We start from the raw sequence: 57,671 nt of genomic DNA on the forward strand, positions 1-57,671 counted from the left end.
AAGCAGTCCGAACAGGTGGCGGAGTCCGAATCGTCCGTGTCGTCCCAAGACGCGAGTAAGTAAGGAACGCGAAACATGTCTGATGCCGCAAAGATCCGGCCGCTGCGCGCCGACGCGATCGCCGCATGGGATTTCGAGGCGGATGTCGTCGTCGCCGGATACGGCATCGCCGGTGTCTGCGCCGCCATCGAGGCCGCACGTGCGGGGGCCGACGTGCTGATCCTGGAACGTACCGGCGGCTGGGGCGGTGCGGCGGCCATGGCGGGCGGATTCATCTACCTCGGTGGCGGCACCCCCTTGCAGCAGGCGCTCGGCTTCGAGGACACGCCGGAGAACATGGAGACATTCCTGCAGGCCGCGCTCGGTCCCGGACAGGATCGGGCGAAGATCGCGGACTACTGCCAGAACAGCGTCGAGCACTACAACTGGCTGGTCTCCAACGGGGTGCCGTTCAAGGAGGAGTTCTGGGGTGAGCCCGGCTGGGAGCCGCCGCACGACGAAGGACTGATGTACTCCGGCGGCGAGAATGCCGCGCCGTTCAACGCCATCGCGAAACCCGCGCCGCGCGGCCATGTTCCGCAAATGGCGGAGAAGAAGATCGGTGCCAAGAGCGGCGGCTACATGCTGATGAAGCCGCTGGCCGATACCGCCGAAAGTCTCGGTGTCGGTGTCGAATACGACATCAGGATCCGGCGGCTGGTGATCGACGAGACCGACCGGGTGGTCGGCGTCCTCGCGACGCGCTTCGGCAAGGAGGTCGCGATCCGCGCCGAACGCGGGGTGGTGCTCGCCACCGGCAGTTTCGCTTACCACCAGCAGATGATCGAAGGCTATGCGCCGCGGTTGATCGGGCGGCCCGCCGCCGCCATCGAAGAGCACGACGGCATCGGCATTCTGGTCGCGCAGGCGCTGGGCGCGGAGTTGGCGCATATGGATGCCACCGAGGTGGCGTTCTTCGGAGATCCGCAGCTGTTGGCGCGCGGCATCCTGGTCAACGGGCGTGGTCAGCGCTATATCCCGGAGGACACCTATCCGGGCCGGATCGGACAGGCGACGCTGATCCAGCAGGACAATCAGGCGTTTCTGGTCATCGATGAGGAGTCGCTCGAGGCCGCGCTGGCCACCGTGACATCCACGCCGTTCTTCCGGCAGCCGCCGACCTGGGCGGCCGAGACCGTCGCGGAGCTGGAATCCGATATGGGTCTGCCGGAACGCGCGTTGCAGGGCACCGTCGAGTGCTACAACCTGCACGCCGCCGACGGCAAGGATCCATTGCTCGGGAAGAAGCCGGAGTGGGTCAAACCGATCGGCACCCCGCTCGCCGCCTTCGACATGCGGGGCTTCACCGCGGGTTTCACCCTCGGCGGGCTGCGCACCGATCTGGACTCGCGAGTGCTGCACGTCTCCGGTGAACCGATTCCCGGCCTGTTCGCCGCGGGCCGCTGCACCTCCGGGCTCTGTGCCGGCGGCTATGTCAGCGGTGCTTCCCTCGGGGACGGCAGCTTCTATGGCCGGCGCGCCGGTCGCGCCGCCGCAAAGTAGGATCTAGACACATGTCCGAAGGCGAGTCCATCATCCTGGAGGCGACCCGGCGTCGCCTCACCGAGAAGCAGGCCGACACCGTCGACAAGCTGACCAAGGCCGCAGTGGAAGTGCTTGCGCGCGAAGGCTTCGCGGGGATGACCATCCGCATGGTCGCCGCGGCGGCCGGCGTCGGCACCGCCACGGCGTATACCTACTTCTCCTCGAAGGAACATCTCGTCGCCGAGATCTTCTGGCGTCGCCTGTTCGCCAGTTCGGCTCCGGTCAGCGATGACCCGGACCCCACCGTCCGGGTCGTCGCCGAACTCCGCAATATCGCCATGCTCGTCGCCGACGAACAAGAACTCTCGGGCGCGGTCACCAGCGCCCTGCTCGGCCGCGATCCCGACGTCGCCCACCTCCGTGCGCGGATCGGCATGGAAATCCGCAAACGACTGGTCCGCGCCCTTGGCCCCGACGCCGACCAGGACGTAGTCGAATCCCTCGAACTCGTCTACGCGGGCGCACTCGTCCGCGCGGGCATGGGCTACGCCTCCTACTCCGAAATAGCCGACCGCATCGAGAAGTCGGCGCTGCTGATTCTGAAGTAGCGCACTTACCCGAGAGGTAATCGACTTCATTATCGGGACCCACAATGATGGTGGGGCACCAGATGATTGGAGAAACCGATGCCCTACTTCGACTCGCACGACGGCACCACGCTGCACTACCAGGACTGGGGTTCGGGGCAGCCGGTGCTGTTCCTGGCCGGTGGCTGGTTGAGCAGCACTTCGTGGGAGCTGCAGATGCTGCCGCTGTCCAAGCAGGGGTTGCGGTGCCTGTCCTACGATCGGCGTGGGCACGGCAAGTCGGATTGGGTCGGGCACGGCTACGACTACGACACGCTGGCCGCGGATCTGGCCGCATTCCTGGAACATCTCGATCTGCGCGAGGTCACGGTGGTTGCGCATTCGATGGCCGGCGGTGAGATCGTCCGGTACCTGACCCGGTACGGCAGCGATCGGATCAGTCGGGTCGCGCTGGTCTCGGTGACGATGCCGTATTTCGCACAGGCCGAGGACAATCCGAACGGTGTGCCGAAGGCCGTCTTCGATGCGGTGGGCGCGGCCCGCGCCGCGGACCGACCGCTCTGGATGGAGCAGAACGCCCAGGCATTCTTCGCGACGCACCTGGGCAACCAGGTGTCCTCGGCGCGGATCGCGTGGATGGTCCAGAAGTGCATGGACTGCTCACTTCTCGCGGCGGACGAGATCATGAATACGATCTACAACGCCGACTTCCGCGACGAGTTGCGCGCAATCACACTGCCCACGCTCGTCATCCACGGTGACGCCGACGCCTCGGCGCCGATCGACCTCTGCGGGCGCGTGATCAAGGACCTGATCCCGAGCAATACCTACAAGGAATACCCGGCCACCGGCCACGGCATCATGATCTCGCACGCCGCGCAGCTCAATGCCGACATCCTCGACTTCATCAAGGCGTGAGGGCCAGGGCGGTAGCGGCGGATACCTGTCGTACCCCGCCGCTACCGTGAGCCAATGGGATTCGCGCTCTCGATCACCGTGTCGCCCGAGGACATCGATGGCAATGGACATATGAACCAGGCCGTCTATCTGCAATATGCGGAACGGGCGCGCTGGGCCTGCCTGCGGGAGGGCGGTCTATCCCAGGAGAAGTTGCAGGACGCCGGGGTCGGGCCGATCTCGCTGCAGGTGACGCTCGAATTCAAACAGGAACTCTTCGTGGGCGACGAGGTCACTGTCACTTGCGATTTCGCCTGGGATGGCAAAACCCACCGGACCATCCAGGAGATCCGCAAGGCGGATGGCACGGTCTCCGCCGAGATCGTCGGCGTCGGTGGTCTGCTCGATCTCACCGAACGGCGTTTGGTGCCGGACGCCGCGCGCTACTTCCGCGACCTCGCACAGGATCCGACGGTCTTCGGTCTGGGCCGGTCGGCGTAGTTCTAAGGGTTCATTGAGACCTCGAGACTTGGGGGAGGTCCCTGATGGCGCGGGCGCGCGATACCCGACAGACTGGGTTGCATGACTTCGCAAGCCCTAGGTGCCGACCTCGAGAAATCGGCTGCCGCCACTGTCGCGGCACGCGCCATCGACCTGGTGAAGGTCTACGGCCACGGAGATACGCAGGTCAGGGCACTGGACGGGGTTTCAGCCGAATTCGTGAAGGGGGAGTTCACCGCGATCATGGGGCCCTCCGGATCGGGCAAATCGACCCTGATGCACTGCCTGGCCGGCCTGGACAGTGCCAGCACCGGAACCGTGCGGATCGGCGATACCGATCTTGCCGGGCTCTCCGATAAGCAGATGACCCGGCTGCGGCGCGACCGCATCGGCTTCGTCTTCCAGGCATTCAACCTGGTGCCGACGCTGACCGCGCAGGAGAACATCACCTTGCCGCTGGATATCGCGGGCCGCAAGCCCGACCAGGACTGGCTGGATACGGTAATCAAGCGGCTCGGGCTCACCGATCGACTCACCCACCGGCCGAGCGAACTGTCCGGCGGGCAGCAGCAGCGGGTGGCGTGCGCGCGGGCGCTGGCCGGCAAGCCGGAGATCATCTTCGGTGACGAGCCGACCGGCAATCTCGATTCGCGCGCCTCGGAGGAAGTGCTCTCGATCCTGCGCGCGGCGGTGGACGAATTCGGGCAGACGGTCGTCATCGTCACCCATGAGCCGCACGCGGCGGGATATGCCGACCGGGTGGTGTTCCTCGCGGACGGTCGCATTGTCGACGAGTTGCGCGATCCCACCGCCGAATCGGTGCTCGACAAGATGAAGTCGCTGGAGCAGGTTTAGTGAGCGAGCGTCAGCGAGTGAACCAAAGACACAGCGCGCCTTCGCGCACGACGGAGCCGAGCGTCAGCGAGGCGCAGTCGTGAGCGAGCGTCAGCGAGTGAACCAAAGACACAGCGCGCCTTCGCGCACGACGGAGCCGAGCGTCAGCGAGGCGCAGTCGTGAGCGGCAAACCGATGCGCAAGGTGGTCTTGCGCAATCTCGCCGCGCACAAGGTGCGACTGGCACTGACCCTGCTGTCGGTGGTGCTCGGAACCGCATTCATCGCGGGCTCATTCGTCTTCACCGATACCCTCCAGCGGACCTTCGACGGGATCTTCGCCAATCAGGCCAAGGGCGTCGACGTGCGGGTGAGTCCGCAAAAGCAACAGGCACAGGGCATTCCGCTCAGCGTGGTCGACCAGATCTCGAAGATGGACGGGGTGCGGGCGGTCGCGCCGAGCGTCAACGGACCGCTGGTGCTGCTGTATCCGGACGGTAAGAAGGCCGTACAGACCGGTGGCGCACCGACTTTCGGCCAGTCCTACATTCCGCCGGATAAAGCGGTCGCCGAACCGGATAAGTTCGTGCAGGGCGTCCCGCCCGCGCACGAGGGCGAAATCGCACTCAATACCGGCGGCGCCGAACGCGCGGGTCTGCATGTCGGTGACAAGACCAAGGTGCTGGTTCCCTCGCACGGCAACCCGATCGACGTCACACTCACCGGAATCTACGAAGTCCCTTCGGACACCGGCGGTTTCATCGGCGTGCTCTTCGACGACGCGCAGGCCCGCCAGCTGTTCACCGACGGCTCGCATGTCGCCTATATCGATATCGCGGCCGTCGGTATACCGGGTGACGACCTGCGCGACAAGATCGCGAACGTGCTGGTGGATTACAAGGTGCAGAACGGCGATCAGGTGCGCGCCGATCTGAAGAAGGAAGTTTCCAACGCGCTCAACTTCATCAATTACTTCCTGCTCGCCTTCGGTGCGATCGCACTGATCGTCGGCACCTTCATCATCTACAACACCTTCTCGATGATCGTGGCCCAGCGGTTGCGCGAGCTGGCGCTGCTGCGTGCGGTAGGTGCGAGTCGACAACAGGTCGGCCGATCCGTGGTGGCGGAGGCACTGGTCATCGGATTGGTCGGCAGCGCAATCGGTTTGGTGGGCGGTATCGGTCTGGCCTTCGGGCTTTCGGCCCTGCTCAATGCGTTCGATCTCGGCCTGCCGACCGGATCGTTGACGGTGCTGCCGCGCACCGTGATCGTCGGACTGCTCGTCGGGCTGCTGGTGACGGTGGTCAGCGCCTATGCCCCCGCGCGTCGCGCCGCCAAGATTCCGCCGGTGGAGGCCATGCGCGAGGAGTTCGCCTCGGCCGGTGAATCGCTGCGGCTGCGGACCGGTTTCGGCAGTGCGCTGGCCGTCGCCGGTGTGGTGCTAGTGGTGCTCGGTGCGCAGAAGACCGGCGGCCATGCCGCACTGACGGTCGGGATCGGCGCGCTCGGCCTGATCTTCGCGGTACTGCTCGCCGCGCCCGCATTGTCGCGGCCGGTGGTTGGCGGTCTCGGGGTGCTGCTGCGGCCGTTCGGCCCGATCGGCCGGATGTCGCGCAATAATGCCGCGCGCAACCCACGGCGCACTGCCGCGACGGCTTTCGCGCTCACCCTCGGTTTGATGCTGGTGACCGCGATCGGCATGCTCGGCGCGTCGGCGAAGGCCAGCGTGAGCGTGCTCGTCGACAAGGGCGTGAAGGCCGACTATGTGCTGGCCGGACCGCAGATGATCGGGGTGCCGCTCGGTGCGGGTGACGCCGTGCACAAATCGGTGCCCGGGGTGGCCGATGTGATCGGCCTGCGCGGTGTCACGTTCAAGGTCGGCGATGAGCAGCTGGCCGGCACCGAATTCGACGGCTCGCCCGACCGTGTCATCAACTACGACATGATCAAGGGCACCAACACGCTGGGCGATCACGATGTCATGGTGTCGCAGGACGAGGCCGACAAGCGCGGCTGGAAGGTCGGCGATCAGGTCAGCGTGACGAGCCTGGGGTTCAAGAAGATTCCGGTCCAGGTGGTCGGCATCTACAAGAAGACGCCGCTGCTCGGACCGCTGGTGGTGTCGCCGGTCATGTACGACGAGGTGATGCCGGTCAACTTCCGGACCAACCTGTTCATGTTCGTCAAGGCCCAGCCCGGTGCCGATCTGGCTCAGATGCGCACCGAGCTGGAGAATGCGACCGAGCAGTTCGTCGTGGTCCAGGTGCAGGATCGGGAGGAGTTCAAGGGCGCCCAGGGCAAGCAGATCAATACGCTGCTCGCCATCCTGTACGGACTGCTCGCGTTGGCGGTGGTGATCGCGATTCTCGGCATCGTCAATACCCTGGCGCTGTCGGTGGTGGAGCGGCGTCGCGAGATCGGCATGTTGCGCGCGGTCGGCATGCACCGGGCTCAGGTTCGCCGAACCATCTATCTGGAATCCATGCTGATAGCGGTATTCGGCGCGATCGTCGGGATGCTGCTCGGCCTCGGTCTCGGTGTCGGCTTCCTGCGAACCCTGCGTGACCTGGGCATAGATGAGATCGCCATCCCGTGGAATCAACTCGTGCTGGTGCTCATCAGTTCGGCCGTGGTCGGTGTTCTCGCCGCGCTGTGGCCGGGAATTCGTGCCGCCCGCACCCCACCGCTGGCCGCCATCGCTGACCTGTAGGTCTACCCAGCGAAGATAACGGGCATACCACTCCGCCGTCGGCGCACCGTAGGCGTCGCTCGGCGGGGTGGGCCCGCATTCGACGCAGAGGTCCGCTCGATGAGCGGACCGGCATCGAGCATGGTGCGTCACTCGTCCGCGACGGCACGGCGGCCGTAGGGAGCTCCGAGGATGTGCCGCAGGCAGCTCCGCTGTGGCCGGAGTGATTGATCGCTGACAAGATTCGGTTGCGGAAGATGTGTTCCCGTATGCCACAGACCTTTCCGGCCGTAGGTGCGCCGCATGCCCTGATAGCCAAGGCATGCGGGCCGATCCGGCGGAGGCCGAAGCCCTCCATATCCGGCGGTGCGGGTCGGCCGCCCCGTGGCAGCCGGCTCGATGGCGGCGGTGATGGTCGTCGCGGTCTCGCCGTGCCGGGTTGGTTCGGTGTGAGCCAGATCGAGCGCGGCTCGGAGACCGCGCCTCGGGACGAACCGGGATTTATGGCGGCCATGGTGCCTGCGCTGGCCAGCCGCTCGGATTGCCGCGGGTGAGTGCCGCGGCATCACAGCCGAATTCGAAGATCCGCCCGATTGTCCCGCGGCGGTTGAGTCCGCCGGTGCGGCGCGGACGACGGCGGCCCGATTCCCGGTCGATCGCTTGTGTCTGTCCGGTCACAGTGTGCTGAGTCTGGCTAACGAGTGATGCTACGGTAAACGGAGGTTGCTACTCCGTTTAACATGTGGGGTTGGATGGATAAGGAGGCCGCTGGCAATGGTGGCAGTGGGTCTCGGTGGTCCGAACGTGGGTTTTTCGCCCGCGGTCGGCGGCATCGCCGAGAAGATGAGGGCGGCGGTGCACGGCCGTGGCGGCGAGGCGGTCAGGCAACTCGCATTGATCACCGTGCTCTATCTGGCCTATCGGGTCGGGCGGATGTTCACCGCCGACGACACCGTGCACGCACTCGGCAATGCGCGAGAGATGCTCGGGCTCGAGGACAAGCTCGGGCTGCCGGAGGAGACCACGGTACAGGCGATATTCCTGCATCGGGATTTTCTCGCGGTACCGGCCAACTTCTATTACGCCACCGCACATTTCACGGTGGCGGTCGGGGTGCTGTTGTGGCTGTGGGTTTTCCGGCCGGAGCACTACCGGTGGACCCGAAATCTGATGGTGGCACTGACCGGAGCCGCGCTCGTGGTGCATGTGTTGATGCCACTCGCGCCGCCGCGCATGCTGCCCGAGTACGGCTTTGTCGACCTCGCCGCCATACACGGCCAATCGGTCTATGGCTCACCGGATTCCGGCGGGCTGTCGAACCAGTTCGCGGCCATGCCCTCCTTGCATGTGGGGTGGGCCCTGCTGCTGGCCTTCGCCGTGGTCGCGGCGACCCGGAGTTCCTGGCGGTGGCTGGCGCTGGCACATCCGGTGCTCACCACGGTGGTCGTGGTCGGGACCGGCAATCACTACTGGCTCGACGCGATCGTCGCGGTGGTGCTGCTCGGATTGTCAGCGCTGCTGCATCCGCTGGTGGTGCCCGCGGCGGCGACGGCGTGGGGTGCGATGGGGCCGGTGGGTCCGCAGCCGGTGCCGACGCGCTGACTCAACTGGTTCCGGCATTTCGGTTGGCCCAGGCTTGGATATCGCCCCGGTCGAGGGCTAGGGCGAGCAGGTCGGGGAACTTGTCGGGGGTGCAAGCGAAGGCCGGTATGCCGAGGGCGGCGAGAGCGGCCGCGTTGTCGTGGTCGAAGGCGGGAGCGCCGTCGTCGGAGAGGGCGAGCAGGACGACCACCTGAACGCCGGAGTCCCGCATGGCATTCACGCGGCGCAGCATCTCTTCGCGGATGCCGCCCTCATAGAGGTCGGATATGAGGACGAACAGAGTATCTGCGGGGCGGGTGATGAGCGATTGGGAATAGGCGATGGCGCGACTGATGTCCGTGCCGCCGCCGAGTTGGGTGCCGAAGAGGACCTCGACCGGATCGGTGAGTTGTTCGGTCAGGTCGACGACTTCGGTATCGAAAACGACCAGCGACGTTTTCAGCGACCGCATCGAGGCCAGGACCGCCCCGAAGACCGAGGCGTAGACCACGCTGGAGGCCATCGAACCGGATTGATCGATGGCGAGCACGACATCCCGGCGCACCGCCTGCGCCTTGCGGCCGTAGCCGACCAGACGTTCGGGCACGACGGTCCGGTGTTCGGGAAGGTAGTTGGCGAGATTCTTGCGGATAGTGCGGTCCCAGTCGATATCCCGCAGCCGAGGTCGGGTCACGCGGGCGGCGCGGTTCAATGCGCCGGATACCGCCGCGACGGTGTGTGCGGCAACGCGCTGTTCGATTTCGCGGACCACCTTCTCGACCACCATTCGCGCTGTCGCCTTGGTGGTTTCGGGCATCACCCGATTCAGGCTCAGCAGGGTTCCGACCAGGTGCACGTCCGGTTCGACCGCTTCGAGGAGTTCAGGTTCCAGCAGGAGCTGGGTCAGATCGAGGCGATCGACGGCATCGCGCTGCATGACCTCGACGACGGTGGACGGGAAGTAGGTGCGGATATCGCCGAGCCAGCGGGCAACCTTCGGTGCGGAGCCGCCGAGTCCGGCCGAGCGCTTACCGGAATTCTGGTCGTCGGTGTTGTAGACCGCGCCCAAGGCTCGATCCATGGCCTCGTCATCCGCGGAATCCAAGCCGCCGAGGGGTTGTTCGGCGGCGGTGCCGAGCACCAGACGCCAACGCCTGGACTGGGTTTCATCGATCGCATGCATCCGGTCACTCCGGGAGGTAGGTGACGGCGGAATGCCACCACATCGTCGTTCGGGTTGATCGAGGGGCCCGAGCGCGGTGCGGAAGGAGCGCGTCGGGCTCATACCGGCACTCCGAGGATGTCCGCGACCGTACGCATGGCGACCAGCCCTCGTTCCACATCGAAGGTCGTGTCCCCGCCGGTACCCGATGTGCCGGAGCCACCGTCGCGCACCGCCTGGCCGATGGCGCGGCGCTCTCCGGATTCGAATGCGCCGAAGGTGCGGCGCAGCAGCGGCAGGATTTCGACGAACATATCGTCGCCGAGACCGCGGAGCCAATCGTCGATGAGCCGCAACAACTCTCGGTCGTGGACCAGCAGCAGGCCGCGACCTCCGAGGAAGCCGTCGATCCAGGCGGCCTTGGCGGCGGCGGTATTGCCGATCGAGAGTGCGGCGGAAAGCCTGCGCGCGGAATCGGATTCGTCGATGCGCCCGGCATCGGCGAGCAGTCGGACGGCACGACCGACCAGGGCACCGTGCACATCGTCACGGTCGGCGAGACGGTGCAGGGCGGCCAGCCATTCGCCGGTCGCCCAGTCGTTGTCGCGCGTGTGAATGGCGGTGTGCGCGGCATCGAGTTGGGTGCGGAGTTGTTCGGCGGCATCGGTATCGAGGCCGGTGACCGCGCCGGGCAGACCGGCGCAGATCCGCACGAGCAGGCCGTCCGCGACGTGGGCGAGGGCTTTGGTATCGGTGCCGCGGACGTCGCCGTAGCGCAGCGTGCGGGTCAGGCCGGGGAGGGCGGCCAGCAGATGGGTTACGTCGTGGTCGAGTGCCGCGGCCGATTCCAGGCGGCTGATCAGACCGTTGGTGGCGTCGCCGAGATCGGCGAGCAGCGCGACCTCGAGTGCGGCGGTGAGGTCGCCGACGGTGCTGCCCTCGCGGCCCGCGGCGTCGAGGATTTTGGCTTCCGCCGCGGTGCGGATTGTGGTGCCCCAGCGGGAGGCCTCGATGATCGAAACCGCGAATTCCGGTCGCCACCGCAGCGTCCAGGATTCGCGGAAGGTGCCGGTGCTGCGTACCTCGCCGGTTGTCGGCGTGCCCCAGTCGATTCCGAGTACCCGCAGCCGGTGCAGCAGTCGGGAGCGTTCGACCTCGCGCTCCTTGCGCAGGTCGAGATCGAGGTTGCGGGACAGGGCTTCCTGCTTCAGCCGCAGCGTGCGGATCCGGGCACGCAGATCGGCATCCAGCGGGACGGTCGGCGTGCCATCGGGAACGGCGCCGAGTGCCTCGCCGACCACCAGTTCGGACGCGACGAGCCGCACCATCGTCTCATCGCCCGCGCACATCACCGACCGCACCGCCTCGGTGACCTCCGACAGCCCCGCCAGCGGCCGAGCCCGCAGCACCGCGAGCGTGTCGGCGAGCCGGACGGATTCGATGATGTGCGCACTGGAAACCGGCAGATCGTGCGCTCGCAACACCCCCGCCACCCTGGTCAGCCAGCGCGCGATCGGCTGTTCGGTCTCGGTGAACAGGTGGTGATACCAGCCCGGCGAGGTGATTCCGGCGCCGTATCCGGACGTCGTCGCCAGCCGGGAATGCGTCCACGGCACCCAGGTCACGGTTGCCTTCACCTTGGGAAGGCCCTTGAGCAACTTGGTATCCGCCGTCGCGGGCCCCAACTTCCCCGCCAACGCCGGTGCATGCCACGCCCCACACACCACCGCAAGCCGCTGTGCCCCTTCCTTCAACGCCTTCCGCATCGTCTGCCGCATATACGCCTCACGCCGCAAGGTGTGCGCGTCGATCCCGATGGGTTGGCGCTCAACGTCTTCGAGCTCGATCGCCTCGTCGACAGTGTCACCGGTCGGCGAGTCGGCCGACTCAGCATGTGCGGCGGGCCGCGGTTGGTCGTCGGACTCGAATGTCTTGCGGCTCGGGTCACCACCCGCCGGAATGCCGAGTATCTCGTGCGGCTGTTGGCCGGGCGAAGTGTCTTCGATTGTGTCCGTGGCAGGTCCGATCGCGAACATGCCTCGTTCAGCGGCTTCTCGCAGTGCCCCCATTGCCTCGGTGATCGCTTCGAAAGCGTCGGCGTCGGCAACGGATTCGACCACTGCGTCCCACCAGCGTTCGGCATCGTCGTAGCCGGCCGCGGCGGCCAATTCGGCGAGTGGGTCGATGCGGTCGCCCGGTTCGTCTTCGGTGGCGAGGACGGTGGTCGCGGGAAGGTCGCAGAACTTCACCGGCACTGCGTGTTCCGCCGCGTGTCGCAGCGCCTGCCATTCGGGGGAGAACACCGCGTACGGCCAGAATGCGGCCTTGGCGGGCTGGTCCGGCACATAGGCCAGCAGAGCGACGGGGGGTGACATTCCCTCGGCCGCAACGTATCCGACCAATGGGTCGGCATCGGCCGGGCCCTCGATCAGGATCGCGTCGGGGCGGAACTGCTCGAGCGCGGTGCGCAAAGATCTGGCCGAACCCGGGCCGTGGTGCCGGATGCCGAACACGCGGGTCACCGGACCGGTCTGGGCGGCGTTCTGCTGGTCGTCCCTACGGTCGTCGGCCGTGTTTGTCTTGCTCACCGTGTCACTCCCGGTTGAACATGCGGTGTGGTCGGATCGGTCGGCGGCGCCGCCTCATCCGTGCACCTCGCGGCAGGCGCGGTAGAAGTCGGACCATTCGGGGCGTTCGCGGACAACGGCTTCCAGATACTCGGTCCAGATGACCGCGTCGGCCACCGGATCCTTGATGACCGAGCCGAGGACCGCGCCCGCGATATCGGACGCGCGCAAGGTGCCGTCGCCGAAGTGTGCCGACAGGGCGATGCCATTGGTGATCACCGAGATCGCTTCGGCGGTGGACAGGGTGCCCGAGGGCGTCTTGAGTTTGGTGCGGCCGTCGGCGGTCATGCCGGAACGCAGCTCGCGGAAGACGCGCACGACCCGGCGGACTTCCTCGGCCGCGGCGGGAACCGCCGGAAGTTCGAGCGCGGAGCCGAGTTGTTCGACGCGGCGGGTCACGATCGCGACCTCCTCGTCCTCACTGGCGGGCAGCGGCAGTACAACGGTATTGAAGCGGCGACGCAGAGCAGAGGACAGATCGTTGACGCCGCGGTCGCGGTCATTGGCGGTGGCAATGACATTGAAGCCCTTGGCGGCCTGCACCTCCATCCCGAGTTCCGGTACCGGCAGGGTCTTTTCGGACAGCACGGTGATCAGCGCGTCCTGCACATCGGACGGAATGCGGGTGAGTTCCTCGATCCGGGCGATGGCGCCGCGACGCATCGCGGTCATGACCGGCGACGGCACCAGCGCACCCTCGCTCGGCCCCTCCGCGAGCAGCCGCGCATAGTTCCAGCCGTAGCGGATCGCTTCTTCGGCGGTACCCGAGGTGCCCTGTACGAGCAGGGTCGACGCACCGCTGATCGCGGCCGAAAGATGTTCCGATACCCAGGTTTTCGCGGTTCCGGGCACGCCGAGCAGTAGCAGCGCCCGATCGGTCGCCAGCGTCGCGACCGCCACCTCCATCAGCCGTCGCGGCCCGACGTACTTGGGGCTGATCACGGTGCCGTCGTCGAGCGTGCCACCGAGCAGATAGGTGACGACCGCCCACGGCGACAGTTGCCACGACGGCGGCCGTGGCCGATCATCGATCGCGGCCAGTGCCCGCAGTTCCTCGGCATAAGCCTGTTCGGCGTGCGGACGCAACAGCTCCGGTTTCGAATCGGTAGTGGTCACTGCAACTCCTCGAGCATCATCGAGCGGTGGTTGAGGTCATGGGCGAGCTGATCGAAGGCTCGCTCCCAATTGGGATCGGTGCATCGGCGCGCCACCGCGGTGGCGGTCCGCGCCGCGCTCACGGGCAGGTGCACGGCCGCCGCGGACAACAGCGACCGATGCGCGCTCGGACCTGTGCCGTGCGCTTCGGGGCGTTTGGCCGCGGCACGTGCGCGTTCGAACAACAACAGCATCAGGTGTTGGGCAAGGGGTTCCGGCCACGGATGGCCCATGGCGGGCAGCAGCGCTTCGAGCTCCGAGAGCCACGCGCCGTCCAATTGCAGCAGATGCCGGGTGCGATCGGTGAGTGGCAGCAGCGCGAACAATTCGCGGCGTCGAAGCATGGCCAGATCGGTCGGCACGCCGGCGTCGAACAGCGCCCGCGCCCAGGCTGAATCATGTTGTGCCAGTGCGGCATCCACCCAACCGTCGAACAGCGGCTGCCGGAATCGGTCACTGATCCTGGCCCGGGTGGCCTTATCGGGCGCGCCGAGTTCGGACTCCCAGTGCGTCAACGGTGTCGCCGCCACGAGTTGCCGCAGCCGACCCGCGCGCAGGTCCGGTGCGCCGTCCCAGCGATAGGTGAACTCCACCGTGCGATCGTTGATGCCGTCCCTACGGTCGGCATCGTCGAGCTCCTCCGGAATGCGGACAACCAGATTCGGATGCAGCAGCAGATGTTCGACCGTGACCCATGCGCTCGCTCGCCGAGTCATGCGCTGCGTGAATGCCGAATCCGATAGCAGCGGAAGCAGTCCGGCCGCGACTCGCCGGACATCGGATCGTCGATCGTCCAACGCGGTCTCGAGCAGCGGTTCGTCATCGGCCGAAATCCCATCGGCGAGTATGGCCAAGAGTTCGGCCTTCAGCGGGCCGGATTCCTTCGGCCACGCCGCGGTCAGCGCCGCACGTGCGGCTTCGGCATCTCGTCGGCGCAGTTCGGCGAGCCATTCGCGGCGCTCGGGCGGTTGGCCGAACTGCCAGCTCTGCGCCGTCGGCGCATCGGAAGGCCCTTGCCGCACCAGGTCACGCCAGTCCAGATGCTGGTCGGACAGCCAGCGGCCGCGGGTACCGGCCAGACGCAAAAGCGGTTCGCGCAGTTCGGTATTCGCCTTTGCCTGCGCGAGCAAAAGCGCGCACAGAGCATCCGGGGCGCGATAGTCGAACGGTGCTGCGGCCGCGAACCATTCGGGCAGGAAGCGGGACCGATCCCGCAACAGGCGGGCGAGTCGGGATGCCGCGGCACGGGGCAGGAGCCGTCGCGCGTCATCCGCGGCGGGTTCGGGCTTGGTCGCCGTACTGACGGATACGCCACCACGCGCGAAAGCCCCACGCAGCGCGGCAGATTCGAGAAGCACAAATGCCGGATCGGTGCGCAACCGGGTCGCCGCGGCGGCCACCGGAGCCTCGAGCCGTGCGGGATCCGCTGCCCTGCGGGCCGTACCGAGCAGCGCCACCGAGGTCAGCTCTTCCGACACCGGCGCGGCAGGCGCATTCGACATCGCACGCGTGCCGAACTCCGCGCTGTCGACATCGACGACCTCACCCGCGGTGAATACCGAGATCGGCACCAATCCGGCCACGCCCCATTCGGCGGCCAGCGTCACCGGGTGCCCACCGGACACCGCGAGCAGTCGCCACGGCGACTCGGTAGCCGCGACCGGCAGCGCGGTACCGTCGGATTCGGCTGTGTACCAGCCATTTTCGGTACACACCGGCACGACATCGGTGAGCAGCAGCGGTCGCGATCGCAGCCACGGATCGCCCGCGAGCGCCTCGGCATGCTCGGTCAATGCGGTGGCGATCGTCCCGTCGGCAACCGGCAGCGTGGTGAACGGTTCGGCCGCACCGTGCCGTTCGCCCCAGAGCGCCCGCAGCGGCGCGCCACCCGGGTAATAGTGCAGATCCGCTTCGGCCATCATGCCGGGCAGCGGTACCTCCGCCGAGAAGCTCGGCGTGCCGAAGGAATGCTCGAGCAGCAGCGCCCAGCGTCGAGTCTGCCTGCCGTACAACCATGTTCGGCGCGTGTAGAGCCGCTCCTCCTCGCTGGTCCGGATGCCGAGTACCTGCCACTGATCCCGGATGGCGGGTTCGGTGCGCACGGATTCGGCGGATGTCGGATAGCCGATATGGGTGCGGACGCAGGCCCGCAGCTCCGGCGACAATTCGTCGAGTCGGCGGTGCGCGGCGATCAGCAGATGCAGCCTCGCGTATTCGGCGAGTACGACCTCTGGCCAGTCCGCCCTGGTCACCACGGTGGTCGGCAGCTGGCGCAGCGTGGCGGCAACGCCGGGGGCCTGCGCGTCGACCATTCGGGCCGCGATCGCCTCGAAGGCGCGAAACGAGCGATCGGTCTGGGCCAGTCCGGTGCGCACCTGATCGCCGAGCCAGATATCGAGTTCTTCCAGCCCCGCCGTCACCCGGACCCGCCGCTGTTCGGCGGTCGCCGGATTGGCCGTGCGGGCCCGCGAGTCGGTGGCGGGCTCGGCCGCGCGAACCGCGCGGGCGTCGATCCATTCCGCCGCGAAGTCCGCGATCGGTGCTTCGGCGACCGCGCCGCCCGACCAGGCGAGCAAGAGCGACAATGCGTGCTTGCACGGGAACTTGCGGCTCGGACACGAGCACTTGTACGCCGGACCCGCCAGCGCCACAACTGTCTGATACGGCTTGACGCCGCTGCCCTGACACAGGCCCCACAGCGCGGTGTCCGACTGCCCGGTGCCGCGCCAGCGCCCGGCGAGCTTGCGCGCGGCTGATAGCGAGCTCGCATCGGGTGCGAGCGCGCTGACCTGTTCCTCGGTCCACGGCGCGGTCATGTGTATGGCTCCCGCCTGGTTCATCCGGCGGCCCCGGATCGACTGTATGTCATGTCTTCCCCCATTGCTCGGTTGCCGAATTTCTACCGCAGCCCACCGACAAGTTAGGTGGTGAGCGGCTATTTTTCTGGAATACGCTGCGGGGACGACGGATTCGGCAAGAAAAGTACCTTGCGCTGGTTGTCCGATTCTGGCATTCTGTCCTGTTCGGCTCCGACCGAGCCACCCAAATCGGGTGACACACCATCGAGCTGCCCGCCGGGGTTGGCGAGGGGTGGACATCGAGCGGGGCCCAGCCTGTTCGATGGCCATACCATCCCCGCGGGCAGATTCGCTTTCCCCTTCCGACCGCGCGAAACGGTGCCGCTGTGGGCGAATTCGACGCCATCGGGTAGCGTCTCGTTCAGCTTTCAACAGTGATACCCGTGCGGGGTTGGAGGACGTGCCGCGGTTCGTGGTCTAGGGGGTTTACGCGTGCGTACAGATCCCGAAACCGATACTGCGGCGGTACCGCGCCTGACCGAAGTGGTATCCCGACGGCTCGCGGCCGATCCTGCGGTCACCCCCGACGTCGCGCACACCGTGCTCCGCGCCCTCGGTGGCGGCGAGACCGATGATCTGACAACCGAATTCGATGGCTCCGGCATCTTCCTGCGTGCGATCCGGGTGCGCGGCTTCCGCGGTATCGGACCCGAAGCGACCCTGCGGTTGCCGCCGGGGCCGGGTCTCACATTGGTGGTTGGCCGCAACGGAAGTGGTAAGTCGAGCTTCGCCGAGGCCGCCGAGCTGGTGCTCACCGGTAGTAATCGTCGCTGGGACGGCCGGTCGGCGGCATGGCGCGAGGGCTGGCGGAATCTGCACGACGGCGACTCGGCGCGCATCGAACTCGAATTGCTCACCACCGGAGCCGATCCCGAGCTGACCATTGCCAAAGAGTGGTCACCGCAGGCAGATCTGGGCCAGGCACACTGGACCGAACAGCGATCCGGCACCGCGTCAACGGATTTCGACGGCAACCGCTGGGCCGGTCTGCTGGAGTTGTATCGCCCTTTCCTGTCCTACAGCGAACTCGGTGCACTCGTCGACGGCAAACCGAGCGATCTGTTCGACGCGCTGCACCGGCTGCTCGGCCTCGACGAGTTGACCCTGGCACAGGAGCGGATCCGCACCCGCCGACTGGAACTCGAACGCGCCGTACGGGATTCGCGCCAGGCACGCATCGAACTGGTTACCGCGCTCGGTACGGTGGCCGACGACCGTGCGGTGCGGATGGCGGCGCTACTGCGCCCGGACCGCCCCGATCTCAGGGCTATCGGTCGCGAGGTGCTGGGCACGGCCGAGAATCCGGTCGGGCCGGATGGGCTGCGGGCAATCGTGCGGCTGGTCTTGCCATCGGGTGCCGAAGTCGAAGCGATCGCCGCTCGCCTCGAAGAGTGCCGCACGGTGCTCGCGCGCGATTCCACCGCCGATGCCGAGGCCGATCTGCGGGTGCTGGAATTGCTGCGGCGGGCGCGTGATCATGTCGGTGCCAGCGGGGAATGTGTGTGTCCGGTCTGTGGGCGTGGGGAATTGGACGCGACGTGGTTGCGCGGTGCGGACGCCTCGATTGCCGAGCTGACTTCCCGAGTCGATGCACTCGCCAGTGCGCGGGCTGCACTGCGACAGGCCGTCCGCGACGCCCGCGCACTCCCGGAACATATCCCCCCGGAACTCGATTTCGATCCGCGCAATCCGCCCACCGTCGACACCAGCGCGGTGCGTCGCGCCTGGACGGACTGGGCGGCGCTGACCGGCGCCGATTACTCGCCTGACCTGCCCGATCGACTGCGCGGTGCGCACACTCGCCTGGTCGACGAACTCGAGTTGCTGCAACAGGGCACTCGGAAGGAACTGAACCGCCTCGACGAGGTGTGGGCGCCGCTGGTGCCACGCATCAGCGGCTGGCTGGAGGGGGCCCGCGCGGTCGTCGCGAACGGCAGCGAACTGCGCACACTCAAGCGCGCCGAGGATTGGCTCAAATCCGCGACGGCCGGATTGCGCGGCGAGCGGATGGCGCCGCTGGAGACCACGGCGCGCTGGGTCTGGCGCACACTGCGTCAGCAGAGCAATGTCGAACTCGGTGCGATTCGATTGCAGGGCAACGCCGGGACCGCGCGGCGGGTGCTGCTCGATGTCACCGTCGACGAGGTGGACGGCGCCGCGCTCGGGGTAATGAGTCAGGGGGAGTTGCACGCCCTCGGGCTTTCGCTGTTCCTGCCGCGAGCGACGGTGGAGGACAGCCCCTTTCGCTTCGTCATGATCGATGACCCGGTGCAGGCCATGGATCCGGCCAAGGTGGACGGATTGGCCAGGGTGCTCGAGGTGATGGCGTGGACGCGGCAGGTGATCGTTTTCACCCACGACGAGCGGCTGGCCGAGGCGGTGCGGCGCATGCAACTCGACGCCAGCGTGCTCGAAGTGCAGCGCCGCGAACGCTCGGTGGTGGAAGTACGGGTCTCGAGCGACCCGATCCGCCGCTACCTCGACGACGCCCGCTCCCTGGTCCGCACCCCCCAACTGCCCCCGGCGATAGCCGACGAACTGGTCGCCACCTGTTGTCGTTCCGCCGTGGAAGCGGCCAGCCTGGCCAGAGCCAGGCGCAATCTGCTCGCCGACGGCATGGACCACCGCGACGTCGAACGCCACATCGAAGGCGCACAAACAACTCGCGCAATGGTCGCGCTCGCGGTCATGGGTATCGGCGGCCGAGTAGACGACCTGAACAAACACCTCGCCAGGGAAGGCAAATGGGTCGTCGACGCCTTACGCGACGCCACCGCAGGAGCCCACGTACCCATCGGCCGCAGCATGCGCGACCTGATCGCGGACACCGAGAAGTTCGTCGGCTGGCTACGCCGATGAACGGGTGCTACGCATCGATAGCTCGGGGGTGGCGGTGAGCGCGGCGCGTGATGACGCGGGCACGTCGGACGACGCGGACGATGGTCGGGCGCGTGATAGTGATCCCTTGGGTGGCGCGGAGTTGCCAGGTATCGAGGGTCGAGCAGACGGTGCGGGCCGGGAGGGGGTTGGCGGCTCGCAGGGGAGGTCGGCCGGGCACGGCGGAAAGCGTTGGGCGGGAAGGCGAGTCGGGGTACCGGACGAATCGGCTGGGAAGAGCGGCGCGGCTCGGCAGGGTCGGACGACTCGGAGGGCTCGGCGGCCGAAGGTGGGGGCGGGGCGGCGAGGGGGTGCGCGCAAGCAGGGGGTGGCGGGGAAACCGCATCCACCGCGGCCGACGGTGGCCGAGCGGTTCGATGCGGTCGATCGGCTGCTCGACGGGTCGGTGACCGATGCCGATGGGCTGTGGTCGCGGGCGACGGTGTGGATTCTGCGGCTCGCGCTCGAACAATCCGTCGACGAGTTGTGGTTGCGGGTGGCACCGGAATTGGCGCGCTGCCCGATGCGCGCCCAACTGCTCGCCCTGCGCGTATTCGCGGGCGACGCCACCGCCGCGCAGGTCGCGACGGTATGGGCAGCCCTGTCCCGTGCCGCTCACCACCACGATTACGAACTCGCCCCGAGCGTCACCGAACTACGCCGCTGGCGCGAGCAGACCGCGGCCATCGCCACCTCACTCGCCACAGCCGCCACCGGCTGGATGGATCGAGAAGTCAGGACTGACTGAACAGTCCGATGATTCCGGCCAGCAGCGAAAGGCCCTCCGAGGCAATGGCGGAACCGGTTCCCAGCATGTTCAACACATTCAGCAGTCCCATGGCGGGCTCCTTGATCGGTGTCGACACTTCCGCTTATCCACACCGTGATTCGTCGCCCCCGAGTTGCCGGATCGCCCATGTCAGTGCGCCTTTACGCGACACTCCGCACAACACGCCAACCCGAGCTCCGTCGAACGCATGGATCAAGATCAGGTGGAAGCTACGCCGGCATCGCGGGACTCCCTCCGCCAGTGCCACCTGATCTTGATCAGGGCCCCGGAGCGAGCAGTGATCCGCACGGCGAGCAAGATTCGGAGTCATGGACGATTCACAGCCGTGCCCGTGTAAGCGTGGGGAGCCGTTCGGTGCCTGCTGTGGACCGGTGCTGGCGGGGGAGCGGCCCGCGGTGACGGCCGAGGCGCTGATGCGTTCGCGCTACACCGCATTCGCGGTCGGCGATACCGAATACCTACTGCGGTCCTGGCATCCGCGCACCCGGCCGCAGACGCTCGACCTGGATCCGGCCCAGCGCTGGCTGTTTCTGGAGATCGTGCGCACCGAACGCGGCGGACCGTTCGACGACTCCGGCACCGTGGAATTCATCGCCCACTACAAGGCCGGAGGCCGACGTGGATCTCTGCACGAGGTCAGCACATTCGCCCGGGTGGACGGCGCCTGGGTGTACCTCGACGGCATCATCGAACCGTGACCGGTAGCGTGCCACCCATGCCACGTGTCGCGATCGAATACTGCACGCAATGCCGCTGGTTGCTGCGCGCGAGCTGGATGGCACAGGAATTGCTGAGCACCTTCGCCACCGAACTCGGTGAGGTGGCGCTGATCCCTGGCACGGGCGGCGTGTTCCGCATCACCATCGACGGCGACCAGATCTGGGAGCGCAAGGCGGACGGCGGATTCCCGGATATCGCCGTACTCAAGCAGCGCGTGCGTGATCGCGTCGCACCGGAGCGTGACCTCGGCCACGTCGACAAGCGAGACCGACCCGACCCGGCGTGATATCGACCACGCCGATCACCGCGCCGGATTCAGGAGCAGCAGCCGCCACCGCAGCACCCGCCACCTGCGAGCCGCGGCGCGGGCGCGGGTGACGCGGCACCGCCGCCACCCCTGCTGACCGTGGCAAATGTGGTCAGCAGCTTGACCGTGTCGTCGTGGCCGTTCGGGCAGGCCGCCGGATTCGACGCCTCCGCCATCGGACGGTTGACCTCGAAAGTGTCGCCACAGCTGCGGCACCGGAAGCTATAACTCGGCATCGGCCCAGCGTAGCGCCAAGGGTGAGAGGTGCGTCCCACCCATCCCACCGTCGAACTGGACGTACTCTCGATAAGAGATCGCTAGGTGCTTGGACCCGGCCGGAGCAAACTCGCAGCGCACCTGTCGGGGCGTAGGCAGGAGGTGTGGAAGATGACCACGCAGTTCGATATCGAACCTGGCTCCGAGGTCGGCGACACCGAGCCGGTCGCCCAGACGACCTGGGGCCGCGTGAGTGGACGCTGGGACGGACCGGTCGCGGTGTGGCACAGCATTCCGTACGCATCCGCGCCGTCCGGTCCGAACCGGTTCCGGCCGCCAGTGCCGCCGCAGCCGTGGGATGGCATCCGCGAGTGCACGACCTTCGGCGAGATCGCCCCGCAGACAATGGGCAATATGGTCCCGGTCGACTCCGACCTGCGGACCGGGGAGGACTGCCTGTGGCTCAATGTGTGGTCGCCGCGCAGTTCCGCTGATACCGGTGCGCCCCGCCCTGTCCTGGTGTGGCTGCACGGCGGCGCGTACTGCCTCGGCACAGCGGCCCAGGAGATCTACGACGGTCGCAAGTTGGCCGAAGCCGGTGACGTGGTCGTGGTGACGGTCAATTACCGCCTCGGCGCGCTCGGCTTCCTCGACTTGTCCTCGCTCTCCGACGATTTCACGCCGAACCTCGGTCTGCACGACCAGATCGCCGCACTGGAGTGGCTTCGCGACAATATCGCCGCATTCGGCGGCGATCCGGGCAACGTGACGCTATTCGGTGAATCGTCCGGTGCCGGCTGCGTGACCGCACTGCTGACATCCCCGCATGCGGTCGGTCTGTTCCATCAGGCGATCGCGCAAAGTCCGCCCGCGACAACGGTTTTCGGCCAGGAGCGGGCTGCCGCCGTGGCTCAGCGCTTTCTGGAACTGATCGAATTGCCGTATTCGCGCGCAAGCGAATTGCTGGAGTGCCCGATCGATCGGATCGTGACGGCCGCGGGCGTACTGCTGGACGAGATTCCGTTGCAGGAGCCGGGCCGACTGGCCGCCGCGCCGGTCGTCGACGGTTATCTGGTCCCGACCTATCCCATCGACCGCTTCCAACAGGGCCGTTCGCATCGCGTGCCGCTGATCATCGGCACCAATAAGGACGAGGCCTCGCTGTTCCGCGTCCTCCGCTCGCCGATCATGCCGGTGACCCCGGATGCGGTGAATGCCATGCTGCGCGATGTGGCCGCCAATCATCCGGAGATGTCGCCAGAGCGCATCGCCGAAATCACCTCGGCCTATCCGGATCTCGCGAAAACCCGTGGCGCGCTTGCCATGTCTACAGACGCGGCCTTCCGCATGCCGGCCCACTGGGTCGCCGACGGCCACGCCCAGCATTCACCGACCTGGATGTACCGCTTCGACCACGCCACCCCCATGCTGAAGGCCGCCCGCGTCGGCGCCGGTCACGCTACCGAATTGCCTTATGTCTTCGGCAATTTCGGCACCTTGAACCACGATCCCACCTTCTGGCTCGGCGGCCGCAAGGTGGCAATGGAAGTCTCCGGTCGCATGCAACGCCGCTGGCTCGCCTTCGCAACCCACGGTGTTCCGGCCGCCATCGACGGCTCCAAACACTGGCCGCCCTACCGCCCCGGCACCCGCACCACACTCCTGATCGACAACATCGACCGGGTAATCGACGACCCGGACCGCGACCTGCACACCGCCTGGGGCGAACAGGCCGTCGGCTTCAGCTGAGTCCGTGGGGACTACACATCCGTGGAGAAGCGGATACCGCCGTCCGGGATGTCGACGCCGGGCCAGATGCGGGCGCCGCGTAGTAGTTCGCAGCGGGCGCCGACGTTGGCGCCGTCGCCGATGACGGCGTCGCGGACGAGGGCGCGGGGGCCGATGCGGGCGCCGAAGCCGATGATGGAGCGTTCCACGGTGGCGCCCGCTTCGATGCGGGCGCCGTCGAAGAGCACCGCTCCGTCGAGGCGCGCGCCTGCGCCGACTTCGGCGCCGCGCCCGACGACGGTGCCGCCGATGAGCAGCGCGCCCGGGGCGATGCCCGCACCCTCGTGGACGAGAGATTCACCACGCTGTCCGGGCAGGGCCGGGGAGGGGGCGATGCCGCGGACCAGGTCGGCCGAGCCGCGGACGAAGTCTTCCGGCGTACCCATATCACGCCAGTAGGAGGAGTCGACGTGGCCCTGCACGCGGGCACCTTCGGCGAGCAGCGCGGGAAACACCTCCCGCTCCACCGACACCGGCCGCCCCGCCGGGATCTTCTCGATGTATTCGCGCCGGAAGACGTAGCAACCGGCATTGATCTGATCGGTCGGCGGATCCTGCGTCTTCTCCAGGAAGGCGGTGACCCGCCCCTCCTCGTCGGTCGGCACGCAGCCGAACGCGCGCGGATCGCTCACCCGAACCAGATGCAGGGTCACATCCGCATTCGTGGACTCGTGGGTGTCCAGGATCGCACCGAGATCGGTGCCGCCGAGCACGTCGCCGTTGAACACCATGATGTTGTCGGCGCGCAGCTTGGGCAGCACATTGCGGATGCCGCCACCCGTGCCGAGCGGTTCGGTCTCGGTGACGTACTCGAGGTCGAGGCCGAGGTCGGCGCCGTCACCGAAGTGTTCCTCGAAGACCTCCGCCTTGAACGAGGTGCCGAGCACGACGTGGGTGATTCCGGCGTCCGCGATGCGGGCGAGCAGGTGGGTCAGGAACGGCAGTCCGGCCGTCGGCAGCATCGGCTTGGGCGCCGACAGGGTGAGCGGACGTAACCGCGTGCCCTGGCCGCCGACCAGAATCACGGCGTCGGTGCCTGCATTTCCTGCCATCATGCTCCCTGTTCACAGTGGATCGTGTGCTCGGTGGTGCGCGTCACCGGACAGACACCAGTTTCAGTACCCAGCGACACGGGTTCGGCACTGTTGTGTGCCGAACTTGTGACGTTAGCCCTGGGCTTCCCGCGCCTGTTGACGCAGCGCAGATCGAACCGCAATTCGGGAACGGATAGCAAGTCCGGCCCGCAACGCCAACCGCAACGGCGCCTGCCACCAGTGCGGATGCCGATCGGCCTGGAATCGGTACGCGCTCGCGTGGTGCGCGGGCAGCATCACCTCGGGATGGCGTCCGGCCGCATGCCCCTTGGCATGGGTGACCTCGGCGTCGGGCACGAAGACGTTGTGCCAACCCGCCTTGCCCATCCGGTCGCCGAAGTCCACGTCCTCCATGTACATGAAGTAGCGCGAGTCGAAGCCGTCGATCGAATCGAAGGCCGCCCGCCGCACCAGCAGGCACGAACCGGACAGCCAGCCGACGGCCCGCTCGGAGATCTGCTCGTTGTCCTGGCGGTAGCGCAGGGTCCACGGATTCGACGGCCACACCGTGCCGAGAATGGCGTGTCCGGCGCCGTCGAGTAGGCCGGGCACCGAGCGTGCGGACGGGTAGACGCTGCCGTCGGGCTCGCGCACCATCGGTCCGAGCGCGCCCGCCCGCGGCCAGCGCTTGGCGGCGGCGAGCAGTTTGTCTATGGAGTCGCTGCCCCAGCGAATATCCGGATTGGCGATGACGATGAATTCGACGCTCGGATCGATCTCCGCGACCGCCCGGTTGATCGCACCGCCGTAACCGATATTTCCGCCGGTCCGCAGCAGCCGCACGTGTGCGTTGGCCTCCGCCGCCAGCTCCGGCGCACCGTCCACCGAACCGTTGTCGGCCAGGATCACCTGCGGTTTTTCGCTGGTGGCAGCGGCCAGGGTGGTGATGAAGTGCTCGAGGTGCTCGCCCGGTGAATAAGTCACCGTGACGACGACAAGGCCACCAGGGGTAGCAGATCCGGAATCGTTCACGACTGCGCCTCGCTGACCCTCGGCTCCGTCGTGCGCGATTGCGCGCTGTGTTTACGGTTCACTCGCTGTCGCTCCCTCACGGGCATGCAGCCTACTGTGACAACCCCGACAGCGCGTCCCCGAGTGCGACCTCCCACTGCCGCAGCGGAGTCAGTCCGGCATCGGCCCAGGATCGGTTGGACAACACCGAATATGCCGGGCGCCGTGCGGGTCTCGGAAATGCGGTCGAGTCACACGGGCGCACCCGAGTCGGATCCGCGCCGATTCCGGCGAATATCGCCCGCGCGAATTCGAACCAGCTGACCTGGCCGGAGTTGGTGGCGTGCAGCACTCGCGGCGCATCCGGCCGACCCGCCAATTCCAGGAGTCCGGCGGCCAGATCGGCGGCGTAGGTCGGGGAGCCGAGCTGGTCGTCGACCACGTCGAGGGTGTCGCGTTCGCGTTCGAGCCGCAGCATGGTCGCGACGAAATCGCTTCCGCGCCCGGTGTATACCCACGCGGTGCGCACCACATGCGCGTGCGGCGCGGTTGCCAGCACGGCCTGTTCGCCGGCCAATTTGGATCGGCCGTAGACGGTGGCGGGTTCGGTCGGGTCCGCGGTGTCATACGGCTTGTCGTGAGTTCCCGCGAACACATAGTCGGTCGAAACATGGATCAATCGGGCATCCACCTCCGCACAGGCGGCAGCGAGTACCGCCGGTCCGGTCGCATTGACCGCGAAGGCGGCCTCGGGATCGGATTCGGCCTGGTCGACGGCGGTGTAGGCGGCGCAGTTCAGCACGACATCACCTGGTTCGAGTGCGGCGCGCACGGCGTCCGCGTCCGTGATGTCCAATTCGTCGCGACCGAAGGCGTGGGCATCGGGTGCGCGGTGCAGCAGTTCGCGTCCCAACTGCCCACCGGCACCGGTCACGACGAGGCGCGCGGCTACGGTCGATGCGGGCGATATCGCGGTCACGGGCACGAGTCTGGCACGCCGTGGCACCTGCGGTTGTGGTCCGCCGCGGTAGCCGTCGGTTAGCCTCGGGGCAAGCAAGACGGGGGCTACCGGAGGCGGGGCGGTCGAGTCAGCGACGTGTCGGCTTCTACGAACCGGCGCTGCGCAGTCGGTACATCAGCTGGGAGCGCGCGGGCAAGCGCAGCAGGATGCTCGGTTTTCGGCGAGAGGATGCAGTGGTGCCGCAGAAGATGAGGGCGACAGCGTCGTCGCGACTGCCCGCAGCCGGGAGCGGCCTGGGTCCGCTGCGCGCGTTCGTCGCGGCCGGGGCGGTGCTGGTCCTGCTCATCACCGGATTCGCCTGGCACAGTGTCGACTCGCTGATTTCGAATATCGAACGCATCGGCGGCCTCGGCCTCGGCGGCGGCAGCGACGGCGCCGTCGACATCCTGCTGGTCGGCGTGGACAGCCGTACCGACGCGCACGGCAATCCGCTCAGCAGCAATGAGCGCGCCATGTTGCATGCGGGCGATGAGGTCGGCACCAATACCGACACCATCGTGCTGGTTCGCGTCCCGAACGACGGCCGCTCCGCCACCGCCGTCTCCATTCCGCGCGACTCCTATGTCGACATTCCTGGCATCGGCCAGAGCAAGATCAACTCGGCCTACGGCGCGACGAAAGAGGCTCAGCGCCGCAAGCTGATCAACCAGGGTGTCTCGGAGGCCGACGCGGAAAAGCAGTCCACCCAGGCCGGTCGCCAGGCGCTGATCAAGACAGTGGCCAATCTCACCGGCATTACGGTCGACCACTACGCCGAGGTCAGTTTGCTCGGGTTCGTGCTGCTGACCGATGCGGTCGGCGGGGTCGATGTCTGCCTGAACAATCCCGTGGACGAATGGATGTCCGGCGCCGACTTCCGGGCGGGCCGTCAGAAGCTCGACGGCCCACAGGCTTTGAGCTTCGTGCGCCAGCGCCACGATCTGCCGCGCGGCGATCTGGACCGGATCGTGCGCCAGCAGGTCTTCATGGCGCGGTTGGTCGGCCAGGTCCTCAGCGCCAAGACACTGAGCAATCCGGGCAAGTTGCAGAATCTCAGTGATGCGGTCGGTCGCACCGTCGTGCTGGACGACGATTGGGACGTGCTGGCGTTTCTGCAACAGTTGAAGGATCTTTCGGGCGGTCAGGTCAGTTTCGAGACGATTCCGGTCGCCGATCTCAACGACACGACCAGCGATGGTGAATCGGTCGTGCGGGTGGATCCGAAAGCGGTGAAGTCGTATTTGGCGTCGCTGGTCGACGGTAGGTCGGAGGATCATGCCGAACCGACGATCGATCCGGCATCGGTGAGCGTCAGTGTGTTCAATGCGAGTGGGATCGGCGGGCTCGCGGGACAGGTGGCACAGGCGTTGACGGCCAAGGGGTTCCAAGAGGGATTGGTCGGCAACTACACCGGGCCCAGTGTCACCAGCAGTCGAGTGCTCGCGATGGATACCTCGAATCCGAAGGCCAAGGCGGTCGCGAAGGCGCTCGGCGGGCTGACAGTCATCGCGGACAGCACGTTGTCCCCGGATTCGGTCAGCGTCGTGCTGGCAAGCGACTATTCTGGTCCGGGCTCGACCGCGGGCAGCATGTTCGACTTCTCCAGAACGTCGAGCACCGCAACGCCCGTACCGCCGGCTCCACCGATCGACGCAGGCCAGAACGGACCGAAATGCGTGAATTGACCATGCGTGAATTGACCGATGCGTGACCACGACCACGTGCTGACACTCACCGAGGCGGTACTCGATCCGATCCTCGAGCGCGACCCAGCCGGTCCGCGCGTCACCTACTACGACGATGCCACCGGCGCCCGGATCGAACTATCCGGGCTGACCCTGGCGAACTGGGCGGCCAAGACCGCGAATCTGATCCGCGACGAATTCGGGCTGAGCCCAGGCGCGCGCGTCGCGGTGCTGCTGCCCGCGCACTGGCAGACCGCCGCGGTGCTGCTCGGCTGCTGGTGGGCCGGGACCGAGGTAGTGCTCGGGCCCGATCCGGACGCCGATCTGGCGCTGGCGACCGCCGAGCGATTGGACGAGACCGACGGTATTCCGGAGGTCGCCGCGCTCTCGTTGGATGCCTTCGGCATGCCGGTGCGGGATCTGCCGATCGGCATCACCGATTTCGCCACCTCCGTACGGGTGCACGGCGACCAGTTCATGCCGCGCGGCGCCGGGGTGGCGCTGGGCGGGATGCCGGTCTCCGAGGTGCTCGCCGAGGCCAGAAAATCCGCTGTGCTGCAAGGGTTTTCCGAGGGCGACCGGGTGCTTTCGAGCACTTCCTGGGATACCCCGGCCGAACTGATCGATGGTTTTGTCGCGGTGCTGGCGGCGGGGGCCGCACTGGTGCAGGTGGTCAATCCGGATCCGGCGCTGCGCGAGCGGCGCATCGAATCCGAGCGGGTCACCGCGCAGCGCGGCTGAGCTCCTACCCTGGTATAGGTCGGCGTCCGACCATGGGACGTTCCACCCTGGCCGGGGAGTACGTACGGTGGAATTGTCGCGCAACGATGGGGTTGGTGAAGTGATGAAGCCGCAGTATTGGTTCCGGTGGTTATCGGTGCAGGGTGCGCCGCGGTTGGCCCTGCGCACCCAGGCGCGCCGCGGCGATCCGTTCGCCCAACTGATGGGCGGACCCGATGGTCTCGCCGATCCCTATCCACTGATCGAGCGGCTGCGCGGACAGGGGCGGCTGCAGCGCACCGCGATCGCGTGGGCGAGCTTCGACCATGAGCTGTGCCGAGCCGTGCTGCGGGACAACCGATTCGGTGTGCGCACCACCGACAGCTTCAATATTCCGAAGCCGCTGCAATTGCTCGCCGAGCGACTTCCCTTGCCGCCCAATCCGGTTGAACCGCCGTCCATGCTGGTCATCGACCCGCCGCAGCATACGCAGATGCGCAAGCCGGTCGCGTCGGCCTTCACCCCGCGTGCGATCCGCCGATTGCGGGAACGGGTCGAGACCGTCACCGAGGAACTGCTCGGTGCGCTGCCCTCGGGCGGTTCGGCCGATCTGATCGCGTCGTATGCCGCGCAGGTGCCGATCGCCATCATCTCGGAAATGCTCGGCTTCCCGGAAAAGGACCGAAAGCTCTTCCTGGACTGGGGCGATCGGATGACGCCGCTGCTCGATATCGGGATTTCCTGGCGGGCATTCCGGCGTGCGCTCGGCTCGATGGAGGTGATGAACGGTTACCTCGACGGCCATATCGCGCGACTGCGCCGCGAACCGGGCGACGATATCCTCAGCAGTCTGGTCACCTCGGGTGAACTCGACGATTTCGCCTTGAAGGCGACCGCGAGCCTGCTGATGGGCGCGGGCTTCGAGACCACGGTCAACCTGATCGGCAACGGCGTCGCCCAATTGGTCACGCATCCCGAACAATTGGATCGATTGCGCGCCGAACCGGATCTCTGGCCGAATGCGGTCGAAGAGGTGCTGCGCATCGATGCGCCGGTGCAGACGACGGCGCGAATCGCATCGACCGACTTGGAGCTCGAGGGTGTGCAGCTGCACAAGGGCAATACCGTGGTGCTGTCGCTGGCAGGTGCGAACCGCGATCCCGCCGTCTTCGCAGATCCGGATGTCTTCGATGTAGGACGTTCGAATGCCAAGGAGCACTTGACATTCAGTAGCGGCATCCACGTCTGCCTCGGGGCGAGCCTGGCCCGCATGGAAGCCACCTACGCGCTGCAATCCTTGTTCGAGCGCTTCCCTGACCTGCAACTCGATGGGGCGCCGCAGCGTCGAAAGTTGTTCACACTGCACGGATATGAGCGGATGCCGGTTCGGCTCGGTCGCCGGGCCAGCACCCCGGCTCCCGAGCCGACGACGGTCTGAGGGCTATATGCCGTGGCGATGATCGCCCGTAACGGCCTCGCACAGTCGCGCTTCGGTTTCGGCGGAGAACGGTTCGCGGTAGGCGGCAACGGCTCGACGGGTTTCCTCGGCGACCAGATCGGCGTTGATCTGAGCTCCGGCGGCCGCGCCTGCTGCTGAAGCCGCGCCGACCTGGGCCGTCAGGTCGGTGACATTGCCTGCGGCCCAGACGCCGGGCACATCGGTTCGGCCGGTGGCGTCGGTGGTGATGTATTCGCCGACACCGGCCGGGTGTTCGGTCGGTTGCAGTCCGAGTGTTTCGAGGAAGTTGGCTCGGGCCACCATCCGCGAGCCGACCACCACGACCTCGCGGGCGATTACGGTACCGTCGCTCAACCGCACTCCCGCGAGGCGGTCGTCGACGATCTCCAGCGCCGTAACGTCGCCGTGCACCACGCGGATGCCGCGGGCGTTCAACTCCTCCGACTGTTCGGCGGTCAGTGGCATGGTGTGCGAGAAGTACGTGACATCGGTGGTGAGCTGACGGAACAGCAGTGCCTGGTGCACCCCCATCGGGCCGCTGCCGAGCACACCGATGGCCTGGTCGCGGACCTCCCAGCCGTGGCAGTACGGGCAGTGGATCACATCGCGGCCCCAACGCTCCCGCAGTCCCGCGATCTCGGGCAGCTCATCGACCAGACCGGTGGTCACCAAGAGCCGACGCGCCCGCACGGACCTGTTGCCGAGGCACACCGCGAATCCGTCGCCATCCCGCGCGACCGTGATGACCTCGCCGTTCACCACATGTCCGCCATAGCCGCGGACCTCAGCCCGACCGCGTTCGAGCAATTCGCCCGGCGGCGTTGCGTCCCTGGCGAGCAGTCCGTGCACGCCCTCGGCCGGGGCATTGCGCGGTTGCCCCGCATCGATCACAACCACTGACCGTCGCATCCTGGCAAGCATCAGCGCGCCGCTCAATCCGGCCGCGCCACCGCCGATCACCACCACGTCATAGCCGTCATTCAATTGATCAGTCACCGTGACTACCTCCTCGAAACGACCATGCGACCCGGTCGCCGATATTGGCAAACAAACTTGCCAATATGGCAATCTGGTGGGCATGGACAACGACCTCGGCCAAGCCCTCGACGCGGTCGGACCTCGGTTACGTGCGCTGCGCCGCCAGCGCGAAATCACATTGGCCGACCTCTCGACGGAAACCGGCATCTCGGTGAGCACCCTGTCGCGCCTGGAATCCGGTGCCCGCCGCCCAACCCTCGAATTACTGTTGCCGCTGGCCAAAGCGCACGGCGTCACCCTCGACGAACTCGTCGACGCCCCACCCACCGGCGACCCGCGCATCCACCTGCGCCCGACCACCCGCCACGGCATGACCTATCTGCCCCTGACCCGACGAGCGGGCGGCATCCAGGCCTACAAACTGGTGATCCCCCCGAATATCCGCCGCGAGCCCGACCCACGAACCCATGAGGGCTACGAATGGCTCTACGTGCTCAACGGCCGCCTCCGCCTGATCCTCGGCGAACACGATGTAGTCCTCACCCCCGGCGAAGCCGCCGAATTCGACACCCGCGTCCCGCACTGGTTCGGCACAGCCGGCCCCGACCCCGTCGAATTCCTGAGCCTTTTCGGCAAACAAGGCGAACGCGCCCACCTCCGCACCACCCCCAAACCCCGCCCGAACTGACAAACCGCACTGCCCATCCGTAATAGCGATCTATTCCGGGCGGATTTTCCAGATGTAGCGGGTTTTGGGGCGGCCGGCTCGGCCGTAGTCGGATTTGCGGTCGACGAGGCCGTCGTCGGCCAGCTTTTCCAAGTAGCGCCAAGCTGTAATGCGCGAAACGCCGACCTTGCTGGCTGTGTCGGCGGCGGTGAGGCCGCCGGGGGCGTCGCGGACGGTGCGCGAGATTTCGTCCAGGGTTTGGGGGGCAACGCCTTTGGGGGCGGTGGCGCGTTGGTCGGAGGTGCGTAGGGCGCCGAGGGCGCGGTCGATGTCCTGTTGGGAGATGGCGGTTTCGCCCGCGGGCAGGGCGGTGCGGAATTCGCGGTAGCGTTCGAGTTTGTCGCGGAAGGCGGCGAAGGTGAACGGTTTCAGCAGATAGAGGACCACGCCATAGGAGACCGCGGTGCGCACCATGGCCAGGTCGCGGGCCGAGGTGATGGCAATGACGTCGGGACGGGGCGCGAGGCCGGTCAGGGCGGCGGCCACGTCGAGGCCGCTGGCATCGGGAAGTCCGATATCCATGAGCACCAGGTCGATCGGCGCATTCTCGGCGGCGGCATCGGCGGCGGCGCGCATGGCCTCGCGACCGGTGTGCGCGACCGCGACCGCGCTGAAGCCCGGAATCCGTTCGACGTAGGCGCGGTGCGCCTCGGCGATCAATGGCTCGTCCTCGACGATCAACACTCGGATCATCGCGCATCCTTTCGTGGGATCGTCACGGTCACGGCACTTTCCGGATCGCGTTCGGTGCCGATCACGCCGCCGTGCCGGTCGACAAGGCGATGGACCAGTGCCAGCCCGAGGCCCTGATGGTCGGCCTTGGTGGAGTAGCCGCGTTCGGCGGCGCGGGCGAAGGTTTGTGCCGACATTCCGGGCCCGCTGTCCGCGACGCGCACATACAGTGCCGAATCGTTCGCCGATCGCACCGAATCCGACGCCGTCGCCGACTCGATGGCAACCGCCGGATCCGGCGCCGGCGCCGGATCGACCACGTCCGACGAATCCTGTTGACGCACAGTCACTTCCACCCAGCCAACCGAGTCGTCGGCAGCTGCGTCGATGGCATTGTCGATCAGATTACCCACCAGCGTCACCGTCTCCTGCGCGGACAGCGGTGCGGTCGAGTCGAGTGCCGTATCCTCGGTGATCGTCAGCTCGATGCCGCGCTCGGCGGCCTGGTTCACCTTGCCGAGCAGCAGTGCGGCGAGTGCCGGATCGCCGACCGAGGCGAGTAGCCGATCGATAAGGGCTTGGGACAGTTGAAGTTCCGCGGTCGCGAATTCCACTGCTTCTCGATAGCGCCCCAACTCGACCATGGTGATCACGGTGTGCAACCGGTTGGCCGATTCGTGCGCCTGTGCGCGCAGCGATTCCGCGAAACCCCGCACCGAATCGAGTTCACCCATTACGGTGCGCAATTCGGTGTGGTCGCGAATGGTGATCACGGTGCCGATCGGCCGCCGCTCCCAGGTGACGACGTCTTGATTGACCAGCAGAATCCGATCCGTGGTCACATGCATCTCGTCGCGGACCACCCCCCAGCTCATTCGCTGCATCGAGATCGGCAGATCCGCGCGCGTGACGGGCCCATCGGGCAGATCGAGCAGCCTGCGCGCCTCATCGTTGACGACTTCGGCACCGTCATTGTTCGGACCGAACACCACCAGGCCCTCGTGGATCGAATGCAGCACCGCATCGTGCTGTTCGTACATAGTGCGCAGCTCATCCGGCGCGAGACCGTGCGTCTGTCGGCGAATCCGGCGACTCAGCAGGAACGAACCCGCCGCCGCGACCACCAGACCCGCCGCGGCCACGCCGAGAATCAACGGCAATTGCGTGCCGACCTGAGCGCCGATCCGCGCCCGCGTTACGCCCGCCGACACCAATGCGACGATGCGACCGTCGTCATAGACCGGTGTGACCGCTCGAATGGAGGGCCCGAGCGTTCCGGAAAACGTCTCGGTGAACGTCTCCCCGGCCAGTGCCCGATCGATATTGCCGCTGAACGGCTGCCCGATGCGTTCGGGTGTGGTGTGGGTGTACCGGGTCCGATCCGGGGCCATCACCACGATGAAGTCCATCCCGGTCGCTATGCGGGTCCGTTCGGTCACCGGTTGCAGCAGGGCGGTGGGGTTGGCGGTGCGTAGCGCTTCGATGGTGGAGGGTGCCTGTGCGACCGTCACCGCGACATCGGTGACCTCGCGCGAGGTGGTGACATCGCTGTGATGCCTGGTGTCCAGGACCGCTAGCACCGCCCCGATTCCGATGACCAGCCCGAGCACCACGAGCTGGAGCACGAAGGCCTGTCCGGCCAGCGATAGCCGACCGCGTCCCCCGTGTTTCTCACCGCGCAACACTTTCTTTCCCTCGTGCCATTTTGAACGTAATGCACCAAAGCGTGACCGCCGTCACCTCGGGCAGCCAACATTGTGCACGTGAGGGCGTGAGTCACCTCACGCCGGTACCACTTGAAGAGGACTTCACCCGCATGAGCGATAGCACCGACCGAACAACGGACACCGCCGAAACACCACCGCGGCCGGTGCCACGCGACCGCACCCATTGGCTCTATCTGGCCGTCATCGTCGCCGTCATCGCGGGAATTCTGGTCGGCTGGAAGGCCCCCGAATTCGGTCAGGACGTCGGCCCGCTGGGCACGATGTTCGTCAATCTGATCAAGATGATGATCGCGCCGGTCATTTTCTGCACGATCGTGCTCGGCATCGGCTCGGTGCGCTCGGCCGCCAATGTCGGCAAGGTGGGCGGGCTTGCGCTCGGCTACTTCCTGGTCATGTCGACAGTTGCGCTCGGCATCGGCATGGTGGTCGGCAACCTGCTGGAGCCGGGCTCCGGCATGAACATCGCCAAGACCGCGAAGCAAGGTGCGAAGCTGGCCGATCAGGCCCATGCCGCGGGCGGCACCTGGGACTTCATCCAGAGCATCATCCCGACCACGCTGGTGTCCTCGCTGACCACCGGAAGTGTGTTGCAGGCGCTGTTCATCGCGCTCCTGGTCGGCTTCGCGCTGCAGGCCATGGGGCGGACGGGCGAGCCGATCCTGCGCGGTGTCGCATCGCTGCAGAAGCTGGTGTTCCGGATTCTGTCGATGATCCTGTGGCTGGCCCCGATCGGTGCGTTCGGCGCGATCGCGAATGTGGTCGGCAAGACCGGACTCGATGCGGTCAAGCAACTCGCGCTGCTGATGGTCGCGTTCTACCTGACCTGTCTGGTGTTCATCTTCGGCGTGCTCGGCGTGCTGCTGTGGAGCGTGTCGCGGGTTTCGGTCTTCAAGCTGGTCCGCTATCTGGCGCGGGAGTACCTGCTGATCCTCGGCACCTCTTCTTCGGAGTCGGCGCTGCCGCGGTTGATCGCCAAGATGGAGCACCTCGGCGTCGAACGGACCACGGTCGGTGTCGTCGTGCCGACCGGATACTCGTTCAACCTGGATGGCACCGCCATCTATCTGACCATGGCGTCGCTGTTCATCGCCGATGCGATGGGCAAACCGCTCAGCATCGGGGAACAGGTCGGCCTGCTGTTGTTCATGATCGTCGCCTCCAAGGGCGCGGCGGGTGTTACCGGCGCGGGTCTGGCCACGCTGGCCGGCGGATTGCAGAGCCATCGTCCCGAACTGCTCGACGGCGTCGGCCTCATCGTCGGAATCGACCGGTTCATGTCGGAAGCCCGTGCGTTGACCAACTTCTCGGGCAACGCCATCGCCACGGTGCTGGTCGGCACCTGGACCAAGACCGTCGATGTGGACCGAGTGCACACGGTCCTCGATCGCAAACTGCCCTTCGACGAGCGGACCATGGTCGACGATGACCACGGACCGCGGCCGCAGCAGGACGACGCCAAAGATCTGGTTTCGGCCTAGCTGTACCCGTATAACGAAGGGGCCCGCAGGATCTGCGGGCCCCTTCGTGGTGCCGGTGGGATCAGTCGGCCCACTTCTCCGGATTCAGGTAGTGCTGGGCGATCGCGGTGGCGTGGCCGTGGCCGAAGCTGTGCTCGGACTTCAGCCATTCGACGATTTCCTTGTGCGAGGCCAGATTCGACGCGCGCACGGCGGACTTCCACTCGTCGATGGTGCGACCGTATTTGGCCTCGATCGACGGGAAGTAGGACGCGGGCCCCTTGGGCTTGGTGGTTGCGGAACCGGTGATCAGGCGTTGATCTCGGCGCGCTCCAGTCGATTCGCGACAGCCCGCTCGCGGATCAGCAGCACACCGGTCACCGCGACCAGTGCGGCGGTCAGCCCGTGGATGCCGAAGGCGGCCGCGGTGGATCCGCCCCAGCTGAGCACGGTGAGCATGTCGCCGATCGGGACCAATGCGATGACGAGGGTGACGATGCCGAGGGCGTAGCGCTGCTTGGTGGCGAGCAGTACCAGGATGATCAGCCCGGAGACGGTGTCGCGGACGCCCTTGAGATTCATGAACGCGACCGCGTCGCCCTTCGGCCATTCCGGCAGGCCGAATCCGGTGGCAATGGTTTCCGGAGTGACCAGGTAGCTGATGCCGATGTAGAGGATGAAGGCCGCGCCGATGAGGGAAAGGGCGGTGGCGATACGCGAGATGGTCATGGTGTGCTCCTCGAACTGCTGCTCTGAAATCTAGCGACGCTAGGTCTGTGAGCAACGTTAATGGAGCCTCGATAGTTTGTCTAGCGCTGCTAGAATGTCGACCATGACCACGCAGAGCCGCAAAGAACGCGAACGCGCCGAACGCCATCAGCGCATCATCGACACCGCACGCGAACTCGCCGAAACCTCGGGCTGGGAGGCGGTGACCGTGCGTCGCCTGGCCGAACGAATCGAATACAGCCAGCCGGTGCTCTACAGCCATTTCGCGGGTAAGGCGGCGATCGTATCGGCCGTCGCCGAGCAGGGAATCGTCGAACTCACCGCCCATCTGCGGGAAAGGCGAGCGGCCGCGAAGGATCCGGTCGCGGTACTCGAGGCCGTGGTGCGCGGTTACCTGGACTTCGCCACCGAGAATCCGGCCCGCTATGACGCGATGTTCGTCCTCGATACCGAACTCGACTTCGGCAACGACGCACCACAGGCGCTGCGCGATGCGTTCGGTGAGATCCAGAGCGCATACGCGCCGTTCGCAGGCGAGTTCGACCTACAGGCGGGCACCGAGGTGGTCTGGAGCACGGTGCACGGCATCGCCACCCTGGATCGCAGCGGTCGCCTGGTCGATGACCTGCGCGAGGAGCGCATCCGGGTGCTGCTCGGCCAGTGGACGGGACGGGGTGTGCGAGATACCTCGCCCGGGTGACGGCACAGCCTCGATCGGCCCGGCAGAATCGAGGTATGCCTGATGTCGTCGTGGTCGGTTCCGGTCCCAACGGTCTCGCCGCGGCGGTGATCCTGGCCCGTGCCGGTCTCACCGTCGAGGTGCACGAGGCGCAGGCCACCGCGGGCGGCGGGAGCCGCACCGCCGAGCTGACGCTGCCCGGATATCGGCACGATGTTTGCGCCGGTGCGCATCCGATGGCCTTGGCCTCGCCGTTCTTTCGCGCCTTCGATCTGGCCGCGCACGGTGTCGAACTGCTCGCGCCCGAGGTGTCCTACGCGCATCCGCTCGACGGCGGCACGGCCGGTCTGGCTTGGCGCGACCTGGACCGCACCGCCGCCGGTCTCGGCCGCGACGGCGTGTCATGGCGTGCGCTCTTCGAACCGCTGGTCCGACACTGGCGGCAGGTCGTGGATTTGGCGATGTCGGATCTGCGCCGTCCGCCGGCCGACCTGCTGACCGGACTGCGCTTCGGACTGCGGGTGCTCGAGCAGGGTTCGCCCCTGTGGAACCTACGATTTCGCGAGCAGACGGCACCGGCACTGCTGACCGGCGTTGCCACGCATGCGATCACACCGCCGCGCGCCATCCCCGCGGCCGGCGCGGGCATGCTGCTGGCGACACTCGCGCACGCCGGTGGCTGGGTGCTGCCACGCGGCGGCAGCCAGGCCATTCCGGATGCGTTGATCGCCGAACTCGAACGCCTCGGCGGCAAGCTCGTCACCGGGCACCGCGTCGAATCGCTCGACGAATTCGGCGACGCGCGTGCGGTTGTGCTGGATACCGCGCCCGCCGAACTGCTGCGGATGGCGGGGCACCGGCTACCGGATCATTACGCAAAGGGGTTGCGCCGCTTCCGTTACGGCGGCGCGGCCTGCAAGGTCGACTTCGCGCTGTCCGGGCCGGTGCCATGGCGGGCACCGGGCTGTGAACTCGCCGGGACACTGCATCTGGTGGGTACCCGCGCGCAGGCAATGGCCGCCGAAAAGACCATCGCCGCAGGACAGCACGCGGATCGTCCGTATGTCCTCGCCATTCAGCCGGGCGTGGTCGACCCGACGCGGGCACCGGCGGGCGGCCACACGCTCTACACCTACGCCCACGTCCCGAACGGCTCCGCCCGTGATATCAGCGCCGCCGTCATCGCCCAGGTGGAACGCTTCGCCCCGGGTTTCACCGACCTGATCCTGGCCAAGAACGTCGTCACCGGCGCCGAAATGCCGACGCACAATGCCAACTACATCGGCGGCGATATCTCCGCGGGCGCGATGACGCTGCGCCAGTTCGCCTTCCGCCCGGTCCCCCGCTGGAACCCATACGCCACACCACTACCCGGCGTCTACCTCTGCTCCGCCTCGACCCCGCCCGGCCCCGGTGTCCACGGCATGTCCGGTTTGCATGCCGCGCGGCACGTGCTGCGCATGGAGTTCGGCATTCACACCGACCCACTGGATCTGCTACGCACACCGAATCCCGCCTGAGCATCAACTTCTCGTGGGTCGGATCGCGCGGCAGAACGCGCGGGCGATCATCGAATCAGGCCTGCGTCCGGTACAGGTCGGGTTCCAGATACATCACCCGCGCGGCGGGCACGGCCGCCCGCACTCTGGCCTCCGCGTCATCGATGGCCGCGGCGATGTCCTCGATATCCAGATCGGGCACGATCGAGATCTTGGCCGCCACCAGGATCTCCTCCGGCCCGAGGTACTGCGTCTTGAGGTGGATCACCCGGTCGATGCGCTTGCCGTCGACCAGGTTGGCCCGGATCGCCCTGTCCTCCTCCGGCGTCGCGCCCTCACCGATGAGCAGGCTCTGCATCTCCACGATCAGGATCAGCGCGATCACGCCGAGCAGTGCGCCGATGGCGAGAGTACCGATGCCGTCCCAGACCGGGTCATCGGTGAGCATGGTCAGCCCGACCGCCGCGAATGCGAAGACCAGACCGACCAGCGCGCCGGTGTCCTCCAGCAGCACCACCGGCAGTTCCGGACTGCGCGAATTGCGGATGAACCGCCACCAGCTCGAATTGCCCTTGAGCGGGATGGATTCCCGCATCGCTGTCATAAAGCTGAAGCCCTCGAGGCAGATCGCGATGAACAGGATGACGATCGCGACGATCGGATTGCTCAGCTCCTCCGGATGCTGAACCTTGTGGATGCCCTCGTAGATGGCATAGATCGAGCCGAGGGTGAACAGCACCAGCGCCACGATGAACGAATAGAAGTAGCGATTGCGCCCGTATCCGAACGGGTGCAGTTCATCGGCATCCTGTGCGGCGCGGCGCTGGCCGAGCAGCAGCAGTCCCTGGTTGGCGGTGTCCGCGACCGAGTGCACCGCCTCGGCCAGCATCGACCCGGAACCGGTGATGAACGCGCCGACGAACTTCGCCGCCGCGATCCCCGCGTTCGCCGACAACGCGGCGAGAATCGCCTTTTTGCCACCACCAGCCGACATCTGGGTAGGTCCTCCTCTATCCGATTTGCAGCGCCTGCGGCGCTGCGTGTTCGCGGCCCCCTGGTGTCTCGCGTCCGACCCTTTCGAGCGACCTGCGAGCAGTCGCTAGCGGCGCCGTCGAGACGTGCGACTTCGTCGCATGCGCTTCGGCCAGTCGGACGCGAGACGGGCCGCGAACGTCGCTCGTAAGACTCGCTCCGCTGTCGTCCGGTTAGGAGGCCCGTCGAACGAACAGCCTAGGGCAGCAGACGAACAAGCTGGTCGACAGGTCAGTTCGTGCCACCGACGCAGGCGCAGAACAACTGGGCGTCGCCGTCGACGGCCTGGGCGCGAATCTCGGTGTCGGCCGCCGATATCCACGCCGCCGCGCCGCGTTCCAGTACCAGCTCGCTCACCCCTTGCAACAGCCGCACAGTCCCCCCGGTGCACAGCACGATTCCCGGCCCGGCGGATGTCAGCGGTACCTGCCCTGCTCCCGCGGTCAGATCGAACCGCCGCAGCGCGAACTCCGGCGCGGGGGTCCGATAGAGCACCGACCCGTCACCCGCCGGTTCCGGTAGCACCACCGGCAGATTGATCGGCTCGAAGTCCAGCACCCGCAGCAACTCCGGCACATCGACATGCTTGGGTGTGAGACCGCCGCGTAGCACATTGTCGGAATTGGCCATGATCTCGACGCCGAGCCCGCGCAGATACGCGTGCAGATTGCCCGCCGCGAGGAACAGTCCCTGTCCCGGTTCCAACGTCAGCCGATTGAGCAGCAGCGCGGCCAGCACACCGGCGTCGCCCGGATATGCCTCGGCGAGTTCGAGTGTGGTGCGCGCCTCGGCGGTGAACTCCCGGGCGCCCTTCACCGAGAGATAGCGCACGCATCCGTCGAGCACCTGGGGGAGCAGTGTGGCGAGGACATTCTGCGGCAGCGTGATCCAGGTCGTGAACAGCGTCCGTAGTCCGGCCGAATCGGGTTGGGCGGCAAGCAGATCCGCATATGAGCGCAGTCCAGGCACATCCAGTGCGCGCAGCAGCTCGACCGTGCGATGTGGATCCCGGAATCCGGCCAGCGCCTCGAACCGGTCCAGCGCGACAACCAATTCCGGCTTGTGGTTCTCGTCGCGATAGTTGCGCATCGGCGAATCCAGTGGCACTCGCGCGTGGTTCTCGCGCTCGAATCCGGCCCGCGCCTGCGCCGAACTCGGATGCGCCTGCAGCGATAGCGGTTCCTCGGCGGCCAGGATCTTCAACAGGAACGGCAGTCGCCCGCCGAACTCCGGTGCGGCGGACCCGAGTTCACGCTCCGGATCGTCCGCGACCAATTCCAGCAGGGAGCGGGTGCTGTTCTCCAGGCGGACATGCGCCGGATCGGCGGGATGCGCGCCGAACCACAGCTCCGCCTCCGGATGCGCGGAAGGGACCGGTCGGCCGCACAACTGAGCGAGTGCGGTGCGTGAACCCCAGGCATAGGAACGCAGCGCACCAACAAGTTCGTGCACTAGTAGTGTCCCCCGTCGAGCTGTTCCGTGGACTGTGTCGCACCACTGCGCGAGCCGATCAACCGCAGATAGGCGGCGGCCATCTCCAAGCGCAGTGCGAGTACGGCGAGTTGTTCGAGTTCGCTGGCATGGGCGATGGTGCCGGGCAGCGGCGCGCCCGAATCGTCCACTCTGGCAGGCATGGGCGCGGCGGGATCGGTGAGCGAGGTGTGCAGCGGTTCGATATCCGCGCTCACCAGATCGGCGTCGACCAGACCCGATCCGTTGCCGCCGAAGACGGCAAGCCGGCGCCGCGCCGCGGCCTGATCCAGATCCGCGCTGAGCACGAACACCCGGATGCGCTCCACCGGCGCCGGTCCGTCGAGTTCCTCGTCGTGGAACAGCGGATCGAAGTTCGGCGCGGATTCGCCTGCGGCCTCGACCATTCGGGGGTTGGCGGCCACGGCCTCGGCCAGATCCACCGCAGTGGCGACCTTGCCCGCCGACTGCAACAGCACCTCGGCGCCGTGCTCGGCGAGTTCGCTGGCGGCCGGGGAGTCCCCGGCCAGCACGACGGCGCGCTGCTGCATGCGCGCGGCCAGCGTCTTGGCCGGATTGTGGAAGACCTCGTTGTGCGGCCCATCGCGCAAGGCCTCGGCATCGAGCACATCGGCCAGTTCGGTCAGATCGGGTACCGCCGCGCCGGAGCGGGTCGGATCGACGATGCGCAGCACCGCGATACAGGCCGCGAGGAAGCGCAGTAGACGATTGTGGTCCAGTACCGGAATCCGCGGCTCCAGCAGTGAGGTACGCCCGGCCGCCGCGGCCCGCAGCGGACCTTCGTGCGGCGCGGCGACCACAACCTCGGCGCCCCGACGCTGTGCCCGGTCGACCGCATCGATCAGCCGGGGATCGCCCGCGTCGTCACCCGCGACGAGCACCACGTCCAGCGGGCCGACCCATGGTGGAAGGGCAGCGACCGGGACCACGGGTAGGCCGGCACGGTCGCCGAGTGCGGCGACGATCAGACTCGCGGCGCGTGCGGCCCGGCCCGAGCCGGAGACCAACACCACGCTGCGTGGTCGCAGATCCGCGAGGCGCGCGAGCGCGTCCTCGCCGACTGCTGCCGCGGTCGCGCGTACCTGCGCGCCGCCGGATGCCGCAGAGCGCAGGGCGCCGCCGACATCGGCGGCCTCGAGCGAAGCGGCATCGTCGAGGTCGAGCACCGGTGTTCCAGCGATCATCGGGCGTCCCACCTCCCCTCATCGCGCTGTGTGCGGTCCCGCCCTGCTCCCACCCGGGCTGTCGACTCGGAGGGATCGACACGGGCGCCCGGGTCGGGCGAATCCAACGTCTGTAATTCCACTATTCCAGTCAGGAGCGAACGATGCTCAGAATCGCGGTATCGGGCTGAGCCGTCCCCTTCCTCGGGCGTCGAATCGTGAGCCTGCGCGTCCATTCCGGCTGTGATTCCACTATCCCAGGCAGGACCGGACGATGCTCGGAATCTCAGTATCGGGCCGAGCCGTCTACTTCCTCCCCGCTCGCCGAACCCAGCGCAAGTGACGGTCACCGAGTCGTGGATGTGTGATTTCATCCGCCCTGGTTCCACTATTGCGGTCAGGATCGGAGGATGCTCAGGATCTCGCTGTCGGGCTGAGCCGTCTGCTTGCTCCGTCACCGAGTCGTGGATGTGTGATTTCATCCGCCCTGGTTCCACTATTGCGGTCAGGATCGGACGATGCTCAGGATCTCGGTCACCAGTGCGTCTACTTCCTCCGTCGACCGGGCTTCGACATTCAGCCGCAGCAACGGTTCGGTATTCGACGCGCGAAGATTGAACCAGGCGTCGTCGGCGAGCTGGACGGTGACCCCGTCCAACCGGTCCACCGATATGGCCCGATCTCCGAATGTGTCCACCACAGCCATCGTCCGCTCCTTCGCGTCCGCCACTGTCGAGTTGATCTCTCCGGACGCCGCATATGTTTCGTACGACGACATGAGCTCCGAAATCGGCCGGTCCTTCTCACCGAGCGCCGCGAGCACGTGCAGGGCCGCGAGCATGCCGGAATCGGCGCCCCAGAAATCGCGGAAGTAGTAGTGCGCGGAATGCTCACCGCCGAATACCGCGCCGGTGGCCGCCATCTCCTGCTTGATGAACGAATGCCCGACCCGGGTGCGCACCGGGGTGCCGCCGAGTTCGTGCACGAGTTCGGGCACCGCGTGCGAGGTGATCAGGTTGTGGATGATGACCGCGCCCGGTTCCTTGGCCAGCTCACGCTCGGCGACCAGGGCGGTGATCGCCGACGGCGAAATCGGATTGCCGTTCTCGTCCACCACGAAGCAGCGGTCGGCGTCGCCATCGAAGGCGAGGCCGATATCGGCGCCGGACTTGCGGACCAGCTCCTGCAGATCGACCAGATTCTTCGGATCGAGCGGATTGGCCTCGTGATTGGGGAACGAGCCGTCCAGCTCGAAGTAGAGCGGCACCAGGGTCAGCTGCGCCACGGTGCCTAGCACCTCGGGAACGGTGTGCCCGCCCATGCCGTTACCCGCGTCCACCGCGATGGTGAGCGGGCGGACATCATCGAGATCGACCAGCCCGCGCAGGAACTTCGCGTAATCGGTCAGCAGATCGACTTTCGTGGCGCTGCCCGGCGTTCCGTCGTAGCCGGGAACCCCGTTGATCACCTCGTCCTTGATCGTCGCCAGACCGGTGTCCTGACCGACCGGAAGCGCCTTCGCTCGGCACAGTTTGATGCCGTTGTAGCGGGCCGGATTGTGGCTTGCGGTGAACATCGCGCCGGGACAGTCGAGGTCACCGGAGGCGAAGTAGAGCTGATCGGTCGAGGCGAGTCCGATGTGCACCACGTCGAGGCCCTGGCCGAGTACGCCGTCGGCGAAGGCGGCGGCCAGTTCCGGGGAGGACTCGCGCATATCGTGTCCGATGACCACGCGGGTCGCGCCCTCGGCGCGCATCAACCGCGCGAACGCGGCCCCCACATCCTTGACGAATTCTCCGTCGATCTGTTCACCGACGACCCCGCGAACGTCATAAGCCTTGATCACCGCGTTCACGAATTCGGCAGAGCGGGCCACAGTCATGGTGACCACCCTAGTGGCTCGCGCCGACGCCCCTGACACGGTCCCGTCCCGACTGCTAGCTGGGTGGGTCCGGGAGTACTCGGAGGTGTCCGCGCCGGCCGGTGCGCGTGGCGCGCGGTGCGGGCGGGGCGTAATCGGAGTAGCCACGCTGGTCGTGCTCCGGTGGACGGCGGCGCAGCCCGGCCTCGCGGACCGCTTCGGCCAATGCCGTCAGATCATCGTCATCCGGTGTGCTGGAAGAGAATCCGCCTTCGTGGCGAACCATTTCCCAACCCTTTGGTGCGGTGATGCGGGAAGCATGTGTTTCACACAGATCCCAGGAATGCGGTTCGGCCACCGTCGCCAGTGGCCCGACCACCGCGGTCGAGTCGGAGTACACGTAGGTGAGCGTCGCAACAGCGGGATTCTTGCAACCTGGTCGGCAGCAACGACGCATGGGGATCACGCCGATGAGAGTAACGCGCTCGACGTTGCGATGTGCTCAGACACGCTAAGGATTCGGCGTTTTCGGGCGAGTTCATCCCCGCTGGCGGCGTGTTCGTCACGCGCCTTCGGGATCGATGAGGTCCGGATCGACGCCGAGATAGGTGGCGATCTGCTGGACGAGGACCTCGCGCAGTAGATCGACCAGATCGTCGGGATCGCCCGCGCGCAGTTCGAGTGGCTTGCGGAACAACACAACTCGGGCGCGGGTGGCCACCCCGTGCCGGTCCACACCGGCCGGAATGAGTCGCGAGAGCGGCACCGGTCCGTCGGCCACCACCTCGTCCGGCCAGGTGACCGAATCCGGGTGCAGCGGACGGATTTTCGGCACATCGTCGACAGCGATATCGAGCTTGGTGAGTCGATCGTGCCACCGGGTGTCCAAGGGCGCGAAGGCCTCGAGGACCAGCCGGTCGAACTGCTGCCCCCTGGTGCGCCAGGCAGGCACCGTCGGCGGGAGCATCGGCCCGCGCACCCCGCGTCCACGACGGATCACCGATCGTGCGGTCGGTGGACGACGATTACGTGAACGGGCCATGACTAAAACTTAGTCAGCCCGCCTCTGCTATGTGCACCCGAGGCGGGCCGACGCGAAGTTCTAGCCGATGCCGCGCTTCAGGCGGCGCCGCTCCCGTTCGGAGAGGCCGCCCCAGATGCCGAAGCGTTCATCGTGTGCGAGCGCGTATTCCAGGCACTCGTCGCGTACCTCGCAGCCCATGCAGATCCGTTTGGCCTCACGGGTCGAGCCGCCCTTCTCGGGGAAGAACGCCTCCGGATCGGTCTGTGCGCACAGGGCACGTTCCTGCCACTGCTCTTCGATCGATTCGAACATCTCGTCGAAGCCCGTCACGACCAAGCTGAGCCGGGGTGCTGTCACTCCGTCGGTCATCTCAGGCCCGATCCGGTCCGGTTCGATCCGACCGATCTCTGCGCAGACGCCACGTGCTGCGCCTGCTGTGGAATCGGTTTGCGATACGCCGCCCGGCATGCCCGAAGGGGCCAGCTCATTGGCCATCGCTCCGCCTCCTCACTGTGTGTTAGCGCAGATTGATTCTTTCCGTCGGACCAACACGCACACCGACGGCCGTACCCCGCGACGTTGTCCCGCGGACATCCCCGAGCTTGTCACTCCGGTGCGAACACTTGTTCGAAAAGCTGTCCGCGCCTTGAACTCTCGCGCGAACCCGAAATGACATGACTGTGATTAGACACGCCGGACGTGTCGATGGTCAAGCCGCCGTCGCAATTCCGTTACTATCCGCTACCGCTTTCCGTTGCTGATCTTGAACGCGGAATAGCAAATGACCGGCAAATATGGTGCGAAGCGCGGCCGCTCCGGCAGCGCATAGGCTGTGTCGATGTGACTCCACAACAAGCGGACACCGCTCCCGCAAGTGGGCCCAAGATCGCCGTCCTGGTTGGCGGGGTCGGCGGCGCGCGCTTCCTTCAGGGCGTCCGGGAACTACTGCCCAACGCGGATGTTTCCGCCATCGTCAATGTCGGTGACGACGTCTGGATGCACGGCCTCCGGATCTGCCCCGACCTCGATACCTGCATGTACACCCTCGGCGGTGGAATCGATACCGAACGCGGTTGGGGCCGGGTCGCCGAAACCTGGCACGCCAAGGAAGAACTGGCCAAATATCATGCCCAACCCGATTGGTTCGGTTTGGGGGATCGCGATATCGCGACGCACTTGGTTCGGACCGAAATGCTGCGTGCCGGGTACCCGCTCTCCGCGGTCACCGAGGCGTTGTGCAACCGGTGGCAGCCGGGCGTAAAACTCATCCCGGCTACCGACGATCGCTGCGAAACACATGTCGTTGTCAGTGACCCCGACAACCCTGGCGAACGCCGCGCGATCCATTTCCAAGAGTGGTGGGTTCGCTACCGCGCGGACATTCAGACGCACGGATTCGCCACAATTGGGGCCGATGACGCCAAACCGGCGCCAAATGTGACACAGATCATAGCCGAGGCCGATGCGGTGCTATTGGCCCCGTCCAACCCCGTGGTGAGCATCGGCGCCATCCTCGCGGTGCCCGGCATTCGCGGCGCACTGCGCACCACCGAGGCCAAGGTGATCGGCATCTCCGGCGTGATCGACGGGAAACCGCTGCGCGGCATGGCCGATGAATGTCTCTCGGTGATCGGCGTGGAAACCACCGCCGAGGCGATCGGGCGCCACTACGGCGCGCGCTCGGCCACCGGCATCCTGGACGGATGGCTGATCCACAGCACCGACACCGCGGATGTGCCCGGTGTCGAAGTGCGCAGCGTGCCGCTATTGATGACCGATCCGCCGACCACCGCCGAAATGGTGCGGGAGGCGCTCGACCTGGCCGGCGTCAGCGAGGTGAAGCAATGACCACGCAAGAGCCATTGACGGAACCGGCCGATCACGCGGCGGGGGAGTTGCGGATCCTGCCGATCACCGGGCTGCCGGAATTCCGGCCCGGCGACGATCTCGCCGAACATATCGCCGCCGCCGCGCCCTGGTTGGTCGACGGCGACATCCTGGTCGTCACGAGCAAGATCGTCGCCAAGGTCGAGGGCCGCATCGTCGAGGCGCCGCTGGATCCGGAGGAGCGCGATACCGCGCGCCGCGCGCTGGTGGAGCAGGAGGCGGTGCGCGTACTCGCGCGCAAGGGTCGCACGCTGATCACCGAGAACAAGCTCGGCATCGTGCAGGCCGCCTCCGGGGTGGACGGATCCAATGTCGAGCAGGGTGAGCTCGTGCTGCTGCCGTCGGATCCGGACGGGAGTGCGAAGGCTTTGCGCACCGCGCTGTCCGAGCGGCTCGGGGTGGACGTCGCGGTGATCGTCACCGACACCATGGGCCGGGCCTGGCGCAACGGTCAGACCGATACCGCCATCGGCTCCGCCGGATTGCGGGTGCTGCACGACTATGCGGGTGCGGTCGACGGGCAGGGCAATGAACTGCATGTCACCCAGGTGGCGGTGGCCGACGAATTGGCCGCCGCCGCAGATCTGGTGAAGGGCAAGCTGGGTGGTGTTCCGGTCGCGGTGGTGCGCGGGCTGCCGATCACCGATGACGGCTCGTGCGCCGCGGATCTGCTGCGCGGCGGCACCGATGACCTGTTCTGGCTCGGCACGGCCGAGGCGATCGAGCAGGGGCGCTCCGAGGCGTTGCTGCTGCGTCGCTCGATCCGTCAATTCGCCGACACTCCAGTCGATCCCGAACGCATCCGCGCCGCGGTCGCGAAGGCGCTCACCGCTCCCGCGCCGCATCACACCCGTCCGGTGCGCTTCGTCTGGGTCCGCAAGCCCGGTCTGCGCGCGCAACTGTTGGAGGCCATGGCCGAGCGGTGGCGGGCCGACCTCACCGCGGACGGTCTCGATCCGCAGCGGGTGCAACGTCGCATCGCCCGCGGCCGCATCCTGCACGACGCACCCGAGGTGATCATCCCGTTCTGCGTGCCAGACGGCGCACACGACTATCCGGATGAGCGGCGGCGCGGTAACGAACGCACCATGTTCACCGTCGCGGTGGGCGCGGCGGTGCAGGGCCTGCTCGTCGCGCTGGCCACCGAGGGCATCGGCAGCTGCTGGATCGGCTCGACCATCTTCGCTCCGGAGACCACCCGCGCGGTTCTCGGCCTTGCCGACGACTGGAACCCCTTGGGCGCCATCGCAATCGGCCACCCTCTCGAAGAACTCACCCCCCGTCCGGTCTTCGGGCCGGGCCCCGGCCTGGTCGAACTGTGAGAGAGCGTCAGCGAGTGAACCATCAACACAGCGTGCAATCGCGCACGGCGGAGCCGAGCGCCGGCGAGGCGCAGTCGTGAGCGCGAGTTCGCTGCACGCCTCGGCAACGCGGTTACTGGAGGCGTGGAAGCCGACGGGGGTCGATGCCTCGCTGCGCGAGGCGATGCTGGCCTTCCTCGGATCCGCACCGCGCGGGTGTCTGCGTGAGCACGCACCCGGTCATATCACGGCCTCTGCCGTCGTCTTCTCGCACGACGAGCGCGAGGTGCTGTTGACGCTGCACCCGCGGGTCGGCCGTTGGATCCAACTCGGCGGGCACTGCGAGGAGGGTGACGAGACGGTGGCCGGTGCCGCGCTGCGCGAGGCGACCGAGGAGTCCGGCATGACCGGCCTGCGCATGGATGCCGAACTATACGGCGCGCAGGCCCATCCGATCACCTGTTCGCTCGGCGTCCCGACCCGCCACCTCGACCTGCTGTTCCGCATCGTCGCGCCGCCCGGTGCGGTCCCGATCCGCAGCCATGAATCCACCGATCTGCGCTGGTGGCCGATCGACGCACTGCCCGACAACGCCGACGTTCTGCTTCGCTGAATCTCGACAGCTCGATCGCCGCGTCATCCCGCCCCCGACGGGATGACGCGGCGATCGTCGTATCGGGTGCACGGCGCTGTCCGATTTGCCGTTTCCGCCAGAGTTTACAAATTCATAAATTTGTCTAGACAGGAGACAAGTTGATCTCTAATGTCCAAGTAAGTGGTACTGCGCATCACATGTGATGTGCCGCTTGGATGAGGAGACAACGATGTCCACAGAAACCCATGCGCCTGGCCGCCCGGCCGCAGCGACCGATTGGCGCGACCGCAAGCGATACATGTGGCTGTGGGGGTTGTTCGCGCCGACCGGCCTTTTCACCATCGGCCTTCCGCTGATCTGGGCATTCAACGAATTCGGCTGGCACGGGCTGGCCCAAGTGCCGTTCTGGCTGGGCCCGGTGCTGGTCTACGTGGTGATCCCGCTGGCCGATATCTTCTTCGGCCCGGACGGCGACAATCCACCCGACGAGGTGATGGAGTACCTGGAGAACGACAAGTACTACCGCTATCTCACCTACCTGTACCTGCCGTTCCAATACGCGACGCTGATCTTGGGGTGCTACCTGATCACTGCGGACAACCTGAGCTGGCTCGGCATCGACGGCGGGCTGCACATCATCGACAAGATCGGCCTGGCCATCACCATCGGCATGATCGGCGGCATCGGCATCAATACCGCGCACGAACTCGGCCACAAGAAGGTCGATCTGGAGCGCTGGCTGTCGCGCATCGCCCTGGCCCAGTCCTGCTACGGCCACTTCTATATCGAGCACAACCGCGGCCATCACGTGCGTGTCGCGACGCCCGAGGATCCCGCGAGTTCCCGTGTCGGCGAATCGTTCTGGGCCTTCTGGCCACGCACGGTGCGCGGCAGCTTCATCTCCTCGTGGCGGCTGGAGAAGACCCGGCTGGATCGGCTGGGCAAGAAGTCGTGGAGTCTGCGCAACGAGGTGCTCAGCGCCTGGCTGATGTCGGTGGCGTTGTTCGCGGTCCTGCTCGCGGTGTTCGGGATCGGCCTGCTGCCGTATCTGATCCTGCAGGCGGTCGTCGGCTTCAGCCTGCTGGAGGCGGTCAACTATCTCGAGCACTACGGACTGGTCCGCCAGCGCACCGCATCCGGCCGGTACGAGCGGCCCGCTCCCGTGCACAGCTGGAACAGCGACCACATCGTCACCAATATCTTCCTGTACCACCTGCAGCGGCACAGTGATCACCACGCGTACCCGACCCGCCGCTATCAGACGCTGCGCAGTTGGGACGGTGCGCCGAATCTGCCGAGCGGCTATGCCAGCATGATCCTGCTCGCCTACTTCCCGCCGCTGTGGCGGCGCGTGATGGACAAGCGGGTGCTCGCGCATTACGGCGGCGATATCACCCGTGCCAATATCCATCCGGCCAAGCGGGACAAGGTGATCGCGCGCTACGGCACGGCCGCATCGGAGGGGTGATCATGAGCGAGCGAATCATGTGCCAGCGCGCATTGCGCATGCCGGAGCCGAGCGCCAGCGAGGCGCAGGCATGAGCAGATTTCGTTGTCCCGTCTGCGATTACGTCTACGACGAGCTGAAAGGCGCACCGCACGAAGGGTTTCCGGCAGGCACGGCGTGGGAAAAGATACCCGACGACTGGTGCTGTCCGGACTGCGGCGTGCGCGAGAAGATCGACTTCGAACCGATGGAGGTTCCCAAATGACGGAATACAAACTGTTTCAGTGCATCCAGTGCGGCTTCGAGTACGACGAGGCCAAGGGGTGGCCGGAGGACGGGATCGAGCCGGGCACCCGTTGGGACGACATTCCCGACGATTGGACCTGCCCGGACTGCGGCGCCGCCAAAGCCGACTTCTACATGGTCGAGATCGAACGGTCGTGAATTTTGACTGCGGCAACCACCCGTGACAACCTCGCGGGTATGCCGCGCAACGGACCCAGAGTTTCCTATCAGGAGGCGGCGCGGGAACTCCTGCGCACCTCCGTCCTGGATTCGATGCGCGAGCTGCTCACCGAGCGGGACTGGTCCAAGATCACCCTCGGTGATGTGGCCACCCGCGCCGGTGTCAGCAGACAGACCCTCTACAACGAATTCGGTTCGCGCGCCGGGCTTGCGCAGTCCTACGCGCTACGCCTGGCCGACGATCTGGTCGATCATGTCGGCTCCGCGATCGACGGCAATATCGGCGACGCGCGCGCCGCATTCGAAGAGGGGCTGCGCGACTTCTTCCAGGCGGCCGCCGCCGACCCGCTGGTCGAGTCGCTGGTCGCCGGTGAGGTGAAGCTGGATCTGTTGCGGCTCATCACCCTTGATGCCGAGCCGTTGCTCGAACATGCGACCGCTCGGCTGTCCATCGCATTCGAGCACAGCTGGGTGCAGGCGACGGCCGCCGAATCCGACGTGCTGGCACAGGCTTTGGTGCGTATCGCGCTGAGCTATATCCCGACCCCGCCCGCGGCCGGGCGCAATGCGCCCGCCGAACTGAGTGCCGTCTTCAGTCCGTACGTCGAGGCGATTCTCGCCGCGCGCGAACAGCGTTGATCCCACTGCTGGGAATTTGACCGTTTGCGGCGAGTATGCCCTGATCATGGCTACATATGAAGGTGCTTAAAAGCCAACCGCCACGCATGTAACGATTGACATCTTCCGACGCCACGCTGCTGTGTAACGGTCGTAAGGTCTGTATGTATTGTCAAGCGTCGGAGTTCGGGTACTTATTTAGCGGGGCAAACGTGCAAACGGTTGGCAAACCGGCGGGGTCGCCCGACCCCAAACGCCATCTGTGGGTTCTCGGCCTGATCGCTCCTGCGATCGCTTTGTTGCCATCGCAGCTGGTCTTGCATACCGGTGCCCCGGTCTTCTGGTGGATCGGGCCGATCATCGTATTGATCGTCATCCCGGTGCTGGACTGGGTCGTCGGCGTGGACGGCAGCAATCCGCGCGACGAGGATTACGAGTTGTTGTCCAACGATCGGTACTACCGGTGGTGCACCTATCTGTTCCTGCCGGTCCAGTTGGTCGGCCTGGTCATCGCCTCGCTCATGTGGGCCGGCGACGAGCTGGCAGTGGTCGACAAGCTCGGGCTGGCAGCGACTCTCGGGTTCGTCAGCGGTATCGGCATCAACGCGGCGCATGAACTCGGGCACCGGGTCGAACATCTGGAGCGCTGGCTGGCCAAGATTTCGCTCGCGCAGTCCGGATACGGCCACTTCTTCGTCGAGCACAACCGCGGCCATCACGCGCGGGTGGCGACGCCGGAGGATCCGGCCAGTGCCAGGATGGGTGAATCGCTCTGGGAGTTCTTGCCGCGTAGTATTTCCGGCGGATACCGCTCGGCCATCCGGCTCGAACGCGAGCGACTCATCCGCAAGGGCAAACGCTGGTTCAGCCTGGACAACCAAGTCCTGCAGGCGTGGGCGATGAGTGTGGTGCTGTTCGGCACGCTGTTGGCGATCTTCGGCTGGCATGTGCTGCCGTATCTGGCGCTGCAGGCAGTGATCGGCGTCATGCTGCTGGAGACGGTGAACTACATCGAGCACTACGGACTGCTGCGGGCCCGCCGCCCCAACGGCCTTTACCTGCGCTGCTCGCCGCGCGACAGCTGGAACAGCGACCATTTGGTCACCAACATCTTCCTGTTCCATCTGCAGCGGCACAGCGATCACCATGCGAATCCGGGACGCCGCTACCAGACCCTGCGCAGTTCGATGCAGGCGCCGCAGCTGCCCGCCGGATACCTGTCCATGATCGTGTTCGCGGCCATCCCGCCGCTGTGGCGACACATCATGGATCACCGCGTACTGGCCCATTACGGCGGCGACATCACCCTCGCGAATATCCAGCCGCGTAAGCGCCGTCGGATCCTGATGTCCTATGGCGTGACCGCGTAGTCCGGCGGGTGTAGTGAGCGGTTAGCCTTGACCCGGTACTGACGAACCAGGAGAGGCTGATAGAGGCAGATGACGACCTCAGAACTTCCCGCACGCACGTCCCTGACCGCCGATGTCCGCAACGGCATCGATTACAAGGTGGCGGACCTGTCGCTGGCCGAATTCGGTCGCAAGGAGATCCGCCTCGCCGAGCACGAGATGCCCGGTCTGATGGCACTGCGCCGCGAGTACGCGGAGGTGCTGCCGCTGCGGGGTGCGCGCATCTCGGGTTCGCTGCACATGACCATCCAGACCGCCGTGCTGATCGAGACGCTGACCGCGCTGGGCGCCGAGGTCCGCTGGGCCTCCTGCAATATCTTCTCCACCCAGGACCATGCCGCCGCCGCGGTCGTCGTCGGAGCGCACGGCACCGTGGACGAGCCCAAGGGCACCCCGGTCTTCGCCTGGAAGGGCGAGACCCTGGAGGAGTACTGGTGGGCCGCCGAGCAGATGCTGACCTGGCCGGGCGAGCCGGCCAATATGATCCTCGACGACGGCGGTGACGCCACCATGCTCGTGCTGCGCGGCGCGCAGTTCGAGAAGGCGGGCCTGGTGCCGCCGGAGGACGAGGACCACTCGACCGAGTACAAGGTCTTCCTGAACCTGCTGCGCGAGCGCTTCGAAACCGATAAGACCAAGTGGGGCAAGATCGCCGCATCGGTGCAGGGCGTCACCGAGGAGACCACCACCGGCGTGCTGCGCCTCTACCAGTTCGCGGCTGCGGGCGAGTTGGTGTTCCCGGCGATCAACGTCAACGACTCGGTCACCAAATCCAAGTTCGACAACAAATACGGCACCCGCCACTCGCTCATCGACGGAATCAACCGGGGCACCGATGTTTTGATCGGTGGCAAGAAGGTGCTGATCTGCGGCTACGGCGACGTCGGCAAGGGCTGCGCGGAATCGCTTGCGGGACAGGGTGCCCGGGTGCAGGTCACCGAGATCGATCCGATCAACGCGCTGCAGGCGCTGATGGACGGCTACGACGTCGTGACCGTCGAGCAGGCGATCGGCCAGGCCGATATCGTCATCACCTCGACCGGCAACAAGGACATCATCACTCTCGACCATATGAAGGCGATGAAGGACCAGGCCATCCTCGGCAATATCGGTCACTTCGACAACGAGATCGATATGGCGGCCCTGGAGCGTTCCGGCGCAACGAAATTGAACATCAAGCCGCAGGTGGACCTGTGGACGTTCAAGGAGTCCGGCAAGTCCATCATCGTGCTGTCCGAGGGCCGGCTGCTGAATCTCGGCAATGCGACCGGACATCCGTCGTTCGTGATGTCGAACAGCTTCTCCAACCAGGTGATCGCGCAGATCGAACTGTGGACCAAGCCGGACGAGTACGACAACGAGGTCTACCGCCTGCCCAAGCATCTGGACGAGAAGGTCGCGCGCATCCACGTGGAGGCGCTCGGCGGCACGCTGACCAAGCTCACCAAGGATCAGGCCGAGTACATCGGCGTCGATGTCGAGGGCCCGTACAAGCCCGAGCACTACCGCTACTGAGCCGGCGCAGATAGCGCCGAAAAGACCTGCGCCCCGCCGCCCGAGCCCGGTCGGCGGGGCGCTGTCGTTCGGTGCCGTGGCCTGGCGGTAGCCTGCTCGCCATGGGCGTGTTGATTGCGGTCGAGGGCCTCGACGGCGCCGGGAAGCGGACGCTGATCGACAGTGTCGTCGCGAACCTGCGCGCGCGGGGCCTGCGCGCGGAAACACTCGCGTTTCCGCGCTATGACCGGTCCGTGCACGCGGATCTCGCCGCCGAGGCGTTGCGTGGCGGCCATGGCGATCTCGCCGATTCGGTGCACGGCATGGCGCTGATGTTCGCACTCGATCGGGCCGCGGCGCGCGACGACCTGTCGAAGCTGTTGGCCGACAACGACATCGTGATCCTGGACCGCTACGTGGCCTCCAATGCCGCGTATTCGGCTGCGCGCCTGCATCAGTCGGCCGACGGCGAAATCGTGCGCTGGGTGGGCGAATTGGAGTTCGGCCGGTTCGAGTTGCCGGTGCCGACGCTGCAGTTGTTGCTGGACGTGCCGACCGAGGTCGCGGCCGAGCGTGCCCGGCTGCGTGGCGAACTCGACGACAGTCGCGCACTCGATGCCTACGAGCGCGACGGCGGACTACAGCGACGCACCGGCGAGGTGTACCGTGAGCTGGCCGAACGGGACTGGTACGGGCCGTGGTCGAGATACCGATCCGATGACGATCCGGCGACGCTGACTACTCGTTTGGTCGAAATTGTTGCCGGATAAGGTTGGATGTGCGGCGGGATTGCACCAGTGTTGGCGTGGCGGCCCGTTCCGAGCGCGAGAGATGACAACATAGTACTTATGAAGCCGAAGATTCTGGTCGTCGACGACGATATGGCACTCGCTGAGATGCTGACGATCGTCTTGCGCGGGGAAGGGTTCGACCCGCATGTGGTCGGCGACGGCACGCAGGCGCTGGCGGCGGTTCGGGAGATTCGTCCCGATCTGGTGCTGCTCGACCTGATGCTGCCGGGCATGAACGGTATCGACGTGTGCCGGGTGCTGCGAGCCGACTCGGGAGTTCCGATCGTGATGCTCACGGCGAAGACCGATACGGTCGACGTCGTGCTCGGTCTGGAGTCCGGTGCCGACGATTACATCGTCAAACCCTTCAAGCCGAAGGAACTCGTCGCCCGCGTGCGTGCGCGCCTGCGGCGCACCGAGGAGGAGCCGGCCGAGCTGCTCTCCATCGCCGATATCGTCATCGATGTGCCCGCGCACAAGGTGACCCGCGGCGGTGCGCAGATCTCGCTGACACCGCTGGAGTTCGATCTGCTCGTCGCGCTGGCCCGCAAACCGCGTCAGGTCTTCACCCGTGAGGTCCTGCTCGAGCAGGTCTGGGGCTACCGGCACGCGGCCGACACTCGCCTGGTGAACGTGCACGTGCAGCGGTTGCGGGCGAAGGTGGAGAAGGATCCCGAGAATCCGGAGATCGTGCTGACCGTCCGCGGTGTGGGCTACAAGGCCGGACCACCGTGAGCGAGCGCAGCGAGCGAACCAAGGACACAGCGTTCGCGAGAACGGCGCAGCCGAGCGCCAGCGAGGCGAAGCCGTGATCGGTGGCGACGCGGATCGTTCGACCGCCTCGCCCGGTGTGGTGCAGCGCCTCGAACGGTCCCTCGCGCCGGTGGTCGCCTGGCTCAAGGAAGTCGGCAGCGCACTCGGCCATGTTTGGCGGCGTTCGCTGCAATTGCGCGTCATCGTGTCCACACTCACCCTGTCGCTGATCGTCATCACGATCCTCGGCGTGGTGCTGACCAGTCAGATCACCGATCGGCTGATCGACGCGAAGATCAACGGCGCGGTCGAGGAGATGGATCGCGCCCGCAATACGGTGGAGAGCCAGCTCGCCGGTGTGCACGATATCGGCACCCAGCAGCAGCGGCTCATCGATGCCCGCAATGCGCTGTCCAACCGCGGCGGGACCGGCCAATCCACCGGTGTCGCAGGCAGTTTCGATTCCGCGCTGAGCATTGTCGGCGGTACCCCGCAGCAGCAGATCTCGACCGGGCCGATCCAGGAGGTGCCCGAGGAACTGCGCCGCTTCGTCGCGCGCAACCAGGTCAGCTACCAGTTCGCCACGGTCGCGGATCCGGACGGCTATCACGGCCGGGCGCTGATCATCGGCAGCCCGAGCGCAGAGATTCCGACACTGCAGATCTACCTGATCTTCCCGCTGGTCAATGAGGAGCGCAGCCTGTCACTGATGCGCGGCACCATGTTGATCGGCGGCGTCGTGCTGCTGGTGCTGTTGGCCGCGATCACCGCACTGGTCACCCGGCAGGTGGTGCTGCCGATCCGGTCGGCCGCGCGGATCGCGGGCCGCTTCGCCGACGGCAGGCTCAAGGAACGCATGCTGGTGCGCGGCGAGGACGATATGGCGCGGCTGGCTCAGGCCTTCAACGAGATGGCCGAGAGCCTGTCCAACCAGATCAACGAGTTGGCGGAATTCGGAAATCTGCAGCGTCGCTTCACCTCCGATGTCAGCCACGAGCTGCGCACCCCGCTGACCACCGTCCGCATGGCCGCCGACCTGATCCACGGCAGCAGCGACGATCTCGATCCGGCGCTGGCCCGCAGCTCGGAGTTGCTGGTGACCGAACTCGACCGCTTCGAGGGTCTGCTCAACGATCTGCTCGAGATCAGCCGTCACGACGCCGGGGTGGCCGAACTGCAGGTCGAATCGCTCGACGTGCGGATGTGCGCGCGGGCGGCGATCTCCACCGTGCGGCATCTGGCCAAGGAATCCGGTGTCGAGGTGGTCATCGATATGCCGGAGGAGCCGCTGGTCGCCGAGGTCGATCCGCGGCGGGTGGAGCGGGTGCTGCGCAATCTGCTGGCCAATGCGATCGACCACAGCGAGGGCAAACCGGTGCTGATCCGGATGCGCGGCGATCTGGAGGCCAATGCGGTCGCGGTGATCGTGCGCGATCAGGGTGTCGGCCTGCGGCCCGGTGAGGAGAAGTTGGTCTTCAATCGATTCTGGCGTTCGGACCCGTCGCGGATGCGGCGTTCCGGCGGCACCGGACTCGGTCTGTCGATCAGCGTCGAGGATGCCAATCTGCACGAGGGCAAGCTCGAGGCGTGGGGCGAAATCGGTATCGGCGCGACCTTCCGCCTCACCCTGCCGCTGGTGCGCGGCAAGAAGATGGGCGCCAGCCCACTGCCGCTGGAACCGGTGCTGCGCAAGGCATTGCCCGCGCCGCGGGTGGATCCGGAACCGGTCGGGGATCCGGCCGCCGACGAGTCGGAAGCCGAAGCCACGGTCACCGAGTTGCCGGTGATCCGCGTCGAGACCAACGGTGGCGAAGCGCTCCCGGGTGGATCCGCGGATACGACGGACACCGA

General features: G+C 66.6%; 52 protein-coding genes (2 of these 52 cut by a window edge). 32 read left to right on the forward strand and 20 right to left on the reverse strand.

Annotated features, from left to right (window positions below):
• The 8 genes from ACQPYR_RS08165 to ACQPYR_RS08200 all read left to right on the forward strand — a co-directional run.
• Nucleotides 1–63, forward strand: the end of a protein-coding gene (locus ACQPYR_RS08165; protein ID WP_433635055.1) for a carboxymuconolactone decarboxylase family protein. The gene continues 405 nt to the left of window position 1, outside the view; the window shows 63 of its 468 coding nt (coding positions 406–468); the start codon falls outside the window, past its left edge; its stop codon occupies nt 61–63.
• A gap of 12 nt (nt 64–75) precedes the next feature.
• Complete coding sequence (locus ACQPYR_RS08170) at nt 76–1,542, forward strand: FAD-dependent oxidoreductase (RefSeq protein ID WP_433629518.1); 1,467 nt, start codon at nt 76–78, stop codon at nt 1,540–1,542.
• 11 nt (nt 1,543–1,553) lie between these two features.
• On the forward strand, nt 1,554–2,132 hold the full coding sequence (locus ACQPYR_RS08175) for a TetR/AcrR family transcriptional regulator (RefSeq protein ID WP_040694975.1): 579 nt from the start codon (nt 1,554–1,556) through the stop codon (nt 2,130–2,132).
• A 78-nt stretch (nt 2,133–2,210) separates the two neighbouring features.
• A complete protein-coding gene (locus ACQPYR_RS08180; RefSeq protein ID WP_433629521.1) occupies nt 2,211–3,029 on the forward strand; it encodes an alpha/beta fold hydrolase in 819 nt (272 codons plus the stop codon).
• A 54-nt stretch (nt 3,030–3,083) separates the two neighbouring features.
• The gene (locus tag ACQPYR_RS08185; RefSeq protein ID WP_387296911.1) at nt 3,084–3,509 is read left to right on the forward strand and encodes an acyl-CoA thioesterase; all 426 of its coding nucleotides are present in this window, start codon (nt 3,084–3,086) and stop codon (nt 3,507–3,509) included.
• Between the two features lie 81 nt (nt 3,510–3,590).
• The gene (locus ACQPYR_RS08190; protein ID WP_433629524.1) at nt 3,591–4,364 is read left to right on the forward strand and encodes an ABC transporter ATP-binding protein; all 774 of its coding nucleotides are present in this window, start codon (nt 3,591–3,593) and stop codon (nt 4,362–4,364) included.
• 174 nt (nt 4,365–4,538) lie between these two features.
• Complete coding sequence (locus ACQPYR_RS08195; protein WP_433635056.1) at nt 4,539–7,052, forward strand: ABC transporter permease; 2,514 nt, start codon at nt 4,539–4,541, stop codon at nt 7,050–7,052.
• Between the two features lie 753 nt (nt 7,053–7,805).
• On the forward strand, nt 7,806–8,633 hold the full coding sequence (locus ACQPYR_RS08200) for a phosphatase PAP2 family protein (RefSeq protein WP_433629527.1): 828 nt from the start codon (nt 7,806–7,808) through the stop codon (nt 8,631–8,633).
• A 1-nt stretch (nt 8,634) separates the two neighbouring features.
• On the opposite strand, the gene ACQPYR_RS08205 is transcribed toward ACQPYR_RS08200, so the two are convergent.
• The 4 genes from ACQPYR_RS08205 to ACQPYR_RS08220 all read right to left on the reverse strand — a co-directional run bounded on the left by ACQPYR_RS08205 (nt 8,635) and on the right by ACQPYR_RS08220 (nt 16,372).
• Nucleotides 8,635–9,795, reverse strand: a complete 1,161-nt coding sequence (locus ACQPYR_RS08205) for a VWA domain-containing protein (protein WP_433629530.1) — start codon at nt 9,793–9,795, stop codon at nt 8,635–8,637.
• A 98-nt stretch (nt 9,796–9,893) separates the two neighbouring features.
• Nucleotides 9,894–12,296: a DUF5682 family protein gene (locus ACQPYR_RS08210; RefSeq protein WP_433635057.1), complete on the reverse strand. Its 2,403-nt coding sequence runs from the start codon at nt 12,294–12,296 to the stop codon at nt 9,894–9,896.
• Between the two features lie 120 nt (nt 12,297–12,416).
• Nucleotides 12,417–13,517: an ATP-binding protein gene (locus ACQPYR_RS08215; RefSeq protein WP_433629532.1), complete on the reverse strand. Its 1,101-nt coding sequence runs from the start codon at nt 13,515–13,517 to the stop codon at nt 12,417–12,419.
• Nucleotides 13,514–16,372 carry a DUF5691 domain-containing protein gene (locus tag ACQPYR_RS08220; RefSeq protein WP_433629535.1) on the reverse strand — a complete coding sequence of 953 codons (2,859 nt, stop codon included), beginning with the start codon at nt 16,370–16,372 and terminating at the stop codon, nt 13,514–13,516. The genes ACQPYR_RS08215 and ACQPYR_RS08220 overlap by 4 nt, the downstream gene beginning before the upstream one ends.
• Nucleotides 16,373–16,846: 474 nt before the next feature.
• Here ACQPYR_RS08220 and ACQPYR_RS08225 point away from each other — a divergent pair, with 474 nt between their 5' ends.
• From ACQPYR_RS08225 to ACQPYR_RS08240, 4 genes are all read left to right on the forward strand, one after another.
• The gene (locus tag ACQPYR_RS08225) at nt 16,847–19,273 is read left to right on the forward strand and encodes an AAA family ATPase (protein WP_433629537.1); all 2,427 of its coding nucleotides are present in this window, start codon (nt 16,847–16,849) and stop codon (nt 19,271–19,273) included.
• Nucleotides 19,274–19,652: 379 nt separating this feature from the next.
• Nucleotides 19,653–20,039 carry a hypothetical protein gene (locus ACQPYR_RS08230; RefSeq protein WP_433629540.1) on the forward strand — a complete coding sequence of 129 codons (387 nt, stop codon included), beginning with the start codon at nt 19,653–19,655 and terminating at the stop codon, nt 20,037–20,039.
• A 350-nt stretch (nt 20,040–20,389) separates the two neighbouring features.
• Complete coding sequence (locus ACQPYR_RS08235) at nt 20,390–20,779, forward strand: YchJ family protein (RefSeq protein WP_433629543.1); 390 nt, start codon at nt 20,390–20,392, stop codon at nt 20,777–20,779.
• Between the two features lie 17 nt (nt 20,780–20,796).
• On the forward strand, nt 20,797–21,087 hold the full coding sequence (locus ACQPYR_RS08240) for a SelT/SelW/SelH family protein (protein WP_387296931.1): 291 nt from the start codon (nt 20,797–20,799) through the stop codon (nt 21,085–21,087).
• Nucleotides 21,088–21,116: 29 nt separating this feature from the next.
• On the opposite strand, the gene ACQPYR_RS08245 is transcribed toward ACQPYR_RS08240, so the two are convergent.
• Entirely contained in the window at nt 21,117–21,344 is a 228-nt protein-coding gene (locus ACQPYR_RS08245) for an FmdB family zinc ribbon protein (RefSeq protein ID WP_433629546.1), read from the reverse strand.
• 151 nt (nt 21,345–21,495) lie between these two features.
• On the opposite strand from ACQPYR_RS08245, the gene ACQPYR_RS08250 reads away from it, so the two are divergent.
• Nucleotides 21,496–23,073 carry a carboxylesterase/lipase family protein gene (locus ACQPYR_RS08250; protein WP_433629549.1) on the forward strand — a complete coding sequence of 526 codons (1,578 nt, stop codon included), beginning with the start codon at nt 21,496–21,498 and terminating at the stop codon, nt 23,071–23,073.
• A gap of 11 nt (nt 23,074–23,084) precedes the next feature.
• Here ACQPYR_RS08250 and ACQPYR_RS08255 read toward each other — a convergent pair whose 3' ends face one another.
• From ACQPYR_RS08255 to rfbD, 3 genes are all read right to left on the reverse strand, one after another.
• Nucleotides 23,085–24,164, reverse strand: coding sequence for a sugar phosphate nucleotidyltransferase (locus ACQPYR_RS08255; RefSeq protein ID WP_433525167.1), 1,080 nt, complete (start codon nt 24,162–24,164; stop codon nt 23,085–23,087).
• Between the two features lie 114 nt (nt 24,165–24,278).
• The gene (locus ACQPYR_RS08260) at nt 24,279–25,178 is read right to left on the reverse strand and encodes a glycosyltransferase family 2 protein (protein ID WP_433629552.1); all 900 of its coding nucleotides are present in this window, start codon (nt 25,176–25,178) and stop codon (nt 24,279–24,281) included.
• A gap of 91 nt (nt 25,179–25,269) precedes the next feature.
• Nucleotides 25,270–26,136 (reverse strand): dTDP-4-dehydrorhamnose reductase, encoded by an 867-nt coding sequence (gene rfbD, locus ACQPYR_RS08265; protein ID WP_433629555.1) that lies wholly within the window; start codon nt 26,134–26,136, stop codon nt 25,270–25,272.
• A 230-nt stretch (nt 26,137–26,366) separates the two neighbouring features.
• Here rfbD and ACQPYR_RS08270 point away from each other — a divergent pair, with 230 nt between their 5' ends.
• The 3 genes from ACQPYR_RS08270 to ACQPYR_RS08280 all read left to right on the forward strand — a co-directional run bounded on the left by ACQPYR_RS08270 (nt 26,367) and on the right by ACQPYR_RS08280 (nt 30,000).
• The gene (locus ACQPYR_RS08270) at nt 26,367–27,842 is read left to right on the forward strand and encodes an LCP family protein (protein WP_433635058.1); all 1,476 of its coding nucleotides are present in this window, start codon (nt 26,367–26,369) and stop codon (nt 27,840–27,842) included.
• An 18-nt stretch (nt 27,843–27,860) separates the two neighbouring features.
• Nucleotides 27,861–28,583 (forward strand): TIGR03089 family protein, encoded by a 723-nt coding sequence (locus tag ACQPYR_RS08275; RefSeq protein ID WP_433629558.1) that lies wholly within the window; start codon nt 27,861–27,863, stop codon nt 28,581–28,583.
• A gap of 103 nt (nt 28,584–28,686) precedes the next feature.
• On the forward strand, nt 28,687–30,000 hold the full coding sequence (locus tag ACQPYR_RS08280) for a cytochrome P450 (protein ID WP_433629561.1): 1,314 nt from the start codon (nt 28,687–28,689) through the stop codon (nt 29,998–30,000).
• Between the two features lie 3 nt (nt 30,001–30,003).
• Here the strand turns inward: ACQPYR_RS08280 and ACQPYR_RS08285 are convergent, their stop codons facing one another.
• Nucleotides 30,004–31,017: an NAD(P)/FAD-dependent oxidoreductase gene (locus tag ACQPYR_RS08285; RefSeq protein WP_433629564.1), complete on the reverse strand. Its 1,014-nt coding sequence runs from the start codon at nt 31,015–31,017 to the stop codon at nt 30,004–30,006.
• Between the two features lie 82 nt (nt 31,018–31,099).
• On the opposite strand from ACQPYR_RS08285, the gene ACQPYR_RS08290 reads away from it, so the two are divergent.
• Nucleotides 31,100–31,687, forward strand: coding sequence for a helix-turn-helix domain-containing protein (locus tag ACQPYR_RS08290; RefSeq protein ID WP_433629567.1), 588 nt, complete (start codon nt 31,100–31,102; stop codon nt 31,685–31,687).
• A gap of 30 nt (nt 31,688–31,717) precedes the next feature.
• Here ACQPYR_RS08290 and ACQPYR_RS08295 read toward each other — a convergent pair whose 3' ends face one another.
• Both ACQPYR_RS08295 and ACQPYR_RS08300 read right to left on the reverse strand, forming a co-directional pair.
• Complete coding sequence (locus ACQPYR_RS08295) at nt 31,718–32,419, reverse strand: response regulator (RefSeq protein WP_433629570.1); 702 nt, start codon at nt 32,417–32,419, stop codon at nt 31,718–31,720.
• Complete coding sequence (locus ACQPYR_RS08300) at nt 32,416–34,083, reverse strand: ATP-binding protein (protein ID WP_433629573.1); 1,668 nt, start codon at nt 34,081–34,083, stop codon at nt 32,416–32,418. The genes ACQPYR_RS08295 and ACQPYR_RS08300 overlap by 4 nt, the downstream gene beginning before the upstream one ends.
• Nucleotides 34,084–34,214: 131 nt before the next feature.
• On the opposite strand from ACQPYR_RS08300, the gene ACQPYR_RS08305 reads away from it, so the two are divergent.
• Nucleotides 34,215–35,603, forward strand: a complete 1,389-nt coding sequence (locus ACQPYR_RS08305) for a cation:dicarboxylate symporter family transporter (RefSeq protein WP_433629576.1) — start codon at nt 34,215–34,217, stop codon at nt 35,601–35,603.
• Nucleotides 35,604–35,664: 61 nt separating this feature from the next.
• Here the strand turns inward: ACQPYR_RS08305 and ACQPYR_RS08310 are convergent, their stop codons facing one another.
• Complete coding sequence (locus tag ACQPYR_RS08310; protein WP_433635059.1) at nt 35,665–35,892, reverse strand: DUF4287 domain-containing protein; 228 nt, start codon at nt 35,890–35,892, stop codon at nt 35,665–35,667.
• Nucleotides 35,892–36,311, reverse strand: coding sequence for a DUF4267 domain-containing protein (locus ACQPYR_RS08315; RefSeq protein ID WP_433629579.1), 420 nt, complete (start codon nt 36,309–36,311; stop codon nt 35,892–35,894). The genes ACQPYR_RS08310 and ACQPYR_RS08315 overlap by 1 nt, the downstream gene beginning before the upstream one ends.
• Before the next feature lie 103 nt (nt 36,312–36,414).
• Here ACQPYR_RS08315 and ACQPYR_RS08320 point away from each other — a divergent pair, with 103 nt between their 5' ends.
• Entirely contained in the window at nt 36,415–37,011 is a 597-nt protein-coding gene (locus ACQPYR_RS08320; RefSeq protein ID WP_433629581.1) for a TetR/AcrR family transcriptional regulator, read from the forward strand.
• Between the two features lie 35 nt (nt 37,012–37,046).
• On the forward strand, nt 37,047–38,510 hold the full coding sequence (locus ACQPYR_RS08325; RefSeq protein WP_433629583.1) for a phytoene desaturase family protein: 1,464 nt from the start codon (nt 37,047–37,049) through the stop codon (nt 38,508–38,510).
• A gap of 55 nt (nt 38,511–38,565) precedes the next feature.
• Here the strand turns inward: ACQPYR_RS08325 and ACQPYR_RS08330 are convergent, their stop codons facing one another.
• The 7 genes from ACQPYR_RS08330 to ACQPYR_RS08360 all read right to left on the reverse strand — a co-directional run bounded on the left by ACQPYR_RS08330 (nt 38,566) and on the right by ACQPYR_RS08360 (nt 45,372).
• The gene (locus tag ACQPYR_RS08330; protein WP_433629586.1) at nt 38,566–39,483 is read right to left on the reverse strand and encodes a cation diffusion facilitator family transporter; all 918 of its coding nucleotides are present in this window, start codon (nt 39,481–39,483) and stop codon (nt 38,566–38,568) included.
• Nucleotides 39,484–39,752: 269 nt separating this feature from the next.
• Entirely contained in the window at nt 39,753–40,973 is a 1,221-nt protein-coding gene (gene manA, locus ACQPYR_RS08335) for a mannose-6-phosphate isomerase, class I (protein WP_433629588.1), read from the reverse strand.
• On the reverse strand, nt 40,973–42,196 hold the full coding sequence (locus ACQPYR_RS08340; RefSeq protein WP_433601641.1) for a tobH protein: 1,224 nt from the start codon (nt 42,194–42,196) through the stop codon (nt 40,973–40,975). The genes manA and ACQPYR_RS08340 overlap by 1 nt, the downstream gene beginning before the upstream one ends.
• A 484-nt stretch (nt 42,197–42,680) precedes the next feature.
• Nucleotides 42,681–44,051 (reverse strand): phosphomannomutase/phosphoglucomutase, encoded by a 1,371-nt coding sequence (locus ACQPYR_RS08345; protein WP_433635060.1) that lies wholly within the window; start codon nt 44,049–44,051, stop codon nt 42,681–42,683.
• 61 nt (nt 44,052–44,112) lie between these two features.
• Nucleotides 44,113–44,493 (reverse strand): DUF3499 domain-containing protein, encoded by a 381-nt coding sequence (locus ACQPYR_RS08350; RefSeq protein WP_083898166.1) that lies wholly within the window; start codon nt 44,491–44,493, stop codon nt 44,113–44,115.
• Nucleotides 44,494–44,598: 105 nt separating this feature from the next.
• Entirely contained in the window at nt 44,599–45,078 is a 480-nt protein-coding gene (locus ACQPYR_RS08355) for a metallopeptidase family protein (protein ID WP_330249994.1), read from the reverse strand.
• 60 nt (nt 45,079–45,138) lie between these two features.
• Nucleotides 45,139–45,372 (reverse strand): WhiB family transcriptional regulator, encoded by a 234-nt coding sequence (locus ACQPYR_RS08360; RefSeq protein ID WP_029901515.1) that lies wholly within the window; start codon nt 45,370–45,372, stop codon nt 45,139–45,141.
• A gap of 528 nt (nt 45,373–45,900) precedes the next feature.
• On the opposite strand from ACQPYR_RS08360, the gene cofD reads away from it, so the two are divergent.
• The 12 genes from cofD to mtrB form a co-directional block, all read left to right on the forward strand.
• Nucleotides 45,901–46,908, forward strand: coding sequence for a 2-phospho-L-lactate transferase (gene cofD / locus ACQPYR_RS08365; protein ID WP_433629590.1), 1,008 nt, complete (start codon nt 45,901–45,903; stop codon nt 46,906–46,908).
• The gene (locus ACQPYR_RS08370; protein WP_433629593.1) at nt 46,905–48,269 is read left to right on the forward strand and encodes a coenzyme F420-0:L-glutamate ligase; all 1,365 of its coding nucleotides are present in this window, start codon (nt 46,905–46,907) and stop codon (nt 48,267–48,269) included. Before cofD ends, ACQPYR_RS08370 begins: the two co-directional genes overlap by 4 nt.
• Nucleotides 48,270–48,345: 76 nt before the next feature.
• A complete protein-coding gene (locus tag ACQPYR_RS08375; RefSeq protein WP_433629596.1) occupies nt 48,346–48,861 on the forward strand; it encodes an NUDIX hydrolase in 516 nt (171 codons plus the stop codon).
• Nucleotides 48,862–49,072: 211 nt separating this feature from the next.
• Nucleotides 49,073–50,311: an alkane 1-monooxygenase gene (locus ACQPYR_RS08380; RefSeq protein ID WP_433629598.1), complete on the forward strand. Its 1,239-nt coding sequence runs from the start codon at nt 49,073–49,075 to the stop codon at nt 50,309–50,311.
• A gap of 70 nt (nt 50,312–50,381) precedes the next feature.
• Nucleotides 50,382–50,555, forward strand: coding sequence for a rubredoxin (locus ACQPYR_RS08385; protein ID WP_387296978.1), 174 nt, complete (start codon nt 50,382–50,384; stop codon nt 50,553–50,555).
• The gene (locus ACQPYR_RS08390; RefSeq protein ID WP_063047281.1) at nt 50,552–50,734 is read left to right on the forward strand and encodes a rubredoxin; all 183 of its coding nucleotides are present in this window, start codon (nt 50,552–50,554) and stop codon (nt 50,732–50,734) included. Before ACQPYR_RS08385 ends, ACQPYR_RS08390 begins: the two co-directional genes overlap by 4 nt.
• Before the next feature lie 39 nt (nt 50,735–50,773).
• Nucleotides 50,774–51,394, forward strand: coding sequence for a TetR/AcrR family transcriptional regulator (locus tag ACQPYR_RS08395; RefSeq protein ID WP_433635061.1), 621 nt, complete (start codon nt 50,774–50,776; stop codon nt 51,392–51,394).
• Between the two features lie 278 nt (nt 51,395–51,672).
• Nucleotides 51,673–52,743, forward strand: coding sequence for an alkane 1-monooxygenase (locus ACQPYR_RS08400; protein ID WP_433629601.1), 1,071 nt, complete (start codon nt 51,673–51,675; stop codon nt 52,741–52,743).
• A gap of 69 nt (nt 52,744–52,812) precedes the next feature.
• A complete protein-coding gene (gene ahcY, locus ACQPYR_RS08405; RefSeq protein WP_433629604.1) occupies nt 52,813–54,297 on the forward strand; it encodes an adenosylhomocysteinase in 1,485 nt (494 codons plus the stop codon).
• 101 nt (nt 54,298–54,398) lie between these two features.
• A complete protein-coding gene (locus ACQPYR_RS08410; protein WP_433629607.1) occupies nt 54,399–55,046 on the forward strand; it encodes a dTMP kinase in 648 nt (215 codons plus the stop codon).
• Nucleotides 55,047–55,124: 78 nt separating this feature from the next.
• Complete coding sequence (mtrA, locus tag ACQPYR_RS08415; RefSeq protein ID WP_062984230.1) at nt 55,125–55,802, forward strand: MtrAB system response regulator MtrA; 678 nt, start codon at nt 55,125–55,127, stop codon at nt 55,800–55,802.
• Between the two features lie 118 nt (nt 55,803–55,920).
• Nucleotides 55,921–57,671 carry the 5' portion of an MtrAB system histidine kinase MtrB gene (gene mtrB / locus ACQPYR_RS08420; RefSeq protein WP_433635062.1) on the forward strand. 145 nt of this gene lie beyond the right edge of the window, so the window shows 1,751 of its 1,896 coding nt (coding positions 1–1,751); its start codon is at nt 55,921–55,923; its stop codon lies beyond the right edge, outside the window.

The sequence above is a fragment of the Nocardia sp. CA-120079 genome (assembly GCF_050955745.1).
Lineage (GTDB): Bacteria > Actinomycetota > Actinomycetes > Mycobacteriales > Mycobacteriaceae > Nocardia.

Bases quoted from the DNA above. Each gene is read 5' to 3' on its own strand.
- ACQPYR_RS08270 (WP_433635058.1), top strand. From the start codon at position 26,367: ATGAGGGCGACAGCGTCGTCGCGACTGCCCGCAGCCGGGAGCGGCCTG.
- ACQPYR_RS08240 (WP_387296931.1), top strand. From the start codon at position 20,797: ATGCCACGTGTCGCGATCGAATACTGCACGCAATGCCGCTGGTTGCTG.
- ACQPYR_RS08325 (WP_433629583.1), top strand. From the start codon at position 37,047: ATGCCTGATGTCGTCGTGGTCGGTTCCGGTCCCAACGGTCTCGCCGCG.
- ACQPYR_RS08370 (WP_433629593.1), top strand. From the start codon at position 46,905: ATGACCACGCAAGAGCCATTGACGGAACCGGCCGATCACGCGGCGGGG.
- ACQPYR_RS08195 (WP_433635056.1), top strand. From the start codon at position 4,539: ATGCGCAAGGTGGTCTTGCGCAATCTCGCCGCGCACAAGGTGCGACTG.
- ACQPYR_RS08175 (WP_040694975.1), top strand. From the start codon at position 1,554: ATGTCCGAAGGCGAGTCCATCATCCTGGAGGCGACCCGGCGTCGCCTC.
- ACQPYR_RS08245 (WP_433629546.1), bottom strand. From the start codon at position 21,344: ATGCCGAGTTATAGCTTCCGGTGCCGCAGCTGTGGCGACACTTTCGAG.
- ACQPYR_RS08185 (WP_387296911.1), top strand. From the start codon at position 3,084: ATGGGATTCGCGCTCTCGATCACCGTGTCGCCCGAGGACATCGATGGC.
- ACQPYR_RS08305 (WP_433629576.1), top strand. From the start codon at position 34,215: ATGAGCGATAGCACCGACCGAACAACGGACACCGCCGAAACACCACCG.
- mtrA (WP_062984230.1), top strand. From the start codon at position 55,125: ATGAAGCCGAAGATTCTGGTCGTCGACGACGATATGGCACTCGCTGAG.
- ACQPYR_RS08205 (WP_433629530.1), bottom strand. From the start codon at position 9,795: ATGCATGCGATCGATGAAACCCAGTCCAGGCGTTGGCGTCTGGTGCTC.
- ACQPYR_RS08380 (WP_433629598.1), top strand. From the start codon at position 49,073: ATGTCCACAGAAACCCATGCGCCTGGCCGCCCGGCCGCAGCGACCGAT.
- ACQPYR_RS08295 (WP_433629570.1), bottom strand. From the start codon at position 32,419: ATGATCCGAGTGTTGATCGTCGAGGACGAGCCATTGATCGCCGAGGCG.
- ACQPYR_RS08280 (WP_433629561.1), top strand. From the start codon at position 28,687: ATGAAGCCGCAGTATTGGTTCCGGTGGTTATCGGTGCAGGGTGCGCCG.
- ACQPYR_RS08200 (WP_433629527.1), top strand. From the start codon at position 7,806: ATGGTGGCAGTGGGTCTCGGTGGTCCGAACGTGGGTTTTTCGCCCGCG.
- ACQPYR_RS08180 (WP_433629521.1), top strand. From the start codon at position 2,211: ATGCCCTACTTCGACTCGCACGACGGCACCACGCTGCACTACCAGGAC.
- ACQPYR_RS08170 (WP_433629518.1), top strand. From the start codon at position 76: ATGTCTGATGCCGCAAAGATCCGGCCGCTGCGCGCCGACGCGATCGCC.
- ACQPYR_RS08395 (WP_433635061.1), top strand. From the start codon at position 50,774: ATGCCGCGCAACGGACCCAGAGTTTCCTATCAGGAGGCGGCGCGGGAA.
- ACQPYR_RS08250 (WP_433629549.1), top strand. From the start codon at position 21,496: ATGACCACGCAGTTCGATATCGAACCTGGCTCCGAGGTCGGCGACACC.
- ACQPYR_RS08385 (WP_387296978.1), top strand. From the start codon at position 50,382: ATGAGCAGATTTCGTTGTCCCGTCTGCGATTACGTCTACGACGAGCTG.
- ACQPYR_RS08340 (WP_433601641.1), bottom strand. From the start codon at position 42,196: ATGATCGCTGGAACACCGGTGCTCGACCTCGACGATGCCGCTTCGCTC.
- ahcY (WP_433629604.1), top strand. From the start codon at position 52,813: ATGACGACCTCAGAACTTCCCGCACGCACGTCCCTGACCGCCGATGTC.
- ACQPYR_RS08350 (WP_083898166.1), bottom strand. From the start codon at position 44,493: ATGCGTCGTTGCTGCCGACCAGGTTGCAAGAATCCCGCTGTTGCGACG.
- ACQPYR_RS08235 (WP_433629543.1), top strand. From the start codon at position 20,390: ATGGACGATTCACAGCCGTGCCCGTGTAAGCGTGGGGAGCCGTTCGGT.
- ACQPYR_RS08330 (WP_433629586.1), bottom strand. From the start codon at position 39,483: ATGTCGGCTGGTGGTGGCAAAAAGGCGATTCTCGCCGCGTTGTCGGCG.
- ACQPYR_RS08290 (WP_433629567.1), top strand. From the start codon at position 31,100: ATGGACAACGACCTCGGCCAAGCCCTCGACGCGGTCGGACCTCGGTTA.
- ACQPYR_RS08315 (WP_433629579.1), bottom strand. From the start codon at position 36,311: ATGACCATCTCGCGTATCGCCACCGCCCTTTCCCTCATCGGCGCGGCC.
- ACQPYR_RS08410 (WP_433629607.1), top strand. From the start codon at position 54,399: ATGGGCGTGTTGATTGCGGTCGAGGGCCTCGACGGCGCCGGGAAGCGG.
- ACQPYR_RS08220 (WP_433629535.1), bottom strand. From the start codon at position 16,372: ATGACCGCGCCGTGGACCGAGGAACAGGTCAGCGCGCTCGCACCCGAT.
- ACQPYR_RS08390 (WP_063047281.1), top strand. From the start codon at position 50,552: ATGACGGAATACAAACTGTTTCAGTGCATCCAGTGCGGCTTCGAGTAC.
- ACQPYR_RS08355 (WP_330249994.1), bottom strand. From the start codon at position 45,078: ATGGCCCGTTCACGTAATCGTCGTCCACCGACCGCACGATCGGTGATC.
- ACQPYR_RS08360 (WP_029901515.1), bottom strand. From the start codon at position 45,372: ATGTTCGAATCGATCGAAGAGCAGTGGCAGGAACGTGCCCTGTGCGCA.
- ACQPYR_RS08275 (WP_433629558.1), top strand. From the start codon at position 27,861: ATGCGTGACCACGACCACGTGCTGACACTCACCGAGGCGGTACTCGAT.
- ACQPYR_RS08190 (WP_433629524.1), top strand. From the start codon at position 3,591: ATGACTTCGCAAGCCCTAGGTGCCGACCTCGAGAAATCGGCTGCCGCC.
- ACQPYR_RS08320 (WP_433629581.1), top strand. From the start codon at position 36,415: ATGACCACGCAGAGCCGCAAAGAACGCGAACGCGCCGAACGCCATCAG.
- ACQPYR_RS08255 (WP_433525167.1), bottom strand. From the start codon at position 24,164: ATGGCAGGAAATGCAGGCACCGACGCCGTGATTCTGGTCGGCGGCCAG.